At 43.2% G+C, this 57671-nt stretch carries 48 protein-coding genes and 1 pseudogene (1 of these 49 only partly in view); 22 read left to right on the forward strand and 27 right to left on the reverse strand.

Features of this window, described 5'->3' with window-relative positions; translation table 11 throughout:
• Positions 1-52 precede the first annotated feature (52 nt).
• Positions 53-283: a hypothetical protein gene (locus B1A85_RS14710; RefSeq protein WP_104547662.1), complete on the reverse strand. Its 231-nt coding sequence runs from the start codon at positions 281-283 to the stop codon at positions 53-55.
• A gap of 375 nt (positions 284-658) precedes the next feature.
• Here B1A85_RS14710 and eis point away from each other — a divergent pair, with 375 nt between their 5' ends.
• Together eis and B1A85_RS14720 are read left to right on the forward strand one after the other, a co-directional pair.
• A complete protein-coding gene (gene eis, locus B1A85_RS14715; protein WP_104547663.1) occupies positions 659-1816 on the forward strand; it encodes an enhanced intracellular survival protein Eis in 1158 nt (385 codons plus the stop codon).
• 311 nt (positions 1817-2127) lie between these two features.
• A complete protein-coding gene (locus B1A85_RS14720; RefSeq protein WP_104547664.1) occupies positions 2128-2571 on the forward strand; it encodes a DUF2267 domain-containing protein in 444 nt (147 codons plus the stop codon).
• A 243-nt stretch (positions 2572-2814) separates the two neighbouring features.
• Here B1A85_RS14720 and B1A85_RS14725 read toward each other — a convergent pair whose 3' ends face one another.
• The 4 genes from B1A85_RS14725 to B1A85_RS14740 form a co-directional block, all read right to left on the reverse strand.
• On the reverse strand, positions 2815-5181 hold the full coding sequence (locus tag B1A85_RS14725; RefSeq protein ID WP_104547665.1) for an ABC transporter permease: 2367 nt from the start codon (positions 5179-5181) through the stop codon (positions 2815-2817).
• A gap of 146 nt (positions 5182-5327) precedes the next feature.
• Positions 5328-6665 carry an efflux RND transporter periplasmic adaptor subunit gene (locus B1A85_RS14730; RefSeq protein ID WP_104547666.1) on the reverse strand — a complete coding sequence of 446 codons (1338 nt, stop codon included), beginning with the start codon at positions 6663-6665 and terminating at the stop codon, positions 5328-5330.
• Between the two features lie 83 nt (positions 6666-6748).
• On the reverse strand, positions 6749-7231 hold the full coding sequence (locus B1A85_RS14735; RefSeq protein ID WP_104547667.1) for an adenosine-specific kinase: 483 nt from the start codon (positions 7229-7231) through the stop codon (positions 6749-6751).
• Between the two features lie 13 nt (positions 7232-7244).
• On the reverse strand, positions 7245-7673 hold the full coding sequence (locus tag B1A85_RS14740) for a hypothetical protein (protein ID WP_104547668.1): 429 nt from the start codon (positions 7671-7673) through the stop codon (positions 7245-7247).
• 119 nt (positions 7674-7792) lie between these two features.
• Here B1A85_RS14740 and B1A85_RS14745 point away from each other — a divergent pair, with 119 nt between their 5' ends.
• Positions 7793-8542, forward strand: a complete 750-nt coding sequence (locus B1A85_RS14745) for an ABC transporter ATP-binding protein (protein WP_104547669.1) — start codon at positions 7793-7795, stop codon at positions 8540-8542.
• A gap of 51 nt (positions 8543-8593) precedes the next feature.
• Here the strand turns inward: B1A85_RS14745 and B1A85_RS14750 are convergent, their stop codons facing one another.
• Positions 8594-11386 carry a cation-transporting P-type ATPase gene (locus B1A85_RS14750; RefSeq protein ID WP_104547670.1) on the reverse strand — a complete coding sequence of 931 codons (2793 nt, stop codon included), beginning with the start codon at positions 11384-11386 and terminating at the stop codon, positions 8594-8596.
• A 326-nt stretch (positions 11387-11712) separates the two neighbouring features.
• Here B1A85_RS14750 and B1A85_RS14755 point away from each other — a divergent pair, with 326 nt between their 5' ends.
• The 3 genes from B1A85_RS14755 (at position 11713) to B1A85_RS14765 (ending at position 16056) form a co-directional block, all read left to right on the forward strand.
• A complete protein-coding gene (locus B1A85_RS14755) occupies positions 11713-13809 on the forward strand; it encodes a cation:proton antiporter (protein WP_210404473.1) in 2097 nt (698 codons plus the stop codon).
• A 37-nt stretch (positions 13810-13846) separates the two neighbouring features.
• Positions 13847-14833 (forward strand): YihY/virulence factor BrkB family protein, encoded by a 987-nt coding sequence (locus B1A85_RS14760; protein ID WP_104547672.1) that lies wholly within the window; start codon positions 13847-13849, stop codon positions 14831-14833.
• A gap of 173 nt (positions 14834-15006) precedes the next feature.
• Positions 15007-16056 carry an AI-2E family transporter gene (locus B1A85_RS14765; protein ID WP_104547673.1) on the forward strand — a complete coding sequence of 350 codons (1050 nt, stop codon included), beginning with the start codon at positions 15007-15009 and terminating at the stop codon, positions 16054-16056.
• A 24-nt stretch (positions 16057-16080) separates the two neighbouring features.
• Here B1A85_RS14765 and B1A85_RS14770 read toward each other — a convergent pair whose 3' ends face one another.
• On the reverse strand, positions 16081-17199 hold the full coding sequence (locus tag B1A85_RS14770; protein ID WP_104547674.1) for an AI-2E family transporter: 1119 nt from the start codon (positions 17197-17199) through the stop codon (positions 16081-16083).
• A gap of 414 nt (positions 17200-17613) precedes the next feature.
• Here B1A85_RS14770 and B1A85_RS14775 point away from each other — a divergent pair, with 414 nt between their 5' ends.
• The 7 genes from B1A85_RS14775 to B1A85_RS14805 all read left to right on the forward strand — a co-directional run bounded on the left by B1A85_RS14775 (position 17614) and on the right by B1A85_RS14805 (position 26034).
• Positions 17614-17991 carry a hypothetical protein gene (locus B1A85_RS14775; RefSeq protein ID WP_104547675.1) on the forward strand — a complete coding sequence of 126 codons (378 nt, stop codon included), beginning with the start codon at positions 17614-17616 and terminating at the stop codon, positions 17989-17991.
• 21 nt (positions 17992-18012) lie between these two features.
• Positions 18013-18798 (forward strand): N-acetylmuramoyl-L-alanine amidase, encoded by a 786-nt coding sequence (locus B1A85_RS14780; RefSeq protein WP_104547676.1) that lies wholly within the window; start codon positions 18013-18015, stop codon positions 18796-18798.
• A gap of 208 nt (positions 18799-19006) precedes the next feature.
• The gene (locus tag B1A85_RS14785) at positions 19007-19810 is read left to right on the forward strand and encodes a bacteriorhodopsin (RefSeq protein ID WP_104547677.1); all 804 of its coding nucleotides are present in this window, start codon (positions 19007-19009) and stop codon (positions 19808-19810) included.
• Between the two features lie 230 nt (positions 19811-20040).
• Complete coding sequence (locus B1A85_RS14790) at positions 20041-20601, forward strand: CAP domain-containing protein (protein ID WP_104547678.1); 561 nt, start codon at positions 20041-20043, stop codon at positions 20599-20601.
• A gap of 93 nt (positions 20602-20694) precedes the next feature.
• A complete protein-coding gene (locus tag B1A85_RS14795; RefSeq protein ID WP_104547791.1) occupies positions 20695-21654 on the forward strand; it encodes a TIGR03885 family FMN-dependent LLM class oxidoreductase in 960 nt (319 codons plus the stop codon).
• A 92-nt stretch (positions 21655-21746) separates the two neighbouring features.
• Positions 21747-23915, forward strand: a complete 2169-nt coding sequence (locus B1A85_RS14800) for a glycogen debranching N-terminal domain-containing protein (RefSeq protein WP_104547679.1) — start codon at positions 21747-21749, stop codon at positions 23913-23915.
• Positions 23916-24033: 118 nt separating this feature from the next.
• Complete coding sequence (locus tag B1A85_RS14805) at positions 24034-26034, forward strand: di-heme oxidoredictase family protein (RefSeq protein WP_104547680.1); 2001 nt, start codon at positions 24034-24036, stop codon at positions 26032-26034.
• A gap of 68 nt (positions 26035-26102) precedes the next feature.
• Here B1A85_RS14805 and B1A85_RS14810 read toward each other — a convergent pair whose 3' ends face one another.
• A complete protein-coding gene (locus tag B1A85_RS14810) occupies positions 26103-27155 on the reverse strand; it encodes an AI-2E family transporter (protein WP_104547681.1) in 1053 nt (350 codons plus the stop codon).
• 432 nt (positions 27156-27587) lie between these two features.
• Between B1A85_RS14810 and B1A85_RS14815 the strand changes: the two genes are divergently transcribed.
• Positions 27588-28802: a sorbosone dehydrogenase family protein gene (locus B1A85_RS14815; protein ID WP_104547682.1), complete on the forward strand. Its 1215-nt coding sequence runs from the start codon at positions 27588-27590 to the stop codon at positions 28800-28802.
• Between the two features lie 210 nt (positions 28803-29012).
• On the opposite strand, the gene B1A85_RS14820 is transcribed toward B1A85_RS14815, so the two are convergent.
• Positions 29013-29225 carry a hypothetical protein gene (locus tag B1A85_RS14820; protein WP_104547683.1) on the reverse strand — a complete coding sequence of 71 codons (213 nt, stop codon included), beginning with the start codon at positions 29223-29225 and terminating at the stop codon, positions 29013-29015.
• Between the two features lie 275 nt (positions 29226-29500).
• On the opposite strand from B1A85_RS14820, the gene B1A85_RS14825 reads away from it, so the two are divergent.
• The 5 genes from B1A85_RS14825 (at position 29501) to B1A85_RS14845 (ending at position 34565) form a co-directional block, all read left to right on the forward strand.
• Entirely contained in the window at positions 29501-30397 is an 897-nt protein-coding gene (locus B1A85_RS14825; protein ID WP_104547684.1) for an SDR family oxidoreductase, read from the forward strand.
• Positions 30398-30597: 200 nt separating this feature from the next.
• Entirely contained in the window at positions 30598-30864 is a 267-nt protein-coding gene (locus tag B1A85_RS14830) for a hypothetical protein (protein ID WP_104547685.1), read from the forward strand.
• Positions 30858-31466, forward strand: coding sequence for a formate/nitrite transporter family protein (locus tag B1A85_RS14835; protein WP_246841438.1), 609 nt, complete (start codon positions 30858-30860; stop codon positions 31464-31466). The genes B1A85_RS14830 and B1A85_RS14835 overlap by 7 nt, the downstream gene beginning before the upstream one ends.
• Before the next feature lie 570 nt (positions 31467-32036).
• The gene (locus B1A85_RS14840; protein ID WP_256387467.1) at positions 32037-33227 is read left to right on the forward strand and encodes a Na/Pi symporter; all 1191 of its coding nucleotides are present in this window, start codon (positions 32037-32039) and stop codon (positions 33225-33227) included.
• 27 nt (positions 33228-33254) lie between these two features.
• Complete coding sequence (locus B1A85_RS14845) at positions 33255-34565, forward strand: APC family permease (protein WP_104547688.1); 1311 nt, start codon at positions 33255-33257, stop codon at positions 34563-34565.
• A gap of 33 nt (positions 34566-34598) precedes the next feature.
• Here B1A85_RS14845 and B1A85_RS14850 read toward each other — a convergent pair whose 3' ends face one another.
• Positions 34599-36077 carry a glycosyl hydrolase family 57 gene (locus B1A85_RS14850; RefSeq protein WP_104547689.1) on the reverse strand — a complete coding sequence of 493 codons (1479 nt, stop codon included), beginning with the start codon at positions 36075-36077 and terminating at the stop codon, positions 34599-34601.
• Positions 36078-36205: 128 nt separating this feature from the next.
• Here B1A85_RS14850 and B1A85_RS14855 point away from each other — a divergent pair, with 128 nt between their 5' ends.
• A complete protein-coding gene (locus B1A85_RS14855; protein WP_210404474.1) occupies positions 36206-36817 on the forward strand; it encodes a nitroreductase family protein in 612 nt (203 codons plus the stop codon).
• Here B1A85_RS14855 and B1A85_RS14860 read toward each other — a convergent pair.
• From B1A85_RS14860 to B1A85_RS14900, 9 genes are all read right to left on the reverse strand, one after another.
• On the reverse strand, positions 36804-37610 hold the full coding sequence (locus B1A85_RS14860) for a glycosyltransferase family A protein (protein ID WP_210404475.1): 807 nt from the start codon (positions 37608-37610) through the stop codon (positions 36804-36806). The two genes, B1A85_RS14855 and B1A85_RS14860, sit on opposite strands and share 14 nt — an antisense overlap.
• A 12-nt stretch (positions 37611-37622) precedes the next feature.
• On the reverse strand, positions 37623-38735 hold the full coding sequence (locus B1A85_RS14865; RefSeq protein ID WP_104547691.1) for a glycosyltransferase family 9 protein: 1113 nt from the start codon (positions 38733-38735) through the stop codon (positions 37623-37625).
• Between the two features lie 6 nt (positions 38736-38741).
• Complete coding sequence (gene rfaE2 / locus B1A85_RS14870) at positions 38742-40208, reverse strand: D-glycero-beta-D-manno-heptose 1-phosphate adenylyltransferase (protein ID WP_104547692.1); 1467 nt, start codon at positions 40206-40208, stop codon at positions 38742-38744.
• Positions 40209-40226: 18 nt separating this feature from the next.
• On the reverse strand, positions 40227-40781 hold the full coding sequence (locus tag B1A85_RS14875; RefSeq protein ID WP_104547693.1) for an HAD-IIIA family hydrolase: 555 nt from the start codon (positions 40779-40781) through the stop codon (positions 40227-40229).
• Between the two features lie 23 nt (positions 40782-40804).
• Positions 40805-41518, reverse strand: coding sequence for an SDR family oxidoreductase (locus tag B1A85_RS14880; RefSeq protein WP_104547694.1), 714 nt, complete (start codon positions 41516-41518; stop codon positions 40805-40807).
• Positions 41519-41594: 76 nt separating this feature from the next.
• On the reverse strand, positions 41595-43475 hold the full coding sequence (locus B1A85_RS14885) for a glycosyltransferase (RefSeq protein ID WP_104547695.1): 1881 nt from the start codon (positions 43473-43475) through the stop codon (positions 41595-41597).
• 9 nt (positions 43476-43484) lie between these two features.
• Entirely contained in the window at positions 43485-44435 is a 951-nt protein-coding gene (locus B1A85_RS14890) for a glycosyltransferase (protein WP_104547696.1), read from the reverse strand.
• 3 nt (positions 44436-44438) lie between these two features.
• Positions 44439-44915 carry a glycosyltransferase family 9 protein gene (locus B1A85_RS24655; RefSeq protein WP_104547697.1) on the reverse strand — a complete coding sequence of 159 codons (477 nt, stop codon included), beginning with the start codon at positions 44913-44915 and terminating at the stop codon, positions 44439-44441.
• The gene (locus B1A85_RS14900; protein ID WP_104547698.1) at positions 44905-45924 is read right to left on the reverse strand and encodes a glycosyltransferase family 9 protein; all 1020 of its coding nucleotides are present in this window, start codon (positions 45922-45924) and stop codon (positions 44905-44907) included. The genes B1A85_RS24655 and B1A85_RS14900 overlap by 11 nt, the downstream gene beginning before the upstream one ends.
• Before the next feature lie 288 nt (positions 45925-46212).
• On the opposite strand from B1A85_RS14900, the gene B1A85_RS14905 reads away from it, so the two are divergent.
• Positions 46213-46674 (forward strand): DUF29 domain-containing protein, encoded by a 462-nt coding sequence (locus B1A85_RS14905; RefSeq protein WP_104547699.1) that lies wholly within the window; start codon positions 46213-46215, stop codon positions 46672-46674.
• 24 nt (positions 46675-46698) lie between these two features.
• Here B1A85_RS14905 and B1A85_RS14910 read toward each other — a convergent pair whose 3' ends face one another.
• The 6 genes and pseudogenes from B1A85_RS14910 to ligA all read right to left on the reverse strand — a co-directional run bounded on the left by B1A85_RS14910 (position 46699) and on the right by ligA (position 55144).
• Positions 46699-47817 carry a glycosyltransferase gene (locus B1A85_RS14910; protein WP_104547700.1) on the reverse strand — a complete coding sequence of 373 codons (1119 nt, stop codon included), beginning with the start codon at positions 47815-47817 and terminating at the stop codon, positions 46699-46701.
• Positions 47818-47911: 94 nt separating this feature from the next.
• Positions 47912-49093, reverse strand: a complete 1182-nt coding sequence (locus B1A85_RS14915; protein ID WP_104547701.1) for a CdaR family transcriptional regulator — start codon at positions 49091-49093, stop codon at positions 47912-47914.
• A 576-nt stretch (positions 49094-49669) separates the two neighbouring features.
• Positions 49670-50896 (reverse strand): glycosyltransferase, encoded by a 1227-nt coding sequence (locus B1A85_RS14920; RefSeq protein WP_104547702.1) that lies wholly within the window; start codon positions 50894-50896, stop codon positions 49670-49672.
• On the reverse strand, positions 50893-51873 hold the full coding sequence (locus tag B1A85_RS26185) for a glycosyltransferase family 9 protein (RefSeq protein ID WP_371681677.1): 981 nt from the start codon (positions 51871-51873) through the stop codon (positions 50893-50895). The genes B1A85_RS14920 and B1A85_RS26185 overlap by 4 nt, the downstream gene beginning before the upstream one ends.
• A 261-nt stretch (positions 51874-52134) precedes the next feature.
• Positions 52135-52719 (reverse strand): annotated as a pseudogene (locus B1A85_RS26190) (glycosyltransferase family 9 protein); the annotation flags it as partial.
• Between the two features lie 385 nt (positions 52720-53104).
• On the reverse strand, positions 53105-55144 hold the full coding sequence (ligA, locus tag B1A85_RS14930) for an NAD-dependent DNA ligase LigA (protein WP_104547704.1): 2040 nt from the start codon (positions 55142-55144) through the stop codon (positions 53105-53107).
• Positions 55145-55541: 397 nt separating this feature from the next.
• Here ligA and B1A85_RS14935 point away from each other — a divergent pair, with 397 nt between their 5' ends.
• Positions 55542-55838 carry a hypothetical protein gene (locus B1A85_RS14935; RefSeq protein ID WP_104547705.1) on the forward strand — a complete coding sequence of 99 codons (297 nt, stop codon included), beginning with the start codon at positions 55542-55544 and terminating at the stop codon, positions 55836-55838.
• Between the two features lie 5 nt (positions 55839-55843).
• Here the strand turns inward: B1A85_RS14935 and B1A85_RS14940 are convergent, their stop codons facing one another.
• Together B1A85_RS14940 and B1A85_RS14945 are read right to left on the reverse strand one after the other, a co-directional pair.
• Entirely contained in the window at positions 55844-56887 is a 1044-nt protein-coding gene (locus tag B1A85_RS14940) for an iron ABC transporter permease (protein ID WP_104547706.1), read from the reverse strand.
• Positions 56884-57671: the 3' portion of an iron ABC transporter permease gene (locus B1A85_RS14945; RefSeq protein WP_104547707.1), read on the reverse strand. The gene runs 223 nt beyond the window's last position; the window shows 788 of its 1011 coding nt (coding positions 224-1011); the start codon falls outside the window, past its right edge; the stop codon is at positions 56884-56886. The genes B1A85_RS14940 and B1A85_RS14945 overlap by 4 nt, the downstream gene beginning before the upstream one ends.

The following is a 57671-nucleotide window of genomic DNA, read 5'->3' on the forward strand; positions in this document are numbered from 1 at the left end:
TAGAATTTCTCCTTGAGATTTTTTAAATGTTAGTTTGCGTTGTCATTAAAACTTATTTAGTTCCTGGTAATTTTTTATTAGCAGTTCCATACAGAGCTGCTCCAGCTGATAATAAGAAAATTGGAACTCCCAAACTATTGCCAGTTTCATAGGCAGCTTCATATGTTTCATCTAGAGTTTTTCCCTCAACTGCTGATTGAAAGCCTATAACTACACCTAAGCCAAAACTTAGACCAAGATAGAGACCAAGAAACCAAACAAAACCAAAGGCAGCTCTTTTCATATTTATCTCCTTAGAGGCTGAGTTTAATTGCAAATATTTGAGCGATAGATTAAGCAAATCTTGATAAACTCATGTTTAAATAAGTTTTCAAGTTTACTCGTCAGACTTGAGCAATTAAAAGCAAATTAAAACTTATGAACTGTATTAGTTACGCTGGTTTTATCTGCTTGATTAATACAATATTTGAATAGAATTGAGTTAGCACTATTGTTTTAAGACAAACTAATTGCCATGGTGAGATAAGCAAATAACACAATTGTGCAAATAGTATTTCCGAAATCTGCAATAAATGTTCTAGCTTTTGAGGCGCGATCGCTTGTCACGCAGTCATAATACATATATATTTATATTTGTAGTATATTAGGCGCGCTCGCCATGACGTCTCAGTTTGAATACAACACAATCTCGAACGCTGAAGACGAGCAACGACTAGGCAAAATCTTACAGCAGTGCTTCAACTCTCCATCCGACAGCATTAAGACTTACTTTCAACGTGTTGGTAGAGAAAACTACCGCAGTATCAGCAATTCAACTCAAATGATCGGTGGTTTAGCCATTCTTCCGCAAGGACAATGGTTTGGGGGTGAGTGCGTTCCTATGGGTGGAATTGCAGCAGTGGGTATAGCGCCAGAATATCGCGGTTCTGGTGCAGCATTGGAATTAATGCAACAAACGATTCGAGAACTTTATCGACGAGGTATACCAATTTCAACGCTTTACGCTGCGACGCAAAGACTTTATCGCAAAGTGGGGTACGAACAAGCCGGTAGCCTTTGCAGTTGGGAAATGCCAACACAGAGTATTATGATGCGCGATCGCGCGCTACCGATGCAAACTGTCGAGCTCGATTGTGATGAATTCTCTCATCTGCATCAGCAACAAGCAAAATTAACAAATGGATATTTGCAACGCCACCAGTCGGTTTGGCAAGAGAAAATAAAATCATCTACTTATGCTTATTTAATTGGTGCAGATCAACCTGAAGGATATTTAATGTTTCAACAACAGGAGGTTAATCACAGTGAATGTCTTGCTATCAGAGATTTGGTATTACTAACTTCTAGGGCAGTGCGACGTTTTTGGACATTTATCAGCGACCATCGTTCGCAAATTGAGAAAGTGCGTTGGCAACACTCACCAGAAGGTTTTTTAACATTAAACTTACCAGAGCAAAAGGCTAAAATTATAAGTTTATCACGCTGGATGATGCGCGTTGTTGATGTTATTAAAGCTTTAGAAAAACGCGGCTATCCACAAATAGAAACCGAATTGCATTTAGATATTCAAGATAAATTAATTGGAGAAAATAATGATAAATTCATTTTAAAAATAGCACAAGGACGTGGTGAAGTAGTACGAGGAGGAAGAGGAGAATTAAAACTTGATGTTAGTGGATTATCACCGCTTTATACAGGCTTATTTACCCCACAGCAATTGCAACTTACGGGACGATTAGAAGCTACAGAAACAGCTTTGTTAAGTGCAACACAAATTTTTGCAGGTTCTGCGCCTTGGATGTCTGATTTCTTTTAGTGAAATACAAATGACATGATTGATTGCAGAATTTCGCAAGCAACTTCCCATGCGATCGCCTTTTAGGCGTTATTAGTACTCCAAAAGATGCAGCGCGCATTACTTTATTTCTAGCTTCTGCCTGAGCACAATGGATTGCGAGACAAACTATTTGCTCAAGAAGTGGATTGTAGATTGACTGCCATTATGCGTTAACATTCAACCAATAGACAGACTCACCAATCCCCTTTAAGACAGAAATTAAGTTGTGAATTCATGATTAAGGTGATCGAATAGCCACGACTGAAGATGCGTTCAGGAGGGATTGTGATATGAGCATGACTGGACTTTCTGTTTTTGATACAACCCTACAACAAACCAATGTTTGGCTCAATGATGTTGCTCAAGAGTATGGTTCAGACGACAAGCATCTGGTCTTTCAAGGAATGCGCATGACGTTACAAGCGTTGCGCGATCGCCTCATCGTTGATGAAGCCGCACATTTGGGAGCTCAATTGCCCATCTTATTAAGTGGTTTTTACTATGAGAATTGGCGTCCTTCTACCAACCCAAGCAAAGAGCGAAAGAAAGAAGAATTCCTCAACAGCGTTCGCAATCGACTGCAAAAAGTAAATCCCAATATAGATATTGAGCGGATGGTACGGGCAGTATTTAGGGTGCTGGCGATGCGCGTTTCTACTGGAGAAATTGAAGACATTACTAGCATTTTGCCACCTGAGCTAAAAGAATTGTGGCCTGAATCAGTACGAACGTAATCTAAGAGGCAAGCTTTTCTCTAAACATTGTTCAAAAAAATTAGGATAAAGCTGAAATTGATAGGCTACGATCTATCAATTTCAGTTATAAATTTCAGCGCCAATGCCAGAGACTGGAGAATAAATAGTAATTCAGATTTCGTAATTAAGCAAAGCTACATATAAGTTATCATTCAACTTTTCCATACTATTTGAGATAAAAAATACAAATTTCATTTTCCCTCAGCTTCCTCTAATTTTCACCTACTCGCGGGTTTTGAGGACTGCAACTAAATCAAGTCGATTTACCTGACGGCGAATAATGACTCCCGAAATAATCGCCGCGATCGCAATAACTCCTGAGGCAAAAGCATAGCTTATTTTAGTGACAATTACGGGAATGCGGTATAGTTCTGATTCAAAAGCAGCTGACAAAAATACCGAAAAGGTATACCCCAGGATAAATCCCCACGGAATTGCAAATAGAATAATCACAGCTTGTTCGCCTAAGAGAATCATTGTTACCTGGGCGCGGGAAAATCCTATAATTCGTAATGTTGCTAATTCGCGACTGCGTTCTGATAGAGCAATTCTTGCTGAATTGTAGACAACTCCAAAAGCAATAATACACGCAAAAATCACGATAACAGTGGTGAAAATTGCTCTATTGCTAGCAATTGTCTCCTGAAACTGGGCGATCGCAGCTTGACGAATTGAAATTCCGGTAACAGCAGGTGTTTGTTTTAAGAGTGCATAAAGTTGCTTAGTTTGGTTTGTATCAATTGCTAAGTATGCGCCCGAAATCGTGCCTCCTTCTTGCATCAATCGATTTAACGCGCGAATATCCATATAAGCTGCAATACCAATCATCTCATCGACAAATCCGACAACTGGAACTGTGCGGATAGGGCGTTCTTCTTCTAAAACTTCAACCGTAAGTAAATCTCCTGGAGTAACGTGTAAGATGTCTGCTAACGCTTTGGTGAGAACAATGCCACTAGGAGGTAAGTCAACGGTATTGAGATGGCGATCGAGTAAACGGCGTAATTTTCCTGTTGGTTCTAAACCTGTAATAGCAATACGGCGCGAGCGATGTTCAAACCGCAAGCGGGCTGCTACACTGCGAAATGGTTCGGAGTACAAAACACCAGGTAAATGATTAACTTCGTAACGGACGCGAGCCGGACGAGGACTATTGAATACAATAGTGACATCTTCACGCTGCACCTGGCGAAACTGTACGTCAATCATGTAGTCAATAGCATCAATTAAGTAACGTCCTACTACGAGCATTGCTAAAGCCAGGGCAATACCTAAAGCTGCAAGCCAAGCTTGTACCGGTTTACGCTCAATATTGCGCGCGATCGTGCGTCCTACAGGCGATAACCAAGTATGCAATCCTATACGTTCGATTAACGTCAGGCGAAATACTGCAGGAGGTTCTGGGCGCATCGCTTCAGCCGGTGGTAGCAATACAGCCCGTCGCACAGCAACAAATGCTCCAAAGAGTGCAGCTCCTCCACTAACGACAATTGCTGCAATAATCAATTCAATTCTAGCTTCGTAGCGCAACACAGGAAAAGCATAAAACTGCGCAAAAGTGCGTGTTACAGCATTACCAAACCATACCCCAATTCCTGTGCCAAAAATTGCTCCTACCAAGACAATTGCTAATACAAACTTGAAGTAATGAATGCCAATTGTGATATTGCTATATCCAAATGCTTTAAGTACCGCTATTTGTTCGCGCTGGGTACTGACTAATCGCGATAGCGAGATATGCAATAAAAAAGCCGCAATTCCTAAAAAGACAATTGGTACTACTGTAGCTGTTCCTCTGAGTTGCGTAATATCATCAGATAAAAATCGATGCGAAACTTGATCTTCTCTTGCGTAAGCTCCTAATCCACCATAAGGTGCTAGCAACTGATCGAGTTGAGAAACGATATCAGCTTGACTTGCGTGGGGCATCAGGGATAAAGTCACGTCGTTAAACGCACCATCCATATCAAATGCAGTCGCTAACGCCTCGCGTCCTATCCATAACACGCCAAACCGTTCATTGTCGGGAAATAAATCTCCTGCACCGCGAATTTCATATATATATTCAGGCGAAAGCGCAATACCAACAATCTGCAAAGTTTGCCAGCGTCCATTAATAACGGCTCCTAACGTATTTCCTAATTGCAGTTGATTTGCATCCGCAAAAGCTTCGCTGACTAAAACTTCATTGCTGTGCCCTGCTTGAATGTATCGCCCTTGACGCACGTAAAGATCGTTGAGCATGACACTTGGCTGTTCTGGAATTGAGACCAACCGTCCGATCGCGGGTTCATCCCGTCGTGGAATATCAAGTGTGACATCCATCACAACTCGCGTTTGTACTTGTGCTACTCCTGGAATCGTTACAATTTGAGCAACAAGTGACTCTGGCGCGCGCTTGAGTTGTACAAATACATCCGCGAAGCGATATTGTTCGTAATACGTCGCTTGCGATAGTTGCAGTGAGTGGTACGCACTTAACATCGAAACAAAACTAGCGACACCACAGGTAACAACTAATGCGATCGCGATCGCTTGTCCTCGCCAATGTAGGAGATCGCGCCACAGTTTTTGATCGAGAGGTGACATATAGTAGGGCTCAGAGGTCAGGGATCAGGATTAAGCTTTAGTCAAAGTTCTCACTCTATTGACTAGGACTATAGTATTTGCCTAGAAAATAGGCACTTGGTTGAGGGGCTTCAGAAGATTTGCGTATTCAATCAAAATTTGGTAAATCAACTTATCGTTACAGAGCGATTGTCCTCAATTTGTTCTGTGGGGTGCAAGATGACTAATTCATCTGCAGCTAAACCTTGCTGAATTTCTGCGGTAGTATCGCTACGTTGTCCGAGTGTAACTGTACGTCGTTCGGCTCTACCATTATTAACTACAAATACGCACCAAGTTTGCTCGCAACGAAACAATGAACTCAACGGTACCTTTAGCACATTGGGCTTTTCCCAAACCACAATTTGCACGTCAACTCGATAACCATCACCGAGTACTTGTGATGCGTCAATATCGCCTATGACATTAACGCGTTGTTCTTCTACGCCCAACGCAGATATTTTTGTAAAAGCAGAAGGCTCAATGCGCCGTACTTGTCCTTTTAATTGTGTTGTTCCGGAGGTAACGCGTATTGCATTGCCAACAGCAACTCGTTCTGCATCGCTGGACAAAACATCGATAACGAGTTCTAGTTGAGTTGGATCGCCTATTTCTACAAGTGGAGTACCTTCACTAACGACTTGGGAGCTGCGTTGCAAAACTCGCAGTACTTGACCGCGCACGGGCGATCGCATTTCGGTGCGTCGGGCTTGATCTTGCAATCGTGCTAGTTCGGCTTCAACACTGGCAATGCGGGCATCATAAACTCTTAAAAGATAATCAGGATCGCTTTGTTCGGCTTGTAGTATGGCAAGAGCTTTTTGCGCGACAGCGACTTCCGATCGCGCTGCTTGTGCGGCTTGGAGTGCAGCATTGTGTTCTTCTTGTTTCGTGCGTTCGTTCAACTCGGCTTGTTCTCGCGCTTGCCGTGAAATAACACCTGTAGCTGCAAAGTATTGCGCGCGTTGGCGATCGCGCTGGGCTTGTATTAAGGCGGCTTGTGTTTGTGCGACTCGCGCTTCTACTTGTCGTTGATTTGCCTGCGCTGCGGCGATCCGACTGCGTGCTTGTGCTAAAGCTGCGGTTTTGGGTCTTTGCGTTTCAACTCCAGCGCGTTGCGCTCGCGATTCTGCCAAACGCCCTAAAGCTTCCTGGACAGCAGTTGTCTGTGGCAACGAATCAATCCGCGCTACAACATCTCCTGCTTCAACAATATCGCCTTCATTTAAAGTAATGCGGTCTAGATGTCCGTTGACTTCTGCTGCAAGAACATAGCGATCGCGGACTCGCGTGATTCCTTCTGCATTCACAGTGACTTGCAACAAACCTTTTTCGACACGCCCTACCTCGACTGCAACAGGAGTAGGACGCAGTAGAAAAATTAGCGCGATCGCTGTTACCAAGGCAATACTGACATAGATTAATAATTTTGAGGAGCGTTTAGGCAGAGATGGTAATAAGATCATGAAATAGCTACCAATTCTCCTTTATTTTCAGTAGGTTTAAACTTCAACAAATCCGTAGGCTTAAGCCTACGGCAAACTACGAATTAAAGCTTATAACCTACTTGCCGTAAGAATTTATGGCGGACTTTAACATCTTCTTCCGTTTCTACACCTTTTGGTGCTGAACCATCCACAACACCTAAAATTCCTCTTCCTTGGTCGGTTTGAGCAACAATCGCTTCAACAGGATTTGCAGTAGCGCAGTAAATATTACAAACTTCTGGACATTGTTTAATTGCGTTCAAAACACTAATGGGATAGGCATTTTGCATCACAATAATAAAGCTGTGCCCTGCCGCGATCGCTTTGGCATTGTCGATAGCAGCAGCTTGTAGTGCTTGTTCATTTCCAGCAGCACGAATTAAACATGCTCCAGATGCTTCGCAAAACGCTATGCCAAATTTTATCTGCGATGAACTCGCAGTCATAATTTCATAAAGATCTTCAACAGTTTTAATAAAATGTGATTGTCCTAAAATAACATTACTTCCTTCAGGAATTTGCACTGGAATAGATTGAAGTTGCATTTTTACCTCTTATTTATGAAGCTAGTTTTTGGTAGCGGTTATATGCTCTGAGCCATCGCCAAGACACAATATTAAGCAGCAAACCGATAAAGAACAAAACAATCATTAATGCAATCTGATACCAGGCTATTGGTGTCACTGTTAAGTCAAGTACAACGTGCAGAAAATTTAGAACAGTATAAAAAATTGTTAAACCAAAATGAATCACGCGATAGCGTTTAGAGTCATTGAACGCCAAGACAACGATCGCCAACATTGGCAAAAGAAAAAAGCCCAGCATTCCCCAGAGAATATAGGCAATATTGGTGTTATTATGAGCATCGGCGATTGCAATATCTTGACCGTGAAACAGTGGCATCAAGCCAAGTTGAGTATGAAAGAGGGTACCCAGCAGAAAAACTGTCCAAAGCGCAATGATTTTTTCTTGATAGCTGACTTTCACAACCGTAGCCTCTGCTTCTCATTTGCTGAGTTCAAGTTTAGGAAAGAAACTTGAGAATCTTGTGAAGATAGAGGGCGACCGCTTAAACTTAAAGTATCGCCATAGACTTCACTCTGACCATGAACAATCAACGCGGTCAGTTATCCAATTCCTCTACTCTTGCCAACAATGTTGGGTTTCACTTGCAAGACATCACAAAAGTCTACCGCATGGGTGAGGTAGAGGTTTATGCGTTAAAGTCAATCGAGCTCGATCTATACGAAGGTGAATTTGTTGTAGTTTTAGGACCTTCCGGTAGCGGTAAATCTACGCTATTAAATATTTTAGGTGGATTAGACGTACCTTCGAGTGGGCAAATCGTCTTTCATCATCGCGACTTAACGAACGCTAGTGATGCAGACCTCACGCGCTTTCGGCGAGACTGCATTGGTTTTATTTTTCAGTTCTACAATTTGATTCCTAGCCTCACCGCACGGGAGAATGTAGCACTAGTTACAGAAATAGCACGTCGTCCAATGTCGCCAGAAGAAGCACTATCGAGAGTTGGATTAAGCGATCGCATCGATCATTTTCCTGCTCAAATGTCTGGAGGCGAACAACAGCGAGTCGCGATCGCCAGAGCCATTGCTAAACGTCCAGAGGTGCTACTATGTGACGAACCAACAGGCGCGCTCGATTTTCAAACGGGCAAACTTGTCTTAGAAGTTTTAGAACAAGCCAATCGTGAATTAGGCACAATGACAATTGTCATCACGCATAATGCGGGAATTTCAAGAATGGCCGATCGCGTAATTACGATGCGTAGCGGTCAAATTTTGAATATTCGTCGTAACGAATGCAAAGTAGCTCCGGCTGAATTGGAATGGTAAAGGGCAGGCACGATGCCCACCCTACCTCTTAAAATATTCAATCGAGTAACTCTACGCGCGTCTTAACTTTCTAGAAGAAGCCTTTTCAATTGGGTCGATACGATTAGCGATGATAGCGGTGGGAATCATGGGTAAACCAACGAGCAGACAAATGAGCCATTGATTCCAGTTAAGGGGTGCTGTAGCAAATAAGGTATTCATTATGCCCCACTGACTGAAAATGATTTGTAAAAGCACAGCAGCTACAATTCCGAGAACGATTGCACGAGCATCGCTAAAAGATTCTCTTCTTCTCCCACGCAATCGACTGGCGATCGCAATACCAAGTTGACTTAAACTGATGAGATAAAAGATTCTTCCCGAGACAAGCGCTTGAATTGCCATTGTCCGAGCTAAATCAACGTTTCCTGTATCGCGGAGTACCCATTCAAACATTCCAAAAATTAGAATCCAGTTAAACACAGAAATAAGGACAATTCGCTGCACTAGCTTACGCGATAATAGTGGCTCATTAGGGTTACGCGGTGGCTGCTGCATGACAATTTCCGACTTGGGTTCAAACGCAAGTGGTACTGTCATCGTAATTGAATTCACCATGTTCAACCACAGAACTTGTAACGAGAGAATAGGTAAAACTCGCGCCAGTAGCACGCTAATCAAAATCGTCATTGATTCACCGCCATTCACAGGGAGAATAAACGCGATCGCTTTCAATAGATTGCGATACACCGTGCGTCCTTCTTCAACTGCGGCTTCAATCGACGCGAAGTTATCATCGGTGAGAATCATGTCAGCGGCTTCTTTAGCAACTTCGGTTCCTGTACCGCCCATCGCGATTCCAATATCTGCTTGTCGCAGCGCAGGAGCGTCATTGACGCCATCGCCGGTCATTGCGACAATTTCACCTTTAGATTGCAAAGCTTCTACTAAGCGTAGTTTTTGCTCGGGCGCAACCCGCGCGAACACCGCACCCTCTTCTACCGCGTTAGCTAGTTCGCGATCGTCCATCTGCGCAAGTTGTTGTCCGGTAAACGCAATGACTTCTTCATGATGATTAAAGCCCATGCGTTGTGCGATCGCCTGCGCTGTCACCGCATGATCGCCCGTAATCATTTTGACTTGAATTCCTGCTTCTTGACATGTTTGTACTGCTCTAATTGCCTCTTGACGCGGCGGATCGATCATCCCTTGCAATCCGATAAAGATTAACCCTGCAGCAATATCATCGTGATCGAGCGACTTTTGCTGTGCTGGCACAATTTTTTTAGCGAAGGCTAGTACTCGTAAGCCCTGATGCGCCATAGCATCAACTTTTTCTTGAATTGTCGCTGTATCGAGCGGCTGAAGTTCTCCTTGTGCATCCAACATTTGCTCGCAACGCTGTAGCAGTGCTTCCACCGAACCTTTTACATAAATTATCCTTTGGGAATTGCTTCCTACTTTTTGCCTTTGTTCGTGCAACGTTGCCATGTACTGAAACTCAGATTCAAAGGGAATCGCATCGACTCGCGGCATCGTTTCTTCATGGCGATCGCTTAGTCCTGCTTTGTTTGCGGCAATAATCAAAGCTCCTTCGGTTGGATCGCCGACAACTGTGTTTTGTCCATCTTTGACTTCAATTTGCGAGTCATTACACAGCAAACCTGCAATTAAACATTCGCGCAGTGCAACATTGGCGTCAAAATCTGCTGGCTTTTGGGCAGATGCGCCGTCATTTACATCTGTATCTACAACAATTTCCCCTTCTGGATTATACCCGCTACCCGTAACTTTATATTGCTGTTCTCCTGCATAAATTGCTTGCACCGTCATTTGGTTTTCGGTCAGCGTTCCGGTTTTATCTGAACAAATCACCGTTGCACCACCAAGGGTTTCCACCGCCGGTAGCTTGCGGATAATCGCATTGCGTCGTGCCATTCGGGAAACACCAATTGCCAATGTAACTGTGACAACAGCAGGTAATCCTTCTGGAATCGCACTAACGGCTAAAGCAACCGCCGCTTCGAACATCTCGACTATCGAGTTACCGTAGCCAATACCAACCGCAAAGGTTAAAGCAGCAACACCCAAAATAATGTACAACAACGTACGGCTGAAGCGGTCGAATTTGCGGGTGAGTGGAGTGACTAAGTTAGTTCCGCGATCGATTAACTGCGAGATACGTCCAGTTTCAGTGTCTTGGGCGATCGCAACGACAATACCTTTTGCTGTACCAAATGTGACAAAGCTACCCGCATACGCCATGTTGGTACGTTCGGCTAAAGGTGCATCAACTTCTACTTGTCGTGTCGTTTTTTCTACAGCAACCGATTCGCCCGTTAGCGCTGACTCGTTGACTTGTAAGTTGCGTACATCGATTAACCGTAAATCTGCGGGAACTTTATCGCCAGAGGCAAGTAACACAATATCGCCAGGAACAATCTCTGTCGAGGACACGCGCACTTTCTCGCCGTCACGGATAACAGTTGCTTCGGTTTTCACCGCTGAGGCGAGTGCAGAAATTGCGCTTTCAGCTTTCGCTTCTTGAACGTAACCAATAATGGCGTTAATGAGAGTAACGCCCCAAATCACTCCAGCATTGACCCAAGAACCGAGTAATGCTTTAATCGCACCTGCAATTAATAAGATATAAAGCAGTGGTTGATTAAATTGCAATAAAAATCGAACGATTGGGCTTTTCCCCGGTTTTGCTTTTAACTCGTTGGGACCGTATTTCTGCTGTCGTTGCGATACTTCAGCAGAGGATAGACCAGTTTTAGGGTTACTGTCTAAGCTTTGAGCAACTTCCTGTAGAGGTAGATTATGCCAATGATTTTCCAGCAATTTTTCTTCTGTTGCTGTCATGTGATTTGCCCCCCGACACTGTTACTGGCAGTTGAGTTATAGATTAAAGTTACACTGCAAGTCATTCTGTGTTTGTAAAAACCGTCATCTTTATTACTTTATTCAATATATATGATGGAAAAATGACAATTTTTAAAATATTAAACACTATGTCTTTGTACCTATAGCATATAGCTTGTAGCTAACTTATACTTGACGCTCAGGCCATCTTCTATTCTGAAACTCAGGAATTATCTCATAAAAAAAGTAACTAAATACAGATATTTTTAGACAGCAAAGTTGATATGTATAGCTCATTTGTTAGCAATCTTGACCTTCAAAGCCCAATGGAAGTTTCGTTTTTTTATCAAGTAACATTTAGCACATTTGTGCAAGCGAGTTGGTTGTGTACGCAAAATACAGGGCGATCGCTCGTTGAGTTTTTTCGTCCCTCAATTTTAAGAGGACCAATTACCGATCCTGTTCCCGTCTTCCTAATTATCATGGCGATTATGCTCGTTGCGCCGTTGTTATTCGAGCGAATCAAGCTACCAGGGATTGTCGGGTTAATTTTAGCAGGATTAGTCGTAGGTCCTTATGGTCTTGGACTTTTAGAACGCGATAGTACAATCGTTTTACTTGGTACGGTAGGGTTGCTATTCTTGATGTTCATGGCTGGTTTAGAAACAAGCCTTGACGATTTAAAGTACAACGCTAATAAAGCCGTCATATTTGGCATAGCAACTTTTGCGGTTCCCATGATACTTGGAACTGCGAGTATGTCGCTTCTTGGTTATGGGTTACTCGCCTCAATTCTAGTTGCTTCTTGTTTTGCGTCACATACTCTTGTGGCGCTACCAATTGCGATGCGGCTAGGCGTGATGCGTACGCAAGCTGTCACAACAGTGCTGGGAGGAACCTTAATTACAAATGTTCTAGCTCTCCTAGTTTTAGCTGTTGTTGTTCGCGCCTATCAAGGAAGTCTGACGCTAGGCTTTTGGTTATTTCTAATTCCCGCTTTAACGATTTATACTTTTGCTACTTTATGGGGAGTTCCTAAAGTTGGTCGCTGGTTTTTTCGGCGGTTCGGACACGACGAAAGTGCCGAATTTACATTTGTTGTTGCAACATTATTTATCGTATCTTACGTAGCCGATTTAATTGAAATTGAACCAATTATTGGCGCCTTTTTAGCAGGAATTGCGATCTCACAGTTGATTCCCCAGTTGAGTCCGTTGATGAACCGCATTCAGTTTATTGGTAATACGTTATTTATTCCATTTTTTCTGATTTCTGTGGGAATGCTCATTAATCCTGCAATTTTGTTGAGCGAACCGCGCTCTATGTTAGTAGCAGGAGTGATGACTTTTGTTGCGATTGTTGCCAAATTTTTACCCGCATGGGGAACAGGAAAAATCATTGGCTTGCCATTTCCTAGTGTCATGTTAATGTTTGGGCTTTCGGTAGCGCAAGCAGCGTCCACTTTAGCAGCAATTACAGTTGCATTTGAAATTAATTTAGTCGATCAGCTGACGGTGAATGGCACGATCGCTATGATCTTGGTAACGTGTATCGCGTCTCCTTGGGTCACAACGCGTTGGGGGCGCGAAATCAAACCAGCTGCTTTCACTCCTACAATCGAAACAACGCAGATTGGCGATCGCATTTTAGTTCCTGTTGCTAACCCTAATACTGAGGATCATCTCCTAAAACTCGCCCTGATCTTAGCAAAAAAAAGTAACGGGACGTTGCTCCCATTACACATTCTTACAGATAACGGTGGACCAATTACTGCCGAGAAAAGAATTCAGCAACAACAACTCTTAGCAACAGCAGAAACCATTGCCCATGCGGCTGTAACATCGGTTGAAACCATCGGACGAGTTGATGATTCGATTGAAAAAGGAATTCTTCGAGCAGCACAAGAACGCGATGCTAATTTAATTGTTTGTGGCTGGAAAGGTTACTCTAGCTATCGCGATAACTTTTTTGGCAGTGTCATTGACAATATTATCCGGCAAGCAAGTGTACCTGTGTTAGTCGCGCGGTTTACGCAACCAATTAGAAATACAGATCGGGTCATCCTCGCATTAACTGATCTAGATTTTGCTTCATCTCAATTGCAAAAAACAATCGCTTTAGCCGAAACCTTAGCTGAGGAACTCAAAGCAACGTTAAAAGTGTTACACGTTACGAGAAATCCTCGCCGCAAAGCATATAAAGTGTCACCTCCTCTGCAAACAAAAGCTACAATTGAGCACGTACGGGGCAATTTTGTTACCCGCGTTGCCAGAATGTTACAACCTGACGATTTACTCATTCTCACATCCGGAAATCATCCTGATATTTTAAGTATGCGGATGCTAGGAACTGAACCTGAAGTGATTGCCCGTACTCACCAAGAAACTTCGATTGTTGTGCTGCATTTCCCACAAAAAGTATAAATTTAAACTCAGTAGCGACGCAATTAAGGCAGTAGCGATGAAACTTTTACGTAATCTATGGCAGCTACTCAAGGAGACAATTTCAGAGTGGCAGTTTAATCAAGTATCACTCCTTGCTGCATCTTTGGCATACTATACAGTTTTCTCGATCGTACCGTTAATGATTCTAGTCATTATGATGGTGGGAGCAATTTATGGCGAAGCAGCTGCAAAACAGCAACTTGTCGAGCAAATTCAAGGTGTTGTTGGACCAGAAAGTGCTGAGGTGATTGCTACAGCGATCGCTAATATGCGACAAGATGCTGCTGGTGGACCATTTCAGCTAATTTTTAATTTGGCTTTTTTTGCATTTGGCGCTTCTGGAGTTTTTGCCCAGATTCAAAACGCACTCGACAAAATTTGGGAAGTTAAACCAGTACCAGGAAAGCATATTACGCACTTTCTGCGTAAGCGATTAGTATCGTTTGCGATGGTGTTGGTGATTGCCTTTTTGCTACTTGTTTCTTTTGTTGCGAATACAGTACTAGCATCAGTCGTTCATGTTTTAAACGAGTTAACGCCAGGACGTGGCTACTGGTGGCAAATTCTCAGCTTTGTATTCTCTTTTTGTATGATTACATTCTTGTTTGCTGCCATGTATACTGTACTACCTGATGCCAAAGTTCGCTGGCGAGATGCTTTGGTAGGCTCGATATTCACTACTGTATTATTTATGTTAGGTCAATACTTTTTTGGTTTGTTTCTCAGTCAAACAAATTTCGCTTCAGCTTATGGTGTAGCTGGTTCGTTTTTAATTATTATTACTTGGATTTATTACGCTGCTCATATTTTATTTTTGGGTGCAGAATTTACTAAAGTTTATGCAAAAGAGCACGGCGCTCCTATCGTACCAGAAGAATATGCAATTCCCATTTCTGAAGATTTTCCCCAAGAAACCCAAAAGCGCAAATCATCACCAGGTTTATTAACGAATTTCCGTCGTAAGTGTATGCGTGCGTGGCATAGTTTAATTGGTAGAAGATAGTAAAAGAAGGGGTTAGGGATTGAAGTTCAGAGGTCAGAATTTATACATTTGAAAAGATAACTAAGAGAAAAACGCAAATTAGCAAGATGTCAGCATTCCTTCCATTGCGGCACAATTCGAACAGAGCTAACAAGCAGCATTTTATTCAAAATTGTTAATTCCTAGTCTGATTTATGAGCGAATCACCGATTAAACCTATATGGAATCGACTAAATAATTCAGCGTTAGTTCGAGTTCTGCTACTGATTGCACTAGGCTGGGCGATCGCTCAAATACTAGCTTATTTTGAACACGTCATTGTCACTTTTATTTTTGCAGCAGTTTTTGCGTTTCTTCTTAGTTATCCTGTGCGCTGGGTAGAACGTTTTTTACCTCACGCTGTAGCAGTTATTATTGTCTTTCTTTTAAGTATTTTTCTTTTACTGGCAATAGTTTTCACAATTGGTTTAGCAATTTTATCGCAAGGCGAACAACTCCTCAATCAAGCTCCAGAATTATTAAACAGTTTTTTACCAATAGTAGAACGAATCGAACAACTACTTCAGCGATTGAACTTTCAAGTAGATTTTAATGCAATTGAAGAACAACTTCGCAATCAAGCTTTAGCAGGGCTAGGATTTGGCTTTGCTACTTTGCAAGCAATCGTGACGAATATCGTTGATTTGATTATTATTGCAGTCATAGCACTATTTATGTTGCTCGATGGTAAAAGACTTTGGGATTTTCTTTTACAAGTCTTTCCACCGCAATTTCGTGAAAAGTTGACTCGTGCGGTTCAACATAATTTTCTTGGCTTCTTTTGGGGACGGTTTTTGCTGTCGCTGTTTTTTGGCGTATCAGTTTATCTTGTCTTGCTACTACTGCAAGCACCTTTTGCTTTACTGCTAGCAGCGATCGCTGGTGTCTTCGATCTCATTCCAGGGATTGGCGCCACCATCGGAGTCACTTTAGTATCAATAATCTTGTTACCTCAAGGAGTGTGGCTCAGTTTGCAAGTTTTAATCGGTTGCGTTCTTTTGCAACAAGTTGAAGAAAATGTACTGATGCCAAAAATTATGCAAGGTTCGCTGAATGTCAATCCAGTCGTGATGTTTTTTGCCTTGCTAGTAGGCGCAAGAATTGCAGGTTTAGTTGGAGTTTTTCTCTCGGTTCCAATCGCTGGCGTATTAATCAGTTTATTTGAATTAAACCAACTCAAAGCTGAACGCAAAGAGGACAAGTAATCATTCTTATTTAAACAACTCGACTTAAACTTCTTTCCATTCTTCACTAATTTCTGGACTATAATCGGTATTTGGATCGTAAATGACTTCCTCGCGAACAACTTTTTGATGGGGATGCTGCCACTTATCTAAAATATCAATAAATAGAACTTCTTCTAACCAGGTTTTGGCAATTACAGTTAAAGGTAATGCCATGACTAAGCCTAATGCACCGAAAAAACCTGCAAATAACAGTTGTGCTGTTAGTGTAATCGCTGGCAGTAAAGCTACTTGGTGCGCCATAACTAATGGAGTTAGCCAGTAACTTTCAATATTTTGAATAACAACGTATAAAATTAAAACAGCAATTGATTTCCACGGAGTATCGAGTAAAGCGATCGCCATCGGAAAAATGGCGCTTAATGTTGGTCCAATATTTGGAATAAAGTTAAGTAAACCGGCAAGAATGGCGTGTGCTAAAGCAAGTGGTACGCCAATAATCCACAAACCCACACCGCTTAAGACTGCAATAAATATTCCTTCAATGACAGCACCAACTGCCCAACTTCCTAAAGCTACATCGCACCTCGTCAAAATCTCATCAACTCGACGGCGATAAAATGAAGGAAACAAGCGAATTAATGATTGACGATACGGCTGCGGCTGTGCTAAGAGCATCAGCGTCAATACAAGTACTAAAAGGAATTGTAAAAATGCTGTAATCGAAGTTGAAAAAAAGTTAACTGACTGACCGAGTAACTGAGTTGCGATCGGCTGAATTTGTTGAATTAGGCTAGTAAAATCAGGTAAATTAGCCGGTAAATTCGGAAACCAACCTAAAATTTGCTGCTCTAACCAACTTAGCCATGTCTGTATTCTCGCAAATCCTGTTGGTAATAAAGCGATGAGTTGTTGAAACTGCTCGATAAATGGAGGTACGATGAGCACGAAAAAGCCAACAAGCAGCGCCAGCAAACTCGTTAAAGTAATTAAAACTGCCCAGCCGCGTTTGACGTTCAATCTTTGCAGTTGTAATACTAACCGATTCAAAGCTGTCGCTATGACAACTGCCGTAAGTAAGAGTAAAAGCAACTGCCGAATCTGCCAAAGGATGTATAACGAAATTAGCAGAACAATTAAGCCAATCCATCGACCAAAATTCACAGTAAACTTTACTCCTCTGACTCAAAGATTTTTGTGGCAATTTCTGAACTCAGCGATTTCCATTTCAACCATAACACTATGACTAAATCTCAGTGCCTATCCTAAGCATTAACAGTAAATACTTAAGTTCAATCAACTAAGCATAAAAATTATACTACGTAACTTCACTGTTTTTGGAGGCTAATTTGCTCGCATATTCGACTTTTTCTGCTTTTCTGTCACTTTCTCGTCACAATTGTTTCAAATACTGATCGTCAGAAGTAACTAGCTTAATAACTTGATTTGATAGTGTTAATTTTTATAGCAACTCTTTAACTGGGTTTTGCTGAATTATAAATCTTACAAAATGGTCTAACTTTTAGTTCCGATGCAATCCAAATCCTAACAAGTAACTGTAGTCTTGAGGTAATTAGTATGCAGGGGCAACAATCTCATCGAAATTCTTTCATCGCTGAGAGAAACTTTAGTAATTCAACTTATGTAGAAGTAGCGCAGAATACACCATCCTCTAATCAAGTTAATGTACCGAACAATGCTGTTAGCTTCTGGGGACCCCTCAGCTTATTGACTGGTGGTGCGATTTTTCTGACAATGTTAGTTAAGTTGCGTAAAAATAAGCAGAGCAATATTGTGGTCAATTTAAAACAACTCAATAAGATTCCTTGCAGCAACTGTCGATATTTTTCTAGCAATCCTTATCTCAAGTGTGCCGTAAATCCTAAAATTGCTTTAACGGAAGAGGCAATAGACTGTACAGAATACTGTCCTCAAGCTAACAAAATGTTTCGTTAAATTATACAGGCAATTTAAGAAATGCGGCGTTTTGTGTGGATTCAAGTTATTATCAGTGTTATACTCATTGGCTTTTTTACGATAAGTTTAAATGTGAAAAATACAGAATCGCATGAAGAAGTCAAATTGACACAAAGTGTAACCATCAAAGATAATCAACCCACTTATTCACAAGCGATCGCCACTCCCCAAGAAACAGTAAACCTTGCGCAAATCAAATATCAGCCTAATTATGAAGCGATCCCAGTACATCCCACAAATTACGGTCTAAGGCTAACAACTGATATTAACGGCGTTCCTGTTTATAATCAACCAATCATTGTTTTACACGAAACTGTAAGTTCAGCGGCGAGTACAATTAATTTTTTTCAAACACCACATTATGAAGAAAGTAAGCAAGCAAGTTACCATGCGTTAATTAAATTAGATGGAACAGTCGTTTATCTTGTCCCACCTGAATTTCGAGCTTTTGGCGCAGGAAATTCCGTTTTTGATGGTGCGTCAGGTCCAGAAGCAGTAAAAACCCATCCAAATTTTCCTCCTTCTGTGAATAACTTTGCGTATCATGCCGCACTAGAAACACCACCAAGTGGTAGAAATAATGCGCGAAGACATAGTGGTTATACAGAAGAACAATATCGATCGCTAGCCTGGTTAATTGCCCAAAGCAGCGTTCCAGAAGACCGAATCACAACGCATCGCGCCGTAGATCGTTCGGGAACGAGAATCGACCCGCGTAGTTTTAATATGAATAAATTTTTGCAAATCCTACGGGATTACAGACAGCAAAGTTTCAGGAAGACGTAGAAACAAAACTTTTAAATTTTTTGCAACCTTTGAACCTTATGCAGCTACAAAAGTACACATTTTTTTCGAAAACCTCGATCTTTAGGTAGAAGATGAAACAAGTGAAAAACTGATCTATTTATATAGGAAGTATTGCTTATTGACAAATCGCCTAAAACATTTTGTTGATTTGAATACACTTTTTTCCCATTCATTGGCTGGAGGAGTAATGGATCTACAAGATATATTTCATTGGCTCTACATTTTGGGAATGGCGGTTGGTGCGATCTACTTTATTTGGCTCAGTAAGAACCCACGTGGTGTACCCAAATATGAGTATTTGGTTGCGACGTTTATTCCCATTTGGTCAGGACTAGCTTATCTTTCAATGGTTTTACCACATGAAGAATTAGAGCAAGGAAAAATCGCTGTTGCAGGTCAAATTACTCACTTTGCACGTTATATAGATTGGGTTGTCACTACACCACTACTGTTACTAGCCCTAGCGTGGACAGGAATGCATCGTCTCCCAAAAAAAGATTGGACGCTACCTGCTGCACTAATGATGACGCAAGTAATAGTTATTGTCTGCGGTTTAGTAGCTGACTTATCTGTTATTCCTTGGGTGCGATATCTCTGGTACATTAACGGCGTTGTTGCATTTTTAGTCGTCATGTGGGGAATTTGGGGACCTTTACGTGCCAAAACCCGCAGTCAAGGGAGCGAACTATCCAATTTTTACGATCGCCTAACAACCTATTTCACCGTGTTGTGGATTTGCTATCCTGTCGTGTGGATTCTTGGACCTTCAGGATTTCGAGTTTTTGACCAAACAATTGATACTTTCTTGTTTTGTTTGATTCCCTTCTTCTCCAAAGTTGGATTCAGCTTTTTAGATTTGCACGGACTGCGCAATATTAGTAGCGGCGTGACCGCAACTGGTACAGACAGTGCCGTCGGAAACGTCATGCAGTTTTTCTTAGGAACACCCAAGCGTCGCCGATTGTCAATGCAAAGAAGAAGCTTCTACTGACGCTCTTTGTCGTTTTCTAATTAAATGAGGAAACTCTGAGCGGGGCTGTCAATGGTTAATAGTTAAGGGCTACTAACAATTAACTATTAACTATTAACCGCCTTGACAAGATGTTCGGAACTTCAATACAAGTGCTCTAGTGTAGGAATTGCGAGTCACTAAACTTTCTGCATACATTAGAAGATAAGTGAATTTACGCATGCCAGAGCTTTAGCTAGTACAGCCTACGAATGAACAAAAGTCGACTTTCATGGAAGTTATTTATCTTAAGTACGCCGATTGCACTGCTTTTAGGAGGATGTGAGCCTGCAAGAGAACTTATCTCATCGATCCCTGGCGCGGATCGACTTCTGAATCAACCGCTACCTTCGGTTCCTGCACAAGCCCCAAACATTGCCGAAATGGAAGCGGCAATTCTTGAACAAATTAACGAAATTCGCGTGGAGAACAATTTACAACCGCTAGAAAATAACGAACGCTTAGCCCAAGTTGCGCGCCAATACAGTCAAAGAATGGCACAAGAAAACTTTTTTAGTCATACAGGACCCGATGGCGATACTCCAGCGCAACGCGTGCGTGACGGCGGAATTGTATTTTTGATAGTCGGCGAAAATCTGTTTCGGAGTACCAATATTTCCGATCCTGTACCCGCCGCAATCCAAGGATGGATGGAAAGTCCTGGACACCGCGAAAATATCTTACGTTCTGTCTTTGCAGAAACAGGTGTGGGCGTTTGGCGCGAGGGAAATCGGTACTACATCACCCAAATGTTTTTGCGATCGCTTCTTTAATCGTATTGTGCTTTAAAGTGGCTGCGTGTGGGTGAGCAGAGGAGGCAGAGGGGAAAATGACGATTGTTTTTTAAAGGTATTAAAAAAATTGTTATGGTTAAATTTGGCTACCATTGCTCGCACGAACAATTTAAACCGAGTACGCTGCTGCAATACGCGCAAGCAGCTTACAAAGCAGGATTTCAACGAATATCATGTTCGGATCATTTTCATCCTTGGAGCGATCGCCAGGGGGAAAGTGGTTACGCCTGGTCTTGGTTAGGCGCAGCAATGCACGCCGTCCCCTTGACTTTTGGCGTTGTTTGTGCTCCGGGACAGCGCTATCATCCAGCAATTATCGCCCAAGCCGCAGCCACCTTAGCCGAAATGTTTCCCGAACGCTTTTGGGTAGCTTTGGGTAGCGGTCAAGCTTTAAACGAGAAAATTACAGGCGATCGCTGGTTAGCAAAAGACGAACGCAATGCCCGTTTGCAAGAGTGCGCTGAGATTATGCGGGCGTTGTGGCAAGGTAAAACCGTCACGCATTACGGTTTAGTCCGCGTAGAAGAAGCCAAACTTTATACTCGCCCTCAAGTTCCGCCCAAAATCATCGGTGCCGCAATTACACCACAAACCGCTGAGTGGTTAGCCAAATGGGCAGACGGGATGATTACAATATCGCACCCCCACGAAAAGTTAAAAGAAGTCGTCGAAGCATTTCGGCGTGGAGGCGGGGAAGGTAAGCCGATGTATCTTAAAGTACAGCTTTCTTATGCAGCAGACGAAGCAACAGCACTTGACGGCGCTTACGATCAGTGGCGAACCAATATTTTTACAAGTCCAGTGTTAGCCGATTTACGCAGTCCGCAGCAATTCGATGCGATCGCCGATTTTGTCAAACCAGAAGATATGTATCAATACGTCCGCATTTCCCCCGATCCGCAACAACACATCAAATGGTTACAAAAAGATATTGAACTTGGCTTTGAAGTCATCACACTCCACAACGTCAACCGCGAACAAGAAGCGTTTATTGAAGTCTTTGGCGAAAAAGTTTTACCCGCACTTCAGTAGGTAATAGATCTTTTTTCAATCACCAATGACCAGCTACCAATTACCAATTACCAACCTTCACGTTTATTTATTATCTAATTATCAGGAGTTATATGCGTATCACCGTTGGTCCACCAATTTTAACCATCAATCATGGTGGAACATTCATGGTCACCGATCTAGATGGTCAAATTCAACAAGATGGTTTTTTGGGGATTTTCGCCGAAGACACGCGTTTTTTGAGTTACTATGCTTGCTACGCTAATAGTAGTTCGTGGGTGCGTTTGCGCTCAACAACAACGACTTACTACGCATCGCGAGTTTATTTAGTAAATCCAGAAATTATTACCGAAGAAGGAGCAATTCAACAAAACTCGCTGTCGCTAATCATTAGCCGTACCGTTGAACACGGAATTCATGAAGACCTAGACTTGACCAACTACGGACTTAAACCAGCAAAATTCACGCTAGAAATTGCGCTACGCTCCGACTTTGCGGATATTTTTGAAGTCGAATCAGGACAACTTGTGCGACGGGGATGCTTAGAAACAAATTGGGATATTGAAAAAAAAGAACTGCACACAAGCTATAGGAATAAAGATTTTCTCCGCGGTTTGATTTACCAACCGCGCAACTATGACTCGCAACCCCACTATGCAAATGGTCGGATTAATTATGAAATTGCGCTCCAACCTGGTGAAAGCTGGCACGCTTGTGGAAACTACATTTTAGTTGAAAATGACCGCAAACGCGAACCGATTCATATTTGTTACTACAAAGCCGTTGATGAGGAAGTTAACACCGAGTTAGAACATTTATATCGCCGTTGGTTAGATACAGTTACTGAAATTAAAGTTGCCAACGAAGAAGTGTATCGAGCGTATCAGCAGTCAGTCAGCGATACAGGAGCCTTGCGGTTGTATGATTATGACTTTGGTCCTGATGAGTGGCTACCAGCGGCGGGTGTACCAAAGTTTGTGACGCTGTTTGGACGCGATAGTTTAATTGCAACGCTGCAAAATATGATTACGCATCCTGCTTTTGCACGCGGGACGTTAAAGAAACTCGCGCAGTTACAAGCTACCGAAAAAGATGATTGGCGCGATGCGCAACCAGGCAAAATTCTACATGAAATCCGTCAAGGCGAACTTGCACATTTTCAGAAGATTCCGCATACGCCGTATTACGGAGCCGCTGATACAACAGCGTTATATCTCATTGTGCTACACGAAGCTTGGAAATGGACTGGCGATGATGCGTTGTTGCACGACTACCGCAATGTGATATTGGGATGCTTAGAGTGGATTGACCGCTATGGCGATCTTGACGGTGACGGTTTTCAAGAATATGAAACGCGATCGCCCAGTGGTATCGAAAACCAAGGTTGGAAAGATTCAGGAGATGCGATTGTTTACCCTGATGGTAGCCAAGTAAAAGCGCCAAAAGCTTTGTGTGAATTGCAAGGTTACGTCTTTGATGCGTGGATGCGCGTAGCAGAAATTTTTGAGTATCTAGAAGAAGGCGATCGCGCGCGCCATTTCCGCGCTAAAGCCGCAAAGCTGCAAGCACAGTTTGAAGCAACCTTTTGGTGCGATGACATTAGTTTTTATGCATTTACACTCGATCCTGATAAAAAACCCGTGCGGACGATTGCGTCAAATCCAGGACATTGTTTGTGGAGTGGAATTGTTTCTCGCGATCGCGCGGCGCAAGTTGTGCAAAAATTACTTGCACCAGATATGTACAGCGGTTGGGGTATTCGGACTTTATCGGCGAATAATCCGGCATTTAATCCTTTTTCTTACCATCGGGGGAGTATCTGGCCGCATGACAATGGCATTATTGCCTTAGGGTTCAAGCGCTATGGCTTTAAAGAAGAAACCGCGCGACTAGCACGCGACCTTTTCGAAGCAACAAGCTATTTTGCTAGCTACCGCTTACCAGAACTTTATTCTGGAGTTGAGCGATCGCCTGGTGCTTTTCCGGTGCCTTATATTGAAGCAAATGTCCCGCAAGCATGGGCAGCTGGCTCAGTATTTCACCTGTTGCAAGCAATTTTAGGTTTGCAAGCGGATGCTCCGCACAAGTGTCTTTATGTCGATCCTTGTTTACCGCATTGGATACCAGAGATTACCCTCAGCCGTTTAGAAGTTGGCGACGCTTGTGTTCAGTTACGCTTCTGGTTGGAAGACGGAGTAACGCGCTGGGATGCAACTCCGCAAAAGGGCGAGATTGAGGTTAAGGAAAAATCTTGGCAGCCTTGGGATGTTGAGGTCGATTAACGAACCACTAAGGCACAAAGCGCGCAAAGTTTGATGGAAGTTTAGCGGTTGAAACCGATAAAAGCGATTAGCTAAAAGCTAACAGCTAGTCGCTCATAGCTCTAATAATGAGGTACGTATGCGATTACGTCCAATCATCATTTTGATTTCTTTGGTTGTTCTTGTCGGGTTTATTGCGTTTCGCATCGAACTCGCGCTTCCTGGAACACCACCGAGTCTTTACAACACCTATACACCATTGACAAAGCCGACATCGCAAGAAATTGGTTCGTATGACGTGTTGGGTCATACGATCGGCAAAGCAGAAGCTGACCAACTTTTGCAAACAGAGACAGGAAGACAAGAACTTTCACCGGAAAATGGTGCGGTGGAAGTCACAGAAGAACTTATCAATCTCGGTCGCAAAGCGTTTTATTTAGAAACGTTTGGCAACGAGTATTTGTTTACCGATGTCATTGGCATTCTTGATGGACCTTTGAATCTTGCTAGTTTGAGTAAGGCAATTTTGGCACTAGGAGGAAAACCAACAACAAATTTACAAATTACACTGGACAAAGATATTACAGTAGGCGATCGCACCTTTAGTGCAGGGACAGTATTGAATACTGGTCTTGATGTCCCCAAAGGTTCGCTGTTTCCTTTAGGAATTCGTTCGTTTGTCGATCGGGGTAAAGTTCGCGTTGGTGTAACTTGTGCGCTATGTCATGCGACGGTAAGTTCCGAAACAGGACGTGTTTTAGAAGGTGCGCCGAATAATGATGTTGACACAGGTTTAATCATTGCATTTGCAAGTAACTCTGCTGCATTATTTCGCCAAGCGAGTGCCAATCCCACAGAAATGCCGCCAGGCGATCGCATCTACATCAACAAAGACGGACAAGAAGCCCGCTTACCCGATATCCAAGCGATGGAAGATGCGGTTGATACCGACTTACTATCATGGCCTCCTGGTAACTTTACCTCGAATGGAGACTTAAAAAATAATCCTTCGCAAATTCCTTCATCCTACACCCAAGGTTCTTGGCCTTATAGCTGGAGTGGCGTTGCTTCTGTAGGTTGGTTTCACGGATTAACGACACTCAATAACGCTGTATTTGGTGTCAATGCCGATCCCGCAACAACGGCTGATGTCGGAGGCGAACTTTTGGGAGTGGATAAAGAAATTTATCTGGGTACGATGCTGCAAAATGCTTCAAATCCTAAATTCCGCTTGCCCAACAAAGTCAAACCATCAGAATTTTTTGAGAAAATCGATCCGACACCAGGAGAACCAGGCTTCAACGAAGTAATCAAAATGCCAGAATACCCAAAAGGTAGCGTATTCATGCAAAATGGCTTAATGGCTGCTTCTCCAGGATATAAAGTCGCCGAACAAATTAACGCCATGTCGGCGTATCAAAACACGCTAGCACCACCTCCATATCAACCAACAAACGATATCGAAGTCTTAAAACACGGTGCTGCGGTATTCAACAAAGCAGGTTGCGTTGATTGTCATAGCGGACGCTACTTTACAAACCACGATGTGATTGCCCAACGCGAACTTGGTACGCAACCATCCCGCGCCCAAGCATCAAAAGGTTTTGCCAAGCTATTTGTTCCACCCCAAACTTATCCACCTAACGTATCTGTACCCTTACCGCCCGATCCTCCGGTTATTCCAGTTCCCACGGATATCATGCCTCAAGAGGATCTCGACTTAGCCTACGCGCAAAGCGATCCTTTAGGAGGATTCAAAGTTCCCAACTTGATTGGACTTTACCTCAGCGCCCCCTACTTACACGACGGAGGTGTTGCTGCGAGTTCAGAAGCCCTCAAACCTGATAAAAAAGGCTTTAAAGTTGCAAACCCCGACCAGTTAGGAATGGCAGGTACGTTGCTACAAGGAATTCAACCCGATCCTAGTGCCAGTCTACGAGTCTTGGTAGACCGCAATTTGCGTAAACCTGTCGTTGCTGCTAATCGTGCAAATCCTGACTTGCAACGAGTAAATGTCGATGGTAGCGGTCACAACTACTGGGTAGATAGACAAGCTGGTTTTTCTGTAAAAGACCAAACTGACTTGATTCAATTTCTACTTTCAATCGATGACGACCCAGAAGTGCTACTTGATAACTAACTCTAGTCATTAAACTTACAGCAGTGGGAGTAAGGGTTCTGGATAGCACCAACTCGGTATATTCGTAGCTATCGATTCTCCCCTGCTTTTCGAGGAGAACCAAGGATATCCTGCACGTAAAGCATTTTGATTAAAACCATAATTACCGCAGCAAGCGGGGTAGCAACTAATGCACCCAGTACGCCAAACAAACCTCCCATAGCTAACACTGCAACTAGCGTGACCGCTGGTGGTAAAGAAACAGTTTTTTCCTGTACAACTGGTGTGAGAACGTTACCTTCGAGTTGTTGCACGACAAGATAAAAGATGGCAACATAAACAGCCTGCATGAAGCCTTGGCTGATAGCAATAATTATTGCTGGAAATGCAGAAAGAATTGGTCCAACAACCGGAATGAACTCAAGTAATCCAGTAATAATACCCAAAATAAGTGCAAGTGGAACACCAAGTATTGTTAATCCAACACCAACAACAATACCAATCGCAATCATAGAAATCACTCGTCCTAAAAGCCAACCACGCAATATTTGGATGACACCAGCAATGACTTCTTGCGCGCGATCGCGTCCTCTTGGCGGTACTAAATTTATTAATCCGTTACGATAGAGATTGGGTTCAACTGCAAGAAATATGCCAATAAAAATAACAAACAGTGTATTTGCTAATCCTTCTAAAGTGAGAGCAAACGCATCAACAAATTGATTAAATAAGTTAGATATTGGCAAGCCGCCATCACCACCAGGGACTTGCTCAAGTAATTGTTGACCCCAATTATATTGAGCTAAAAAAGTTTGTAATTGATTGATTCCTAGCTGAATTTGTTGGACAAACAATTCAATCTGACTCAATACTTCGGGAATAAAAAACCACCCACTAACGCCAATGACAGCAACAATAAGCAATACAACTACAACTAATGACCATTGCGCGCTTAAAGGCGTGTAACGAGCTATTGGTTTTGCTAGAGTCCGCAGAGCTACAGCAAGCAGCAATCCGAGAAAAATTAATAATAAAACATTGATAATTGCCCAAGCAAAGAGCAGCAAGACAACAAACAGCCCAATAATTCCGACTGCGATGAGCAAGCGTTTTAGATATTCCCAAATATTCTGCTGAGACACGCGCCCGACTTCCTTGCAGTTAAGATGCTTTGCAGCATATCAAATATCACGCTCTAATTAAATATTTTTGAAGAATTGAGTCATTAAAATGCTTGCGTGACGCAATATTTTTGTCGTCTTCTATCTATAGGAGGAATTTTGTACAAAACAGGCACATTACCACACTGTTGGAATTCTAATGTTACAATGTCATAGTTAAATATATGTTTTGATTAAATTAGTTAGATTTACCCGTCGAACGAACGAGCAATTTCATGACCTAATAATTGAAGTCTTTAAAAACACTTGGTTGAATCAAAATTGCTACTTAAAAATTATAAATCTTGTCTAAAATCTACCAAATCAAACCCGCGCAGGCGAGTTTTGTCTGTGTAGGCGCGATTTCTAATCGCCCACTTCAACTGAACGAATGAACATAATTGGAGATTACAAATGCAGCTGACAAGAATCATTGCCAGCGTTGTAGCAGGTATTAGTACATTAGGAGTTGCTGCGTGTGGGGTACAATCCACAGAACAAGTTTCTAGTAGTGAAAACGTTACTCAATCACCGCGATCGCAACTAGCAACTGCGAATCAACAAGCTTGCACTTTAGTACCACAAGGCGCAGGACCGCAAGGACAAGTAGATGTCCGCGTCGAGGAAGTCGCTACAGGCTTAGAAGTTCCCTGGGGAATCGCATTTTTACCCAACAATGATATGTTGGTGACCGAAAGACCAGGACGAGTGCGGTTAGTCCGTAATGGTCAACTACAACCTGCACCTGTCGCCACAATCAACGTAACTGATAGCGGCGAAGGTGGGCTACTGGGCATTGCAGCCCATCCTGACTTTGCACAAAACCGACTCTTTTACGTATACTACACCGCCGATCGCAACGGAACGCCAATCAATCGAGTCGAACGCTGGCAATTATCGCAAGATGGTACCAGCGCCACCGCCGATCGCGTCATTATTGATGATATTCCGGTTGCACTATATCACAATGGCGGACGCATCCGTTTTGGTCCAGATGGAATGCTGTACATCGGTACTGGCGATGCGCGTAAGCCGGATATTTCTCAAGATGTTGATAGCTTAGCAGGTAAAATCTTGCGAGTGACACCCGACGGCGAAGTGCCACAAGATAACCCATTTCCAGGTAATCCTGTATACATCAGCGGAATTCGCAATACCCAAGGCTTTGACTGGGCAAATGATTCCACGCTGTGGGTAACAGATCACGGTCCGAGTGGCGAACTTGGTAGAAGCGGTCACGATAAAGTTAGCGTTGCTAGCGCAGGTGATAATTTAGGCTGGCCTATCATTTATCGCTGTGAGTCTCAAGAAGGATTGGTAACTCCATCATTAGTTTGGCGCGAAGCTGTACCTCCAGGAGGTGCAGCAATCTACACCGGAAATGCAATTCCTGAATGGCAAGGTAGTTTAATGATTGCGACACTGCGATCGGAACATCTACATCGCGTCGTCTTCGACCCTAATTCTCAACAAGTTCAACAACATGAAGTCTACCTACAAGGCGAACACGGTAGGCTACGCGAAGCGATCATGAGTCCTGATGGCGAACTTTATATTACAACGAGTAACTGTGATGGTAGAGGTAGCTGCCCTGCCAGTCAGGATAAAATCTTACGCGTGACTCGGTAAGTCAGAAAAACAAACTTCTTTCAAAGGCTGGGAATTAACAACTGATAATAAATTATCGGTAAAAAGATTTACCAGCCACTACATATTATGCCAATAGTCTGCGTCCTATTCCTCATAAGTTTCTTACAAACAAAACTCGTCCCCAAATATGTTTAAGGACGAGAATTTAAAGTATTTGTATTGAGCTTATTACCGACACAAAAGTACTGCTTACATTCGAGCGATGATATCTATTTGACGGTCAACGACGTTTTCTCCAGGAGCAGGCGGAGTACCTTCAGGTGTTGATTCAGTATCTTGTGGCTTTTCATCTATCTTGTTTTTGTCTAATTCATCAGTAGCGAGATCAGGAGTGAGTGCACCAGTTGTATCTTTTGAGTTGTAACCTGCTGGAATGTCGCGCTTATTTTGTTCTGAAGTCATAATTTCTTTACTTAATGCTTCGATATTAAGTTTTCAATTGGCTGCCCCTCAAAAGCATCAGTCTAAAAGTAGAGATAAGTGTATACAGCAATTGCTAATAGCCCATTTCAGTTTTTCAATGAGCTACTTTTTTAGAGCAAATACAATAACTAAGGACGCGAGCAAAAGCAAATATATCGAACAACGTATCACTAAAGATAGACGATGATATAACAACTATTTCCTAGAGTGAACGGCATGGAGCGATAGTTAAAGAAAGAACGGGGAAACTAGCAATGTCTATCGATATAGCTGCTAAACCTGTAGATCCGCGCCAACAACACGATCGCCCTCCTTATCCCGCACAGACTCAACCCACTCCAGGATTAGAGTCTAAGATGAAACCCAAACCTGATTATGGGCAGAGTTCCTATCAAGGAAGTGGAAAGTTACGAAATCGGATTGCATTAATTACAGGAGGAGACAGCGGAATTGGTCGTGCTGTTGCAGTTGCGTTTGCTAGAGAAGGGGCAGATATTGCGATCGCCTATCTCAACGAACATGAAGATGCTGAAGAAACAAAAACCGTCGTTGAAGATTCTGGGCGATCGTTTTTAGCAATAGCAGGCGATCTTGGCGATGACCAACATTGTCAACGCGTTATACAGGAAACCGTAAACCGCTTTGGGCGCATTGATATCTTAGTCAACAATGCGGCATTTATGGGAAAAACCGTCGAAACAATGGATGAATTCACTCCAGAAAGAGTAGAAAAAACCTTTCGGACGAATATTGTTTCCATGTTTCATATGGTTAGACACGCTTTGCCACACATGCAACCAGGTAGTGTCATCATCAATACAACTTCTATTCAGGCTTATCAACCAGAGTTTATGATTCTGGATTATGCCGCAACCAAGGGTGCAATTGTCACATTTACAAAAGGATTAGCTCAGAAACTCATTCACCAAGGCATCCGCGTCAATGCAGTTGCTCCAGGTCCAGTATGGACACCGTTTATTCCGCAATCATTTAGTGCTGAAGCAACCGCTAAGTTTGGTCAAGACTTTCCTATGAACCGACCGGCTCAACCAGTCGAATTATCTCCTGCATTCGTTTTTCTGGCTTCAGAAGATGGACGCTATGTCTTGGGAGAAACATTGGGCGTTACAGGTGCTGGCGGTATTCCCTAAATAGCTGTTTTGTCATGTACAACTGAGTGCAAAACAAATAGTCCTGTCCTGCTTAAATTGAGGACAGGAATTCTTGCAAGTATCAGCCCTTGTTTCGTATTGAGGCATAATTCTTTTAGAGTTATTCTTTAATAGCTGTGCTTGACTTCATGATGAAGCTATTCGGCATTGAGCGATAAATTGTCTGCTGAGCGATCTTTATGCAAAATTCCGAGGAGCCTCAGAAACCTTATCGTCAGATTTTAGAGCAGGAGATTAAACAAGCACTCGAAGAGTTAGCCCGTCCTGCAAAAGGTTTATTTACATCAGGTCTCCTTGCTGGCATTGGAATTGGTATAAGTCCCTTGCTCGTAGCTGTGTTACTCACTCATGTAGATGGTACGCGCTCTGAGCTAGTCATTGAAATCTTAGTTGCTAATTTTTATACAATTGGCTTTATTTTTGTGGCTTTATTTTTGTCATTTTAGGTCATACCGATCTCTTTACCGAGTACACAACGATCGCCATTTTGCCTGTCCTTGATGGTCGCGCTTCGATCAAGTCATTAAGTCGGCTTTGGGGGCTGATTTACATTGGTAATTTAGTTGGGGTAGCACTATTTGCTGGGTTTGCTACCGTTATTGGTCCCGCGCTGGGAATTGTGGAACCTCAAATTTTTGGAGAAATTGCCCGCGATCGTGTCACTCACTCCTGGTGGGTAATTCTTTTTAGTGGTGTACTAGCAGGTTGGCTAATGGGGCTACTCTCGTGGCTGATTGCGGCTGGACGTGACACGATTAGCCAGATTTTTTTTGTCTGGCTCATTGTCTTAGCGATCAAGTTTTGCCATTTCCACCACTCAATTTCAGGATCTGTTGAAGTTTTGGCAGGCATTTTGACGAGTACCCTTGGAATTACAAGCCTCTTCTATTTTTTACTGTGGAGTACCATTGGAAATGCCATTGGCGGAATATTTTTTGCTATGTTGGTGAGAAACAGTTTAGTTATGTCTAGCACTAAACGCAGTTCTAATCGGCGCTACGACCAACACCAGCAGGATTCTTACAAGCAACGTCATCGGCGGCGATAAATAGACTTTCTCTTTCCCAACGCAGATAACCCACAGTTGGTAAAACTATGAAATTAAGCCTTGAAGGGACTAGATTTTTTACTTTTTACAGCGATCGCTTCTATTGAAATCAACGTAACGATAAAAAACTTTCTTATCGGCATTCTGAATCGATGGCAGCTTCTGTATTTAACAGCTACGCCTGAAATGTAACTCATATTTAGATTTAGAGATTTAAAAACATCAACCAAAAAGCAGAAATCATCTTCAAAAGATTAAATTTTGATGAAATTGGGCTAAGTAATATAGTTGCAGGAGTAAATTTATATATTTAGTATGAAGTACACCACATCAGCAAAGTAGTGCTTGAAATCTGAAAATTACCAGAGTATAATTTATGCCTCTAGGTATAAATGTTAATCACTCTTATTTTATTTAACCTCTGATTAACTGGATTTTAACGACTCGACGGGAGACACTGTGTACTTTTGAGGTGATACTATCAACAGTCGCCTTAAGATCATGGAACGTCTTACGCGAGCTTTACCATCAGGTGGCATCTGAAACTTTGTTGGTTTAATACTGGCATTAATACTATTTTTTACGAGCCTTGACCTTTTGGGTGAAGGTTTTGATTTATTGGGTGACGATGCAGCAGAAGCACTGCTAGCAAGTACTGCTAACCCAATTACAGGCTTCTTTACTGGGATTTTAGCTACCACACTGGTGCAAAGTTCCTCAACGACAACTTCTTTGACAGTTGCGCTTGTCGCCGCAGGAACAATTACTCCTCAAGCAGCAATCCCTGTGATGTTGGGGGCAAATATTGGGACGAATGTAACCAATACGATCGTAGCGTTAGGTCACTTTCACAATAAAGAGGAGTTCAAGCGGGCATTCACTGGCTCAATGGTGTTAGATTTTTTCAACATCATTGCTGCTATCCTTTTTTTAGTCATCGAAATATTCACGCGGTTTTTATCTTGGTCAGCGACAGGGTTGACAAATGTCCTCGTTGGTGTTGGTGCGATCGATCTTTTCAGCCCACTGGATTATATAGTTGATCCAATCGCTGGCTTTATTGTTGGTTTAACTCAAGAGACAGGTTGGATTGTTTTAATTATTGCTTTTGCTTTGCTGTACTTTTCCTTAAGAGGACTTGTTAAAGCCTTAAAAGCAATCCTTAACGAAGACTTACAAGAAAAAGTCAAGAAGTATCTGTTTGGTTCTTGGTGGCAAGCAATGCTTTTTGGACTTGTCATTACAGTAGCTGTCCAAAGTTCAAGCATTACAACTTCCGTAATTGTACCAATTATTGCACTAGGCGTTGTGCTGGCAATGCAAGCCTTGCCGTACTTTTTGGGTACAAATATCGGTACTTCCACAACAGCTTTGATCGCAGCAATGTCATTAGCAACAGATGGAAGTCCTGAAGGGGTAGCATCACTAACAGTGGCGTGGGTGCATATGGTATTTGATATCTACTCAATTATCTTGTTATACCCGATTAAGTACACGCGGAAACTACCTGTATGGCTTGCCGAAAAATCCGCAGATTTTGTGACAGCAGGACGAGTTGCAGCAATTGGTTACATTGCTTTAATATTTTATGCTTTGCCTTTTGGGGCAATTTGGTTAACGCAAGATTGGGAAGTTGCTACATTTTATGAACCTGTCGTTCCGCAAGAAGTAGAACAGCTAGAACAAGAAACACAAGCAAGTGATGGCGCACAAGCGCAAGACGCAGCAAGTGAAAACGAAAACAGTTCTGATACAGAATAATTCTGTTAGCGATCGCTTACCAAAATCATGCCGCAAGATTCATCAAAATCACTTAAAAGAGAATTGGGTGTAGTAGGCGCAGTTGCTCTCGGTTTAGGCTCAATTGTGGGCACTGGCGTGTTCGTCAGCACAGGAATTGCTGCGGGTATAGCAGGACCTAGTGCGATCATTTCGGTGGCGATCGCGGCGTGTGTAGCAGTGTGTAATGGCTTAAATAGCGCCCAATTAGCTGCGAGTCATCCTGTCAGTGGTGGTGCTTATGAGTATGGTTATAAATACCTTACCCCGTGGCTAGGATTTACAGCAGGGTGGATGTTTTTGGTGGCGAAATCAGCTTCAGCAGCGACTGCGGCTTTAGGTTTTGCCGGTTACTTATTGAACGTTTTGGGAATAAGCGATCGCACTTACTTAGTACCTACAGCTTTAGCCGCAGTAGTCGCGTTGACGTTAATTGTTTTGAATGGAGTAAAGCGCTCCAACGATGTCAATATCACTATTGTGTCAATCACGCTGCTATCGCTGATTTTCTTTATTGTGGCAGGTTTACCAACAGTTTTTGCAACTAATGCCAATTTCACGCCTTGTGTCGCCGATGCAGATAATCCAATTGGTTCAGTTTTGCAAGCTACTGCATTAATGTTTGTCGCTTATACAGGATACGGACGAATTGCCACTCTTGGCGAAGAAGTCCAAGAACCACGAAAAACGATTCCCAGAGCAATCATCATTACTCTTGCCACAACAATGTTACTTTATATCGGCGTTGTTGTTGTCGGTATTGGTTCGGTAGGTGCGCAGACCTTGGGAGAAGTCACCAGCGAACAAGTTGCACCTTTAGAAATTGCTGCACGTAGTTTTAATATTCCTGGAAGTGGTTTCATTTTAGCTGTTGGTGCTGTTACCGCAACATTAGGTGTCTTACTCAATTTAATTTTAGGTTTATCGCGCGTGTTATTAGCTATGGGGCGGCGTCAAGATATGCCTAAATTTGTCGCTAAAATGAATTCTTCACGCACAAACCCTTACATTGCAGTACTGATTATGGGCACTGCGATCGCCTGTTTAGTTTTGATTGGTGATGTCAGAACAACTTGGTCGTTTAGTGCGTTTTCTGTCTTAATTTACTATGCAATTACTGATTTATCAGCATTACAAATTTCCGATGAAGATCGACTTTATCCGAAGTGGATTGCGTGGGTCGGTTTATCCGCTTGTCTTTTTTTAGCTTTTTGGGTAGAACAACGAATTTGGCTAGTAGGTGTTGGCTTAATTATTGCTGGATTAATCTGGAATGCGGTCAGAAAACTAATATTAAGCTACACCGATAATGAGGGTTGAGTCATTAAGATTATTGTAACTTAAAACTAGTTACTAAGCACTAGCAACGACAAAGTTAGCGTTAATAGCTGTGGTTCCTTGGTTAAAAATTGTTTGCGCGTAATCTGTCCAAACGCCTTGTCCCCAATAACGAAAACAGCTTGTTTGTAGTAGTAAGTTATATAACAAAGCTTGCCGATATTGAGGTTGTTTTGTATCTACATTGGGACGTTCAACTTTTTCATGAAATAAAGCACTCAGTTGATTCATGGGGCTTAAAACATTTTCATATCCTTCTACCCAACTGATATGATTTGTCCAAGAAGCTCCATCAATATGAAAGTTTGGATTAGCTTGTTTAACTTTTGCGATCGCATCGGCTACAGCGTCAGGAGTACATTCATCTTGCACTCTTTGCCAAATTTGATATTGCCCTGCGGCTTGACACGTTGGATAATCTTCAAATCGGCACCCAGCAGCTTCAATCAATTCTAAATATTCTGTGCCTGTTAATCCCACAACACGACGATCTTGCTCGTACCATACTTTCTTAAATGCTGGGGGAAATTCATTCATCATCACGCCGCCATTTTCACCATCTGCGATTTGCGTCACTAAAGGTGGTATAGAAACAGCACCAAGATTTTGTCGAGATAGTGTTTTTGCTTCGTAGTACGGTTGCATTTGCCCGACAAGTTTTGTATCAGAACCCTGAGTTTTAATTAATGCTGTTATACTCAAAGTTTCTCCCGTAGAATTACGGGCAATTAAACGATGCGGAAGATGTTTAAATTGCAGTGGTGCTCCTGTTAATGTTTCTACGGTATGCTCTTGAACGATGAGCCATCGATAGCCACACTCAAGTAAGGCTTTAATGAATTGATACAGCGTATCAGGGTGGTTTGGCAAGTGCATTTCAGGAGGCGAAAAACCTTTCACCCGCGCTAAAGCTTCCCAACCAAAAATTGCCGCGAAATGATGTTGCCATGCTTGAATGTGTAATTTAATATCTGGAATTGGAGTTGAAGGCACAACCGCGTGACTCCACATTGTTCCCAGCCATTCGACATACGGTTGGTAAGTGCGATCGCACGTAATGCGTTTGAGATTTTCCAAAATATCGCCGCGCCCCATTTGTTGCAAGCCCCACAACAAATTGCCAGAGTAGTCTAACATCACGCGCGGATTATACCCTTGACTCACTAACTCAGGGATAAAATCAGCCATCCGGCTATAGCAATAGCTAAAAGGACCTGCATTATGATTATCGCCTTCGTGCGGATGTTCAAACATATATTGCAGATTGCTGATTAAAGCACCATTAACACCCGCAGGAATTGTCGGCTGATGCATGTGAAGCGCGATCGCAAAACCAGCGGTGATGTCTTCTAGCCGAATGTTCGTTGTTGGTAGAAAGATCGGTTCTTGGTGCTGTACTACCGATGCAACTTCAGTTTCCCAACCCGAAATATTTGGCAATCCATCAATAATTTCTGGGAGTTGTGGTAAGTTAATCAATTGAGTGCTAGTCATAATGACCAAAAAGCTAAGTTCAACTAAACTACTAACTTTTCTTTGTCAATGCAAGTTTTAAATTCTCAGCAATAGCGATTCTAAAAGCCATTTGCTTTCGTTAACTCTATACAGCTAACAACGCTTTGATGATCGACAAAACAGCTAAGACTCAATACCCAATTGACGACCTGCTGCGACGGCGTTGGAGTCCGTTAGCATTTTCCGCGCGGATGGTTGAACCTGACAAGCTGCGCACTGTTCTAGAAGCCGCAAGCTGGGCAGCATCTTCTTTTAACGAGCAACCGTGGAGTTTTATCGTTGCAACTTCAGATAACAAGGTTGAATTTGAACGCTTGCTGAGTATTCTCGCCCAAGGAAACCAAGAGTGGGCACAGTATGTCCCAGTATTAATGCTGAGTGTAGCAAAATTGCATTTCGAGCGCAATGGCAACGAGAATCGCCATGCTTTTCACGATGTTGGTGCAGCGGCTGCAACCTTAGCTATCCAAGCGACTGCACTAGGATTATTTATTCACCAAATGGCAGGATTTGACGTTGCTAAAGCAAAGGAGATTTACGGTATTCCTGAAGGGTACGAACCAGTAGCCGCGATCGCATTAGGTTATCTCGGAGATCCACAAACTTTGTCAGATAAATTGCAGCAACGAGAAATGTCACCGCGCACTCGTAAGCCGCTAGAAACTTTTGTTTTCTCTGGTGGCTGGAACCAGCCTTCACCCCTAGTTAACCGTTCGTAATCGGTAAAATCTGCGGTGCATCGACACTGCGATCGCGCATCGTCGTCGGTAATTCTTGATGATAAACGCCTGAAGGCAATACCCCACAGCCACCATAACGTGCCATGACTCGTAGTTGTGCGAGTACATCTTCGCCACAAGCTTGTGTTGGTAATTCTTGCCAAAAACGAAAACCGCCGACATCAAGTAGTTTTAATCTGTCATACAAAACGCACCCTGCAATCCAAGCAACGCGATATTTGCGCGGGCGATCGCACGTAATATGCAAGCGTTGTTGAATGTGATATAAATTAGCAGCATTATGCAGTTTCCAGCGTTCCCAAGCAGGAGTATTTGGTTTTACTAATTCTGGTGTTACAGGAGTATCCCAAAATTCAATTTGCTGTTCGTGCAAGCGAATATCGTGAAGAAAGCTAAGCCCGATAAATGCATTACCAACAAAGCCGCATTTTTCTGCGGCGATCGCTACTAATAAATTATGGACAACGTAAGACTCGCAAATAACATCATCATCTAAATAAAGAACATAGGGAGAAGTTGCTTTCTCTAAAAGAAATTGACGTTGTTGCGCGATACCACGTCGTGGTAAATTTTTGTAGACAATGATTTGATGACCGTGACTTTCAAGCACTCGAACTACAGCTTGAACTTCTTTAGTTTGAATTGCATCTCGATCTTCAGTTTGATCGGAAATAATTATGCGAAAATCGCGGTAAGTTTGCGCGCAAAGACTTGTCAGCGTTACGGCTAAAGCAGCTGGACGGTTATAAGTAGGAATTAAAATATCAATCATCAGTTAGTTAGCCTAACGGCTGGTAATAGGTAACTGGTAATTGGATACAGATGTTGAGGTGTTTGGAGATAGTAGTTCTAAGGTTGCATTGATGACAGTTTCGGGTTCTACTAAGCGCAAACAGTGATGATGTCCTTCGGGGCAAATACTTTTATAACAAATGCGACAAGGAACGTCGTGAAAGATAACGCGATTAGGAACTTGCCAAGGAGTATGTTGTGGATTAGTTAAAGCGTATAAATCAACAACAGGCGTACCAACTGCGGCGGCGATGTGAACAGGCGCAGTATTGTTGGAAATTAATAAAGGGGCTGCGTCGATTAAAGCACTAAGTTCGCCTAAGTTAAGACGGTTAACGAAAGAATGCGATTGCGATCGCATCTTACCGCGAATGAATTCAACAAGTTCGATTTCAGATTCGGTTCCCGTGAAAACCACTTGAATGTCGTAATCGCGAACTAATTTTTCGGCGACAATTGCAAAACTTTCAGGAGGATAGCGGCGCGAAACCGCAGATGCGCCTGGGTGAATGACAACCCAAGGCTGTTGATGAATTTCTATTTCTCGCAATAACGATTGAATTGTGACTTTAGCGGCGTCTGGTATGCGTAGCTTTAAGCGTCGATCGGCAATGGTACTACCAACGCTAGCAACTAGATCGAGTTGGCGTTGCACTTCGTGACGGATAAATTGTTCCGGTTCGGGATCTTTAATCCAATGCGTGAGAAGTTGATAAGGATTTTCATGGCAATGCGCTAACGTCAATGGAATACCCGCCATATAGCATAAAAAAGCCGTTGGTAAAGGATTTTGACTGTAAACGGTGAAGATTACTGCTGCATCAAAATCGCGTTCTCGCAATAAATTAATAATTGCATATTCTGGCTCGCTATTTTTCCGAGGTGCAGTTGCTTTTAACCAAGGAGAATCATAAACGATGACATCATCAATATCAATTAATAAAGGCGCGATCGCACTTCCTGCACTTGAAGTCATTAAAGTAATATGGCGATCGCATTGCGAGTTTTTCAAGGCACTAATCGCAGGCGTTGTCATGAGTACGTCGCCAATTGTATCTAATCTCACGCACAAGATTTTTTTAGCGTCATTCCAAGTAGAATACATGGCAATTTAATGTGATGGTTGTTTCGTGAAAGTTTGATAAATCCGATTTACAATCGCCGTTGTCGAAATATTACTAACATAAGGAAGGATTTCTACTTTGCCACCTAATGATTCCACTAAAGGAACTTCCGGTAACATTTCTGGCGTATAATCTCCACCTTTAACGTAAATATCAGGACGTACAATTTCAATAAGTTCGCGCGGTGTTGATTCGGAAAAAGGAATGACATAATCGACACTTTCTAAAGCAGAGAGAATTGCCAAGCGATCGCTTAAACAATTCACCGGACGATTTTCACCTTTGAGTTGACGAATACTTTCATCACTATTGACGCCAATAAGCAAAATATCGCCTAAGTTTTTTGCTTCACTCAAATAAGTTACGTGACCGCGATGTAATATATCAAAACAGCCATTCGTGAATACAATTTTTTTGTGTTGTAGTTCTTGGATTAAACTTGCTAAGATTTTGCGACTATAAACTATTTTTTTATTACCAGAAAGTGACTGATGTAAAGCGGCTAAACTACAAGTTGTCGTTCCTGGTTGAGTGACAACAATCGCCGCCGCCGCAGCAGCAATCGACGTAGCAATTTCAACTTCTGTACCGCTTGCTAAAGCTAAGGTTAAACCAGCAACAAATGTATCTCCTGCGCCCGTTGTTTGACTGTTCCGCGCTGGTTGAGAAGGAATGAGGTAGGGGGACTTATTGCGCTCAAAAACAACCGTTCCTTCGGCGTCTAGAGTGACAGCAGCAATTCGAGTATTAACTAATTTTAGTAAGCTTGCTCCATTATCTACAATTTGTTGAATTCGTACTTCGCCTTGTAAAGCTGGTAGCGCAAGAAGTTGAATTGCTTGTTGATAGTTTGGTTTAATTGCTGTTATATTAATCGCGCTAAATTGATTTAATTGCTTAGAATCAACCGTAAAAATACGCGGATAAGTTTTCTGAAGTTGAGCTAAAGTTTGAACGATTCGCGGTGTAACAATTCCTCCGCCATAATCTGAAATAACGATAGCATCACAGCTAGGAAAAAGATGATGCAAATTATCAATTAATTTTTGTTCTATATCAAAATCAATACTTTCTGTACTACCGCGATCGCATCTTAAAAGTAACTGCGAATCTGAAGTAATGCGCTGTTTGAGTAAAGTCTTTCTATGTGGCGATGTCACCAAATATTGCGTTGAAATGCCTTGATGCTGTAGTGTTGCTTTGAGGCGATTTCCTTCGTCATCATCACCGACAACCGAAAGCAAGATCGTATTTGCGCCTAAACGATTCAAATTAGCTGCGGTATTTGCCGCACCTCCAGGGACATCCAAGCGATCGCCCATATCCACAATGGGAACAGGCGCTTCGCGACAAAGACGATGCGTTGTACCTTCTACGTAACAATCCAACATCGCTTCACCCAACACCAAAACTCGCAAGTTCGCCCAGCGATCGAGATAATTTTCAGCAATCATATTTTTAACTTTATAAATTTAATCAAGTGCTGTAATCACCTTGGCAGCGGCAGTTAAATCTTTCACAATATGATGCGGTAATCTTTGCCGAGATAATTGCCATTCGGTTTCATTACCGTTATCAATCAAGATAGTGCGACACCCCGCAATATTACCTGCTTCCACATCATTGAGAATGTCTCCCACAAACCAAGATTGCAATAAATCAATGTGGTTTTCCTGCGCGGCTTTTTTGAGTAACCCAGGACGCGGTTTGCGACAATCGCAATCAATCGCAAATTCTTCAACAATTCCCTGCGGATGATGCGGACAGTAATAAAATCCCGAAATCGCCACGCCAAAATCACCCAACACCCGCCGTAAATGTTTTTCCACTGCTACCAAAGCACTTTCAGAAAAATACCCCCGCGCCACACCCGACTGATTCGTCACAATAAAAAGTTCATAACCAGCCGCCGCCAACCTTTGCACCCCCTCCACTGCACCCGCACACAGCCGAATCTTCAGCGGATCGACATTGTAAGGAACATCCTCAATCAAAGTCCCATCCTTATCCAAAAAAACCGCCTTCACACTCCTCCTTCCTTTGTGCTTCACTAAGGCCAAGAACTCTCCTTCATCGGTAAAACCATAATCTCAGCAATCACCGTCTCAGCCGGTTGCATCAGCAAATACAAAACAGTCTGAGCCACATTCTTGGGATCTTGCAAAGTCGTCATATCAATATCTGGAAAACGTTCCGTCAAAAACGGAGTCTGCATTCCCCCCGCAACCACCGCCGTCACTTTGATATTGTGCGGTCTTCCCTCAACGTGCAACGCGTGCGAAAACCCCAACAAACCCCACTTACTCGCATGATACGCCGAAGCATTTGCCCACGCTCGCTTAGCCGCAGTCGAAGTAATGTTAACAATATAACCACCTCCCTGCGATTTCATCGTGGGAAACACAGCCTGCGACATCAAAAACGGTCCAGTGAGATTAACACCAAGAATGCGATTCCATTCTTGTACAGGCATTTCCTCAAGTGGAACCGTTAAATCGATCCCTGCATTGTTCACCAAAACATCAACTTTGCCATACTGCGAAATTACTTTATCCGTCACCGTTGCGACTTGTTCGCTATCAGCAACATCCAACGATACAGCGATCGCATCCTTACCGTTTTGCCGCAAATCTTGCGCTACTTTTTCAGCTAATTCCACGCGAATATCAGCAACAACTGTAGTTATTCCCGCATCAGCCAAAGCATGACAAATCGCTTCGCCTAAACCCCGTCCGCCACCTGTAACAATCGCCACTTTTTGCATAATTCATCTCCTGTTAGTCGTTTGTAAGTACTCTGGTAATTGGTAATTGGTCATTGTCGAAAATACCTATTACCCCTTACCCCACCAACTCCCTTTCCTGTTCTTGAATTTCGCTTACTGACAGCGGTACAGCTAATAACTGCCCTTCGACCAATTCGCACAGCAAATGCAAAACCATTAATTGCACTTCTTGAATGCGTTGCGGATCGCTTGCGGGAACTAGAATTGCCGTATTCGCCAGGTCTAAAAGTTCGCCACCACTACCACCAATCAGCGCAATACAGTGAATATTCTGCTGACGTGCGGCGTGAAACGCCTGAACAAGATTGCGCGATCGCCCGCTGGTACTAATACCAATCAAAACATCGCCAGGTTGCGCAAAAGTTTTCACCTGTCGCGCAAACACATCTTCATACCCGACATCATTCGACCACGCTGTGACTAATGCTGTATCAGCCGTCAAGGCGATCGCAGGTAATCCAGCGCGATACGCACACCGAAACCGCCCGACAAATTCTGCCGCAAGGTGTTGTGCTTCTGCTGCACTCCCGCCGTTACCGCAAATCAAAACTTTGTTGCCTTGCGCGAAGCAATGACTTAACTGTTTTGCTGCTAAAATAATCGCGGGACTTAATGCCGTTTTTGCCGCTTGGAAAGCTTGAATTGCTTCATTAAAACTGCTTTCCACGATCGCCAACTCATTAAAACTACTCTCGCATTGCCGACTACCTGCCAAGACCGATTCGTATAACGCCGCGATTTCACTCGTGACTTTTTCCCAAGTAAAACGCCCTTCGACGTGACGAATTGCTTGTCTACCGAGTAGTTGTAACAACGCTGGATTTTGAAACAAAAACGCCAAGCGATCGCCCAACATTTCCGGTTGATTCGGTGCTACTAAATACCCCGTTTCGCCATCTTTAACCGTAAACTTAATTCCACCAACGTTTGACCCAATTGCTGGAGTCCCGCACGCCATCGCCTCTAGGGGAGTAATACCAAACGGTTCGTACCAAGGAGTTGTGACAAAGACATCCGCTGCGCTGTAGAAATATTTGAGAATCTCGCGCCCCCGATTGCCAAAAAAGGTAACGCGATCGCCGATCCCCAACGAAGACGCGATCGCACTCAAGCGGGCAATTTCTGGCGTTATTTGTGGGTTAGGAGTCTGCGACTCGCCGCCGACAATCAATAACCGTGCTGCGATTCCATGCTGTTTCACTAAATGAGCAAAGCCGCAAATTGCATTATCAACGCCTTTACGCGGTACTAAACGACCGAGTTGCAAGACAATCCGTTCATTAACAGGTAAACCCAAAACCAACCGCGCTTGCGATCGCTCGATTTGCCAAAATTCTCCACGATCGACTCCACAAGGAATTACCTCAATCTTGTTCGGATCGGCGTGATAGAGAGTCAGTAAATCTTCGCGGTCTTGGGGACACTCGGCAATAATCTTGTCAGCTTCGCGCACGATGCGGTCTTCAATTGCAAAGCGATCGTCAGGAAACTTATCCGCATCGCCTTGATAAAAACGACGGACGCGCCCTAATGCATGAAACGTCACGACAAACGGAATACCTTTTTGTCGCTTAATTTCCGCCGCGACTAGCGCTGACATCCAGAAATTGGCATGAATCAAGTCATAATTCCAGTGGCGATCCATAAACGCGATCGCCGCCATGGTAAATTCTCCCATGTACGGTAGCAACGCCTCTTTCGGCATCACCTGAGTAGCACCGGCGGTAATGTGGACGATTCTCACGCCGTTATGCCACTCGACGATTTCCGGTAACTGGGGGCGATCGCGTCGTGTCAACACATCAACGCTGTAGCCAAGTGCAGCTAAGTGTTTTGCCACCTGACCGACGTAAACATTTTGACCGCCACTATCGGCTCCGCCAAAGATACCTAAAGGAGTGGCGTGTTCGCTAATTAGGGCAATGCGTTTCGTCATTGAATCAACTTAAGCGATTGATAAACGTTCCACAACCGATAAAAATGCTGCATCCCAATCACGGATAAACCGTTGGATATTAAAGCGTTGTTGCGCTTGTTTTTTTGCACCCGCACTTAGGCGATGTGCTAAATCTGGATTGGCAATCAGTTCTTGCATCCGTGCCATCAAGCGATCGATATTCGTATCGACATAACCTGAAACTCCGTTTTCGACAACTGTGACTAATTCCGTCGTTGCTAGACCAACGATAGGTAAACCCAGCATCATCGCTTCGCAGACGGCTAAGCCTAAACTTGTATAGCGTACAGGGTGAAAGAAAAAGCGATATTGAGAAGCAAAAGCTGGTAACTGTGCGTGCGGAACTTCGCCTAATCCACCTAAAGATTCAGCATCCATCCCGACTAAATCTAAAGGTATCGAGTCGCGGACTTGCGTAAAAATATCAACTCCCAATCGGCGTCCGCGCCTGCGCAAATCGTTGGTGACAACCAAACCTTTCGCGAGTTCTCCGCTGTAACTAATATTTTCAGGTACAACCACACCATGCTCGATAGTGCGACTTGGCGATCGCCCGTTATCCCACATTAAGCGATTAAAATCGGTAACGTGAATTAACAACGCATTTGGATCGTCAACGATATGTTTGGTATTCGTTGGGTGTTCCTGCGGCGGATCGTGTTCTAAATAAAGGCAAGGTAACTGTTGCTGTGACTGCGACAAAATTTCGTATTGATCGTGCAAGTAATTTTTGCGCGACTGAAACAAGATACAGTCAAAATCTAAATGACGCACTTCCTGCGCCGGAACGTCATGTACGTTATCTCCCCACGCAAAGCCAGGTAAACGTCCGCCATAGCCTTCAGGTTTGCCAGGTAATACTGGTAAATAAAATTCATGGTTTGCCTGCGTGAGATAGTAAAGATAGCTGCCATGAATATGCCAAGTGAAGATTCGCATTGCTTAGAGGTTAGGGGTCAGGGATCGGAGGTCAGGGGCTACTGTAGATGGAAAGCCAACAGCATCTAATAAATAAAGATGAGGGTCGATTTTTGGTAAATCTTCTAAAGGTGGTTTGACCCAATGCGACAAAACGCTACCGCCAAATTCTTTTGATTGCCCTACACGGATTGGAATTCCGGCTAAATAACACAGATAGGCTAATAGATAAGGAGACTCAAAGCGATCGGTAAAAATAATTGCGGCATCAAATTGAAGAGTGTATATTTTTTTGATTAATTCTGTTTCTTTGGTTACATTTTGCCAATTTGTTGTATAGAAAATAGTGCGTAACCCAATCGTGTCAGCTAAGTCTTTGTTTGTTATCAGTAAAGTCATCGCAGGGTAAGCTATCCTTAACTTATGCAATGCAGGCATCACCGCCAGATCGCCAACAACGACAACGAGTAAACGCTTGACCTTTTGCCAATCAATTTGCATAGGCGACCTCGCGGTGCAAAAGGTCTTGTACTTCAGCTATGACAGCCGCTACAGTATCAGCCGTAGAAGGCACGATAACTCGGTGGCGATCGCGATTTAACGGCGACCAGCGTTTGGGGTCAGAATTTGTGAAAATCACAACACTGTTGACTTCTAAAGCAGCGGCTAAATGCGAAACTCCCGTATCGTTGCACGCCAACAAAGCCGCATTTTTGAGTAATGCGGCTAACGCGCCTAAACTTGTTTGTCCTGCTAAGTTAATTGCAGACTTCTGCATCAACCCAGCAACCGTTTGAGTCAAATCTGCTTCTGCGGCGGTTCCAGTTAGAACAACTTCAAACCCCATTTCGCTTATGGCGTCAGCAACACGCGCAAAAGCCACAGGCGACCAACGGCGATCGCTGACACTCGCGCCAGGATGAACGCAGACATATTTCCCTGGTAACAAAAAACGAGTTTCAGGAATTTGCTGTAATTCCCACCAGTCTGACTTTAACAGTGGAAATTCTAAGTGTTCGCCTTGTAACGGTACACCTAAAAATTCCATCAATTGCAGATGTCGTCTAACTTCTGGCGCGGATTCTGGATAAGCTAAAAATCGTTGAGGATCGGGGCAATAATGTTCTGGCAAGAAAAATCCAGCGTTGACTTTTGCACCTAATAGCACAGTAAATGAATTAATGACAATTCCACTACCATGCATCTGAAGTGCCAAATCAAATGCTTGCGCTTGCAGTTGTGCTAAACCATCATGAGTGCGTTGCGGCGAATGCCATCCTTCGGGAATTCCTGGATAGCCAGGAAACGCTAACCATGCATCTAAGTAGCAATCGAAGCGGCGCACAAAGCTTTGCGCCCAAGGTAAGCCAATCAGAGTAATTTCCGCTTCTGGTAACGCAGTTCGCAACGCTCTAAAAGCTGGTACAGCGCAAAGGAGATCGCCCAGTCCTGGTAAACTACGTACTATTGCTACTCGCGATGGATTGCCAATGCGATCGCTCACACTCATAAGCTTTCTTGCCTCTGTATGTCAAACCATCTTAGAGAACTCAACCAGGTTATACATTGTGCAAATGCACAATTATTAAGTTCTTAAAGCAGCAATTATTTAGACAAATGCCCAATCAAAGTTGTGAGTTAAAAAAATGTTCTGAAATACTTCCTTGTCTTACTCGTTATTGATGGATAAAATGTATGTTGGTTTTGACGAGCAACCTTCCACGCCACTTTCTTCAAGATCTGTCTAATATTAGTAGTAAGTTAGTATCCTTTCGCGGATTTCTACTAGGGCTAAATTATGCAATCGATTCAGTTTGGTGAAGCAAATCATAGGCCAGATTACGATACTGACTACGATGCGTGGTTGGCTCGTCAAATACATAGTTTACAGCATGCTCGCTGGCATGAAATTGATGTTCCTCATCTGGTTGAGGAGTTAGAAGGATTGAACAAAAGCAATGAGCGAGAGTTAGAAAGCTATTTAATAGTACTACTCGCGCACCTTCTTAAGTGGGAATATCAACCAGATAAACGTAATGGTAGCTGGGAGGCATCAATCAACAATAGCCGCAATCGAATTGCCAAGTTGTTTAAGCAGCAAAAATCGTTAGAAAAACGAGTGGCTGAATTTATTCCTGAAGCTTATCAAGAGGCTAAAGAATGGGCAAGCAAAGAAACAAAATTAAGAATAGATTTATTTGCCGAACCTTGTCCTTACTCAGTAGAACAGTTACAGGATAAGAATTGGCTACCAGAATAAAACTCGTGCTTTAGATAGTACCAACTAATCTTTAGGACGCGGAACAAATAGCCGAGAAGCCTGTGGTTGACTGACTAGCTTGTGCCAGAGATGTTCGTAGCTACGTGTCATATGTTCTACAGTAAAAGAAGCTTGCGCGATCGCTCTACCTTTTTGCCCAAAATCCAAGCGTAATTCGCTATTATCTCGCAGACGACACAGCGCCGCCGCCAAGCCAGCAACATCATTTTTATTCACTAAAAATCCAGTTTCACCATCCCTTACAGCTTCTGCAACGCTACCAACACGAGTTGCGACTACAGGAAGCATCGCTAGCATCGCTTCTACAATCGCTAGGGGGAAGCCTTCCGATCGTGATGGTTGGACATAAATATCAAATTGTGATAAATAGGGACGGGGGTTATCTAACCAACCGACGAACTCGACGCGATCGCCGATTTGTAAATCAATCGCCAATTTTTCTAATGCTGTTCGTTCGCCACCTTCACCGATAATGACTAATTTCACGCCATCCACCAACGCGATCGCGCGTAGCAGTACATCGTAACCCTTCATTGCATCCAACCGCCCCACGCTACCAATTGTTATCTCTTCAGTCTTGGTGGGAATATGTATAGTATCAGGAACGCCATTCGGAATCGAAAGCACACTATGACGACCGAGGGCGTAGAAATCTTCAAGTAATCTTGCACTTGCTTCACCAACAGCAACGCTAGCATCCACTCGCAAACAAAGTACCCGCGTTCGCCACCACGTCAGCAAATCTGTAGTTCGCAACGGTAGTTGATCGACTCTCACTACTCGTGTATGAGGTAGCATGAGTGCAGCAAATTGTGCGATCGCACCTGCCCAAGGCGTACAAAGATTAATATGCACCACATCAGGATGGATAGCTAAAAATGCCGCTAAATGTGCAGGTAGTGCATATCTTGTACCAGGGATAACATATTTTTCGGCTTGAGGGCGTTTTTGGGCGATCGCGTCAACGACAACTTGAGATGTCCCTAGAATAACGATGTCAATATTATCTGCTACCGTCGCCACTAAGTGACTCAAGCTGATTTCTGCGCCACCAATTCCTGCTGAATCTGTGTAAACAACGACTCGAAGTGGGCGATCGCCATTAAATGTAGCTGATTTCATAATGATACTTATTCATCTATGCTGGTAACTGGTCATTGGTCATTGTCAAAAAACATCTATTACCTATTACCCATTACCCATTACCAAATTATTTCTATTTATCCATAGTGTTATACCCTTGAAGTTTCCTTAGTAGCAGTGCCAACCGAATTTGTACAGCATGATCGAAACAGCGGGGATCTAAGCCTGTTAGCGAAGTTAATTTATCGAGGCGGTAATTCAACGTGTTGCGATGAATCGAAAGTTGTTTTGCGGTTGCAGAGAAACTACAGTTTTTCTCGAAAAATGTTTCGATCGTCATCAGTAATTCTGGTTCAGAGTCTAGCGGTGTGAGTAAATGCTTGGCGAGTTCTACTTTTGTTTGTTCGTCAGCTATACCAATAAATGCCGCAATTCCTAAACGATCCAAGCAATAAACTTGATTATTACCGTTAAAATGATGACCTAGTGAAAGCGCCATTCGCGCGTCTTGGTAAGACCGCGCTAAACCCAGAATACCAGGATGATAGCGACCAATCCCAATACTGACAGCTGCGCCTGTATCATTACGCAAACGCAATAACAGCGAGTCACCTGCACGTTTAAGCGCGGTTAAGTTTGCCCATACAGCGTTGATCGATTCGGTATTTTTGCCATTTTCTGCCCAACTACCTAAATTCTTTGTGTCGCTGGCTTTTAAAACTGCGACTTCGCCATCACCTAAATGGGCACAAATTGTATCGTCGGGCAAATGAAAAAAGCTGACAACACTACTAATTACTAGTTGCGCGAGTCGGTGTTGATGCAATTCAGTTTCTGTGCGATCGCCAACATTGATTAAAATGACCGCGCGCGGAGGTATTAAATTAAGTCCTAACAGTTTTGCCTGACGCAGAATTTCTGTTTCATCGACAATTTGACCGTGAAGTAAGTCATAAATAAACTGATTCTTTAGTACTTGCTTATTTGATTGATGATTCAGGACTGTTGCCTGATTAATGACTAATTCTATTAAGGCTTTTGCTAGACGTGGCGATACAGTTTCTCCGCTAAATGATTGTCCAACAATGACTTCACCTACCTCAGTTTTGCAGTATAAAGGAACGCTTATATAATCATTTGGTTGAGCGGTGCGGTCGAGAATCTTACCTACTCGCTCTAATTCATTGCTAGCGATGATAATATTATTTTGATTGATAACGATCGCCTGCGCATTTAAAAGTTCAGTTACCGTATTAGCAACGTTACGCGCAACTTGAATAAACTGTGTTGTATTAACAGAAAATTTAGTATTCACTGCACGTCTATTAATTAAAAGATTCGAATTTTCTTCGTATTTTCTTACACTAAATATTTGTGGGAGTGGCGCGTTTAATTTTCTTTTTTATTATTCAATATCTACTATAGGTATATCTGCGTCATATTTATGAATCAATTAATACTTTTGTTTGTATAAAACAGCCTTTTACCTATTCTAATAACAATTTTATTTATGTGTAGTGTTATTACGTAGAGGATTGCAAAAAAATATAAAGAAATCCCTAAATAATAAGCCTTTTAAAAAGCTAATTTTAATTGCAACTATCCAAAGGTTTATAAATTACTTTTACCTGCTTTGATATATTACGTATATATAGACTTTTCTGATGTATAAAATACTATAATCATCATTTGATACCATTCTACTAAATGAGAACTATAATTATCTCCTCTGCTCCTAAAGCCCTTCTGCTGCTGAAGCTGCCTCTTTTTAGCCACTTCAAAGTAAAACGGTATGAGTTGTAAGAGTGTTTTACATTAAACTTTACTCAAACACCCGCAAAAGTCCTAGCAAAGGGCTTACAATGTTAGCCGATTAAGAACAAACTTATTTTCAGTTTGCAAAACTAGCTTGTAGCATTTGATAAATATCGAGATGTTGTTTGACAATAAAAGACCAACTAAAGCGATGGGCAAAAAGGCGACCTGTCGTACTGAGGCGATCGCGCAATTGCGGATTGCAAACGAGTTTAAGTAAAGCTTCTGTCAATGCTTCCACATCGCGCGTGGGTATAAATTCTAGTATCTCATCCGACAAATCAGGATCGGGAGGAGTCGCGCGAGTCGCGATCGTGGGTAAACCATGCGCCAGCATTGCGAGTAACGAGCCGCTTTTGAGCGTTACACCATGATTAAACGGTAAAACTCCTATATCAGCACCTGATAGGGAATAAGACGCTGATTTCGTCTCAACGTATCCTGTCATCGCTACTTGGCGAACAAGGTTCAGTTGAGTTATGAGTCCTTGTAACTTATTCCAATACTGCTTTGCTTGTGCTTCCGGTAACGCGAGACTTTCCACACCGCCGATTAAGATCAGCCTAACGTGCGGATTTTGCACGACAACTTTTGCGAAGGCTGATAAGAGATACTCAATGCCTTTGACAGGATGCAGAAAACCGAAAAAGGCAATAACTAAAGCATCTGACGACCAATTATAATGTTGCCGTAGTTGCTGCTTTGCTTGTTGGCGGTCAATCGGCGCGACTTCAATATTTGCCGCGATCGCGATTCGATGTAAACGGTTTGCATAGTGCGGTAAGCGTTGGAGAATCACCTTTTCTGCTGCGGCGTTGGTAGTAATAATTGCATCGCTACCAGTTAATAAAAAACCATCTTCGCGATCCCACCATCGCTGCTTTTGTCCCCATACTTTCAGCCATTCCATCATTTGAGGAGGAATAATCGGGGGTTGCCATTCCCACCAGCCATACTCGTGTACTGTCGTCACAATCGGTTTTCGGTAGCCGCAAATTCGCAACAGAAGAGGTAATAGGAAAATCGCCCGTTCAAAGCTGTATGTTCCGGCGGCGTGTTGAATGTGCAACAGGTCTGTTGGTGTTGCGATGATAGCCTGTACTAGCGGCAATAATTGCGTTAATCCCCAGTCTTTGACAACTCCCCTGACATCAGTTTCATCCGCAGGTGCTGCAACTTTGGTAGTAAGAACAATCGACTCAACGCCGTATTGAGCGAGTTCGCGGCGCAAACACATACTGTAATGAGCAATACCACAGCGATCGCTTTGATAAGCACCAGTAATCAGCGTAATTTTAGTCATCGACTCAGCAGTTCTAATCCCGCAGCCACAATTTGGGTGGGTGAAATATCCAAACACTCTAATTCATACGGGCAACTAAAGGTATAACAAGGATTACAGACTGTTGGACGACGCAAAATTTTTACTGCTGCATAACGAGGTTGCCATTGACATTCGAGTTCGGTTCCCGCAAAGAGAACCACGCTAGGAGTATTCGTAGCATCAGCGATGTGCATAGCTGAAGTATTATTCGTTAAAACGAGTCGAGCATGAGCGATCGCCGCAGCAAATTCTGATAAACTTGTTGCACCAATTCTATTAATCGCCCAATCGCCTAAAATGTCGAGTAGCGGATGAGCGCGATCGCTATCTTTAGATGTTCCTGTCACAACGATTGGTAATTTTGTGATTTCAGCAAGTTGACGCGCGGCGATCGCAAAGCGTTGTGTATCGTAGTTACGCGACTCACAACTTGTCCAAGGGTTCAGCAGAATGTAAGGATAAGGAAACGGTGCAGGATCGCAAATGTGTAAGCTTAAACGGCGATCGCTGACTTGAAACCCTACCGATTCAATCAAACGTAAATTGCGCTCGACTTGGTGAATTTCATCCGGTGCAGGAGTGATAGAATTAGTTAAAATCCCCAACCCTGACTCTTTCGATTCGCCCAAGCGTAAGGGGATACCTGCTAGATAACACGCTAAAGCCGCTGGATAAGGACTTTGGCTAAAACTTGTTAAGATAATTGCCGCATCAAACTGCCTTTGACGCAACATCTCAATCATTTCCCACTCTCTAGCCGGATCGAAATCCAAGCGTCCCAAATCTTGCCAAACGACGCGCCAAGGTATGACTTCATCTACCCAAGGTAAAAGCGGTGCAGTTGACGCCCCAGCAGGACTTACCATCAAAGTCAACTTTGCTTGCGGGAGGTTTTCTTTGATACTGCGAAGGACAGGGCTAGTCATAATCACATCGCCAATATTATCGAGTCGCATTACCAAAATGTTGCGAAGATTTTGCCATTGGTTGGTAATTTCTCGATTTACTGGTAGTGTCAGCGGCGATCGCTGTTTTTGTAATAACACTGCGGCTGCACTCAAGACTTGTTGCGGCGTAATTTCTTGCGTACAGCTATCCCACTCAAACGGACAAATCCCACTATACCAGCAACTTTGTTCGGTGAAATTAGCAATATTTCGCTCGCTGCAATCAAGATAACCTTGTAGATTGACATGAGGTGTCGGTTGACCGTAGCGCCCGTGCCAAGATGGACCAAATAACGTAATTGTAGGCACATCCAGCGCTGCTGCAATTCTTGCAGGTCCTGTATCAACAGCAATTGCCAAATCGGCTTGGGCTAAACCTGCTGCCAATTCGCGCAAAGTTCCCCGCTGCCAAACGCGGGTGCTTTCACCGATTTCTTGAGCAATTTCACAGGCAAATTCATCTCCTCCTGCAACAACAATTGTCGCGTTATACTGCTGCTGTAAGGCTTGGGCGACTGTCACAAAATTGACTTTCGACCAGCGCTTAATTTGCATTCCCGCATCAGGAATCAAAAAAACAATCGGGCGGTATGCCGCACCAAACGTTCGTTTAGCTTGCGCTATTTCAGCTTCTAGCAAGTAAATCAATGGCTTGACTTCAGAAATCACCTCCGGTGCAATTAAGCCCTCTTGTTGCAGAATTTGCAAAAAGCGATCGCCCACCAACTGATCGTCAGGAGGGTTGCGCCATAGATTTGTCACAGTACGTTGCGCGCCACTCTCACGAATGATATCTGCAATTCCACCGTAGTTAGTATCAGAAACAACAATATCAAAATGCTGTTGCGCTAGCATTTGGGCGATCGCTTGACGCACTTCACCCTTTTGAGCATAAACAACCTCATAAATCAGAGGGTCTGCTTTGAGTAGTTCGCCATAAGGAGGAAAAGTTAGAACTGTAACCTGAGATTGAGGATAAGTCAGAGCCAGCGCTTTAATAGCAGGTAGCGCAATAATCAGATCCCCAATTCCCCCTAACAACTCCACAAATAAAATTTTCACAGCTTACTACCACTTCAAGCTTGCAGAACTTTATATCCAAACGCAGCAAAACCTCACCTCTATCTTCAGAGCGATCGCATTCAAAGTTACGATCCTTCTTAACTCATACCTCCGACTCCAAATAGCAGGGGGTCAGGCTAAAAGCTAATTATGGAACAAACTTTTACTTTCATTGCTATTAATTGAGGCGATCGGTATTCAATTTTAATAAATTCAAAAATTCTTCCTCAGACAAACAAGGAATACCTAATTGCTGTGCCTTCTCCAACTTAGAACCAGCAGCTTCTCCGACAACAACATAATCAGTTTTTTTACTCACAGACTCTGTCACCTTTCCACCAGCATTTTGAATCAAAGCTTTAGCCTCATCGCGTTTTAAAGTAGGCAATGTTCCTGTAATTACAAAAGTTTTACCACTAAGAGGACTCGCCACAACGGCTGATGTTTCTTCTTGGGCTAATTGTAAACCAGCAGCTTGCAGCCGTTCGATTAAGACTTGATTTGCTGGAATGCGGAACCACTGATACACCGATTGCGCAATTTCTGTACCAATACCATACACAGCGGCGATATCTTCGGGAGTAGCTGCGGCTAACTTTTCGACAGTTGGAAAATGCTGCGTTAAAGTTTGTGCATTTACACTACCAACATGACGAATACCAAGTCCGTATAATACCCTTGACCAAGGTTGTGATTTTGAGTGCGCGATCGCCTGCACTAATTTTTCCGCCGATTTTTTCCCCATGCGTTCTAATGACTGCAACTGAATTGCAGTTAACTCGTACAAATCAGCAACCGAATGTACCAATTCGCGGTGTACTAATTGTTGTACTAACTTTTCACCCATACCATTAATATCCATTGCATCGCGGCTTACCCAATGTTCAATCGCCCCCTTGAGAATTGCGGGACACGAAGCATTCACGCACCGCGTTACTGCTTCACCTTCAGGACGAATCACAGGTTGATTGCATACTGGACAATGTGTTGGCATTTGAAAAGGTACGGTATTGTCAGGGCGTAATTCTTTTAAAACACGCACCACTTCCGGAATAATTTCTCCAGCTTTGCGTACAATCACCGTATCGCCAACGCGAATGTCAAGTTGCGCAACGCGATCGCTATTATGCAATGTCGCGCGCGATACCGTAGTTCCCGCTAATTCTACAGGACGCATTTCAGCGAGTGGCGTCAACGCGCCCGTTCTCCCGACATTGACTGCAATATTTTCAACGCGAGTCGGGGCTTCTTCGGCTGGATACTTAAGCGCGATCGCCCAACGCGGAAACTTTTGCGTAAAGCCCAATTGTTCTTGCAGCGCAAACGAGTTGATTTTGACAACGACACCATCGGTCATATATGGTAAATTCAGCCGCTCTGTATCCCAATATTTGTAATAAGCTGCAACTTCTTCAATTGAAGAACACAGTTCGCGATTAGGATTGACTCGAAAGCCCATCTTCTGCAATAATTCCAACGCCTCCCATTGCGTGCGGGCAATACTCGCATCATCCATTCCTGGAATATGCAGCGTATAAGCAAAAAAATCGAGTCTGCGCTGTGCTACAATTCGCGAATCGAGTTGACGTAACGTTCCAGCAGCTGCATTGCGCGGATTAGCAAATAACTGTTCTCCTGCATTACGCCGTTCTTGATTAATTTGTTGAAATACTTCTAAGGGTAAAAAAGCCTCACCGCGCACTTCCACGCGACTAGGGGGATTTTCTAAATTCAAGCGTAAGGGAATTGAGCGAATTGTCCGCACGTTTTGCGTAATGTCTTCTCCTACAATTCCATCACCGCGCGTCGCCCCGCGTACAAGAATGCCATTTTCATAAGTTAAAGCTAAAGCCGAACCATCGATCTTCAGTTCGCATACGTACTCTGCGGACTCTACCTTTGGGGCGTGACGCTTCCAGCGTTCTTGCCAAACTTTCAATTCATCAATATTAAACGCATTTTCTAAACTATACAGCGGTACGTTATGGCGTACTGAGAAAAATTGAGTTGCTGGTTTTTCCCCGACGCGCTGTGTTGGGCTGTCTGGTGTAATTAACTGCGGATACTGCGTTTCTAGCTGTTGCAATTCGCGGTAAAGCTGGTCGTAGACAGCATCCTCCATAATCGGATTATCTAACACATAGTAGGCATAACTTGCTTTTTGTAGCAATTGCCGTAGTTCTTCTATGCGTTGTTTATCTGGTGTCGGTGGTTGCATAAAACGCGCTCATCGATTGAAATCTCAAGTTTTAGTTTAGCTTCCACGCTTCGAGAGTCTGATTGCCTTTCCTCATTAAGGCGGCTAATAGTTAATGGTCACTGGTGAATCGCCTTTAACTCAGGACTTGCACAAGAGCATGAAAAACGAACCATCAAGGATACATAGACGCGAAGGAGTAGAAGTTTTAGAGAGTTTTTGCGTAAGTCCTATAACTATTGACAGCTTTGAGGGTAAATCTCAACTAGAATAGACTCGCTATATAATTGATGAAAGTGACACTGCTAGTCATGTTTCAAACCTCAGAGCAGTATTCTTATTTATTGTTGACTCCCTGCACATCTTTTAGCAAAAATCAAGTATTCTGCTAGTTATCAAAAATAGACAGGTGTGAATCATGAAGGTTTGGCTAGCTTGCTTTGTACTTTTATTTGCTCTCGCTGAGCTTTTTCAATGGATGAAGCAGTTTTCGCTACCATTGCCGATTTATATTTTGGGTGGTGCGTTTTTAGCGATCGCATCTAACTACGATAAGCTTGGCGGTTTGCGTTTGCTATTACACGATCGCGCATTAATTAATTCTGCAAGTCAACCCTCGATCGCTCAATCAACTGCACAGTCATTACAATCAGTATCAATGACTACCGCGTCAGCTTCTCAACAAATGCAACCACGCGCAAAAGAGCCTAGATAGTATAATTACTTACCACGCTGCTGCACCAACAAATAAATAAAATAAGGCGCGCCAATAACTGCAGTGACGATTCCACAAGGAATTTCAATCGGCGCAAAGAGCGTACGTCCGATGAGATCTGCGACAACCACCAGCATCGCTCCCATCACTCCAGCAACGGGAAGTAGCCCGCCGTGACTCCCACCGACTAACTGACGCGCCATATGCGGAGCCATCAAACCCACAAAACCAATCGCGCCTGCTGTTGCTACCGCAGCCCCAGCCAGTGCAGTACTAATCAGCAATAACCAACCGCGTTGCCATTCAACATGACAGCCTAATCCTGTCGCCAGCTCATCACCTAAAGCTAAAGCGTTGAGTTGTCGAGTTTTAACCAAAGCTAGCGGTGCAAATACTGATAGCCAAGGTAAAAAGGCAAAAACCTGCTCCCAACTACGTCCGTAAACACTTCCTGCTAACCACACTAACGCTTGACTGACGCTGTTGATCTCGCCAAATGTAATCAGCACGCTTGTGCAAGCCCCAATGACCGTTGCCATCCCGACACCAATTAAAATTAACCGTAATGGCGAACTACCTCCTTCCCATGCCAAAAAGTAAATGAGCAACGCAACTGCCAAAGCACCGCCAAAAGCAGAGATTGGCAAGAATCCGACAGGAACGCCAGGAAATAAGACAATTAAACTTACCGCCGCTAAACTCGCACCAGCATTAACGCCAATGATTCCAGGATCGGCGAGGGGGTTACGCGTAATTCCCTGCATAATTGCACCAGAGATTGCTAAAGCAAGTCCCACTAAACTCGCAACTAACGTCCTCGGTAATCGCAGCGTATTAATAACAAATGCATAGTCAGAGTTGTCTCCTAGCCCTAACACAGTTTGAACAACTGCAAGGGGTGGAATCGGATATTCCCCGTGCGCAACGCTAGCAACCATTGCGATCAGCGTTACAAGTAACAACAGTAGCAACACAGTCAAAACGCGCTGCTTAATGCGAAATGATAGCGGTAGCGATCGCGAACGAAATTGTAATGTATTTTGCTTCATTTACTAACTTTCTTCCGAGCAAGATAAACAAAGAAGGGCGCGCCTACTAATGCTGTTACAATTCCTACGGGCAATTCTTGCGGTCGAATAATCAGTCGCGCAATGACATCCGAAGCAAGCAGGAGAATGGCACCAAACACCGCACTATAAGGCAAAATCCAACGATAATCTACCCCAATCAGCAAGCGGACAATATGAGGAACAACTAAGCCAACGAATCCAATTGGTCCTGCGGCGGCGACTGCACTACCTGCTAACAACAATACCGCTACTGCTGCCGTAATTTTGACCCAAGCTGTCTTTTGTCCCAAACCTTTTGCTACATCTTCACCTAAGTTGAGAATATTGATTTGTTGTGCTAAAGCAAGCGCGAGCACTAAACCAATGACGATATAAGGCAACACTTGCGCAATAATTGTATAATCGCGACCGGCAACTGAACCTGCTAACCAAAAGCGAATTTCATCGAGCGTGCGTTGGCTAATAATTAAGATGCCCGTTGTCAGTGCGGAAAGTAAAGCTGCAATTGCTGCACCTGCGATTGTGAGATTGAGTGGTGTAATTCCTCCACGCCCCAGCGAACCAAGGAGGTAAACGCTCACCGCACTTGCGCCCGCGCCGAGAAACGCACACCATACGTAAAAACTCGGTTCGGAAGTTCCAAAAATAAAAATTGCCACAACAACAGCGATCGCCGCACCCGCGTTGATTCCTAAAATTTCCGGATCGGCTAAAGGATTACGGCTAATCCCTTGCATGATTGCACCCGCGATTGCTGTCGCCG

Origin of the sequence: Chroococcidiopsis sp. TS-821, from assembly GCF_002939305.1 — a bacterium.
In the GTDB taxonomy this organism is placed as follows: domain Bacteria; phylum Cyanobacteriota; class Cyanobacteriia; order Cyanobacteriales; family Chroococcidiopsidaceae; genus Chroogloeocystis.

Bases quoted from the DNA above. Each gene is read 5' to 3' on its own strand.
- B1A85_RS14710 (WP_104547662.1), bottom strand. From the start codon at position 283: ATGAAAAGAGCTGCCTTTGGTTTTGTTTGGTTTCTTGGTCTCTATCTT.
- eis (WP_104547663.1), top strand. From the start codon at position 659: ATGACGTCTCAGTTTGAATACAACACAATCTCGAACGCTGAAGACGAG.
- B1A85_RS14720 (WP_104547664.1), top strand. From the start codon at position 2,128: ATGAGCATGACTGGACTTTCTGTTTTTGATACAACCCTACAACAAACC.
- B1A85_RS14725 (WP_104547665.1), bottom strand. From the start codon at position 5,181: ATGTCACCTCTCGATCAAAAACTGTGGCGCGATCTCCTACATTGGCGA.
- B1A85_RS14730 (WP_104547666.1), bottom strand. From the start codon at position 6,665: ATGATCTTATTACCATCTCTGCCTAAACGCTCCTCAAAATTATTAATC.
- B1A85_RS14735 (WP_104547667.1), bottom strand. From the start codon at position 7,231: ATGCAACTTCAATCTATTCCAGTGCAAATTCCTGAAGGAAGTAATGTT.
- B1A85_RS14745 (WP_104547669.1), top strand. From the start codon at position 7,793: ATGAACAATCAACGCGGTCAGTTATCCAATTCCTCTACTCTTGCCAAC.
- B1A85_RS14750 (WP_104547670.1), bottom strand. From the start codon at position 11,386: ATGACAGCAACAGAAGAAAAATTGCTGGAAAATCATTGGCATAATCTA.
- B1A85_RS14755 (WP_210404473.1), top strand. From the start codon at position 11,713: ATGGAAGTTTCGTTTTTTTATCAAGTAACATTTAGCACATTTGTGCAA.
- B1A85_RS14760 (WP_104547672.1), top strand. From the start codon at position 13,847: ATGAAACTTTTACGTAATCTATGGCAGCTACTCAAGGAGACAATTTCA.
- B1A85_RS14765 (WP_104547673.1), top strand. From the start codon at position 15,007: ATGAGCGAATCACCGATTAAACCTATATGGAATCGACTAAATAATTCA.
- B1A85_RS14775 (WP_104547675.1), top strand. From the start codon at position 17,614: ATGCAGGGGCAACAATCTCATCGAAATTCTTTCATCGCTGAGAGAAAC.
- B1A85_RS14780 (WP_104547676.1), top strand. From the start codon at position 18,013: ATGCGGCGTTTTGTGTGGATTCAAGTTATTATCAGTGTTATACTCATT.
- B1A85_RS14785 (WP_104547677.1), top strand. From the start codon at position 19,007: ATGGATCTACAAGATATATTTCATTGGCTCTACATTTTGGGAATGGCG.
- B1A85_RS14790 (WP_104547678.1), top strand. From the start codon at position 20,041: ATGAACAAAAGTCGACTTTCATGGAAGTTATTTATCTTAAGTACGCCG.
- B1A85_RS14795 (WP_104547791.1), top strand. From the start codon at position 20,695: ATGGTTAAATTTGGCTACCATTGCTCGCACGAACAATTTAAACCGAGT.
- B1A85_RS14800 (WP_104547679.1), top strand. From the start codon at position 21,747: ATGCGTATCACCGTTGGTCCACCAATTTTAACCATCAATCATGGTGGA.
- B1A85_RS14805 (WP_104547680.1), top strand. From the start codon at position 24,034: ATGCGATTACGTCCAATCATCATTTTGATTTCTTTGGTTGTTCTTGTC.
- B1A85_RS14815 (WP_104547682.1), top strand. From the start codon at position 27,588: ATGCAGCTGACAAGAATCATTGCCAGCGTTGTAGCAGGTATTAGTACA.
- B1A85_RS14820 (WP_104547683.1), bottom strand. From the start codon at position 29,225: ATGACTTCAGAACAAAATAAGCGCGACATTCCAGCAGGTTACAACTCA.
- B1A85_RS14825 (WP_104547684.1), top strand. From the start codon at position 29,501: ATGTCTATCGATATAGCTGCTAAACCTGTAGATCCGCGCCAACAACAC.
- B1A85_RS14830 (WP_104547685.1), top strand. From the start codon at position 30,598: ATGCAAAATTCCGAGGAGCCTCAGAAACCTTATCGTCAGATTTTAGAG.
- B1A85_RS14845 (WP_104547688.1), top strand. From the start codon at position 33,255: ATGCCGCAAGATTCATCAAAATCACTTAAAAGAGAATTGGGTGTAGTA.
- B1A85_RS14850 (WP_104547689.1), bottom strand. From the start codon at position 36,077: ATGACTAGCACTCAATTGATTAACTTACCACAACTCCCAGAAATTATT.
- B1A85_RS14855 (WP_210404474.1), top strand. From the start codon at position 36,206: ATGATCGACAAAACAGCTAAGACTCAATACCCAATTGACGACCTGCTG.
- B1A85_RS14860 (WP_210404475.1), bottom strand. From the start codon at position 37,610: ATGATTGATATTTTAATTCCTACTTATAACCGTCCAGCTGCTTTAGCC.
- B1A85_RS14865 (WP_104547691.1), bottom strand. From the start codon at position 38,735: ATGTATTCTACTTGGAATGACGCTAAAAAAATCTTGTGCGTGAGATTA.
- rfaE2 (WP_104547692.1), bottom strand. From the start codon at position 40,208: ATGATTGCTGAAAATTATCTCGATCGCTGGGCGAACTTGCGAGTTTTG.
- B1A85_RS14880 (WP_104547694.1), bottom strand. From the start codon at position 41,518: ATGCAAAAAGTGGCGATTGTTACAGGTGGCGGACGGGGTTTAGGCGAA.
- B1A85_RS14885 (WP_104547695.1), bottom strand. From the start codon at position 43,475: ATGACGAAACGCATTGCCCTAATTAGCGAACACGCCACTCCTTTAGGT.
- B1A85_RS14890 (WP_104547696.1), bottom strand. From the start codon at position 44,435: ATGCGAATCTTCACTTGGCATATTCATGGCAGCTATCTTTACTATCTC.
- B1A85_RS24655 (WP_104547697.1), bottom strand. From the start codon at position 44,915: ATGCAAATTGATTGGCAAAAGGTCAAGCGTTTACTCGTTGTCGTTGTT.
- B1A85_RS14900 (WP_104547698.1), bottom strand. From the start codon at position 45,924: ATGAGTGTGAGCGATCGCATTGGCAATCCATCGCGAGTAGCAATAGTA.
- B1A85_RS14905 (WP_104547699.1), top strand. From the start codon at position 46,213: ATGCAATCGATTCAGTTTGGTGAAGCAAATCATAGGCCAGATTACGAT.
- B1A85_RS14910 (WP_104547700.1), bottom strand. From the start codon at position 47,817: ATGAAATCAGCTACATTTAATGGCGATCGCCCACTTCGAGTCGTTGTT.
- B1A85_RS14920 (WP_104547702.1), bottom strand. From the start codon at position 50,896: ATGACTAAAATTACGCTGATTACTGGTGCTTATCAAAGCGATCGCTGT.
- B1A85_RS26185 (WP_371681677.1), bottom strand. From the start codon at position 51,873: ATGCGACTCGATAATATTGGCGATGTGATTATGACTAGCCCTGTCCTT.
- ligA (WP_104547704.1), bottom strand. From the start codon at position 55,144: ATGCAACCACCGACACCAGATAAACAACGCATAGAAGAACTACGGCAA.
- B1A85_RS14935 (WP_104547705.1), top strand. From the start codon at position 55,542: ATGAAGGTTTGGCTAGCTTGCTTTGTACTTTTATTTGCTCTCGCTGAG.
- B1A85_RS14940 (WP_104547706.1), bottom strand. From the start codon at position 56,887: ATGAAGCAAAATACATTACAATTTCGTTCGCGATCGCTACCGCTATCA.